The organism is Rhodococcus sp. PSBB066 (genome assembly GCF_017068255.1).
In the GTDB taxonomy this organism is placed as follows: Bacteria; Actinomycetota; Actinomycetes; order Mycobacteriales; family Mycobacteriaceae; genus Rhodococcus; species Rhodococcus aetherivorans.
Genome location: NZ_CP070859.1, coordinates 1198689 through 1254037, shown reverse-complemented (window position 1 = coordinate 1254037; position 55349 = coordinate 1198689). Strand labels below are relative to the sequence as shown.

Here is a 55349-nt window from a genome sequence, read left to right as displayed (position 1 = left end):
CGGCCAGTGGATGAGGAACAGGTCGAGCCGCTCGAGGCCGAGGCGCTCGAGGCTCCGCTCCACGGCACCGCGAACGTCACCGGAAACATGGTCGCTGCCGCGGAGTTTGGTGGTGACGAACAGGTCGTCGCGGGGCACGCCGCAGGTGGCGAGGGCGGCGCCGACGGCGTCCTCGTTCCCGTAGATCGCTGCCGTGTCGATCAACCGGTATCCGGCCTCGATGCCGGCGAGCACGGCGCGCGTGGCGTCGGGCCCGACGAGGGGCCAGGTGCCCAGGCCGAGACGCGGCAGCGCGGTGCGCACGGAATCCGGTGCCGGCGCGGTGGTCTCCGGGTTCACGCGTCGGCCCCCACGCGCGAATCGGCGGCCGCGGTGATGCGGACGGCGACGTCGGCGGCCGTGACGAGCGCGGCATGAAGGGAGCCGCCGTCGCCGCTCGCGTCCCCGACGGAATCGACGCCGAGCCGCGGCGCGAGCCGCCGCAGCTCGGTCAGCAGGTCGGCGCGTGGCTCGACGCCGTGCGAGACGAGCAGTTCCCCGGGAGCGGGCACGGTGCGCTGTTGCCCGTTCGTCGAGATGACCACCCGGTCGGCCTCGATGTGCGTGACGACGGACGACAGGTACGTGGTGAGGTTCTCGCTCGCCGCCAGCCGGGGCAGCAGGACGATCTTGCCGCGACGGCCGACATCGTGCGCGATTGTCTCCTGCGGACCGATCATCACCACCCTCGTGCCGTGCTGGAGCAGGTCGTCGGCCACCGCCGCGGCCTCCCGGTCGGCACCGAAGATCGTGATCGACTCGGGCGCGGGGTCCCCGGAGGCGAGGAACTCCCGCACGTCGCGGATCCGTCGCGTGCCGGCACCGGGAAGGTCGATCGCCGGTCCGCGTCCGCCGGTCGCGAGGACGATCGCGTCGAAGTCGAGCGGGGCCAGCGTGGCGGCATCGACTCTCGTACCGGTGTGGCAGGTGACATTCAGGTCCGCGAGTTCGTCGCGGTACCAGTCGACGATCCGGTGGTATTCCGGGTACTCGTGCAGCCGGGAGGCCAACGCGAAATCGCCACCCAGACTGCCGCGTTCGTCGTACAGGTCGACGCTGTGGCCCGCCAGCGCGAGCTCACGTGCGGCCGCCGTGCCGGCCGGTCCGCCGCCCACGACGGCGACGCGCACCGCGGTCCCGGCCGGCTTCGAGGGCTGCTCGAGTTCGCGACCGACCCACGGGTTGACCGAACACGGGATCGGCCCGGCCGCCAGGCTGTCGATGCAGTAGTTGCAGGCGATGCAGGGCCGGTACCGGCCCCCGTCGAGGGCACGGTTCGGGAAGTCCGGGTCGGCGTGCAGGGTCCGGGCCATGCTCACGAAGTCGGCCCGGCCGGAGGCGATGATCTGCTCCGCCGTCTCGGGTGAGCTGATCCGGCCGGCGACGCCCACCGGGATGTCGAAGTCGCGGGCATACGGTTCGGCGTACGGGGCGAGCAGACCGCGCTGCCACTCCCCCGGCTGGATGATCCACTGCCCCGACTCGTAGTTGCCCGCCGAAACGTCGAGGAAGTCCAGCCGGTGCGTGTCGATCGCGTCGATGCGCTCGCGCGTCGTCTCCGCGTCGAGCCCGCCGTCGACCGCCTCGAAGGCCGAGAAGCGCAGTCCCAGAGTGATACCCGGCGCCATGGTGCGGACCGCGTCGATGACCCGGTTGACGAACAGCGTCGGCTCGGCCCACTCGTCGTCGCGGTGGTTGTATGCGGGCGAGAGGAACTGGTGGATGAGATAACCGTGCCCGCCGTGCAGGGAGATCACGTCGACGCCGGCCTCCGCGCAGCGTGCCGCGGCCTCACCGAAGCACTCGACGAGGTGCTCGATGTCGTCGCTGTCGAGCTGCTCGGGCATCTCGCCGCCGACGACCGCGCACGGGATCGGGGTGGGGGCGACCGGGACGAATCCGCTCACCGCGCCCTGCGCGGTGCGGCCCCCGTGGTTGAGTTCGACACCGACGAGCGCGCCGTGGGCGTGCACCGCCTCCGCCATCCGGGCGATGCCGGGGATGCGTTCGTCGACGTCCACACCCATCTGGCGGATGCGGCCCTTGCCGTCGGCCCGCACGTAGCTCGCCTCGGTGAAGACGAGCGCGGCGCCTCCGGCGGCACGTCGCTCGAGGTAGGCGATGTAGCGGTCGGTCATCGTGCCGTCGAGTTCGCAGTAGTTGCGTTCCATGGGCGCGGACACGAAGCGGTTGCGCAAACGGACCGAACCCATGTCCAGCGGTTGCGCGAAGGACGCGGTGGTGTTCATTCCATCTCCTGGTGGGCATCGGGACGTCCGGCCGGCGCACGGTCCACCGGCGCGGCCACGAGAACCCGGTCCGAGATCAGCTCGTCGAGGTGCTTCCGCATGCGGTCGACGTCGGGACGGATCCCGGTCAGCAGCGCGAACGTGTCGGCGGCCTGGGCGACGAGCATCTGCCCGCCGTCGAGCACGTCGCAGCCGAGAACCGCTGCGGCCGCGATCAGCTCGGTTCGGATCGGCCGGTAGACGATGTCCGCGACCCACAGCCCGGGGTGCAGGGCGCCGGTGTCGAACGGCGTTCCGGGGTGGCCGACCATGCCGATCGGCGAGGCGTTGACCACCCCGGTGCACGTGCGCAGGGCGGCGGGGATCGCCTCCGCCGGCAGAGCCGTGGCCCGAGTCGCGGGGAAGGCGGTGGACAGTCGCGCGCAGACGTCCGCGGCGCGGGCGGTGTCCACGTCGGCGATCCGCAGGTCCGCCACACCCGCGGCGGCGAGCGCGTAGGCCACCGCCGAGCCCGCACCGCCCGCACCGACCAGCACGACCGCATCCAGGGCGGCATCGGGCAGCCCGCGGCGCAGCGCCGTGAGGAATCCGCTGTGGTCCGTGTTGTGGCCGATCAGGCGCCCGTCCCGGACGACGACGGTGTTGACCGCGCCGAGCAGGCGGGCGTTGTCGGACAGGCCGTCGAGGGCCGGGATGACGACCTGCTTGCACGGGTGGGTGATGTTCAGGCCGGTGCAGCCGCCGGCGACGACGGCGCGCACCAGGTCGCCGGTGCGTTCGACGGGAACGTTCTCCGCCTCGAGGTCGAGCAGTTCGTAGCGGTAGTCGCTCACACCGAGTGCGGCGGCCTCGCGCTCGTGGAGGGCCGGCGACAGGGACGAGGCGATGCCTGCCCCCACGAGCCGGATGCGGTGGCGGGCGGTGGACGGGGTCACGGTTACTCCTACGGGGGTGGGACGGGCCCGTGGCCCCGGCGCGTCGGGCGCCGGGGCTCGGTGGCCGGTCAGACGTCGCTGCGGACGAGTTCCTGCGCCGGTCGCGCCGCCGGCGCCGAGCGACGCTCGCCCAGGTCCTCGGTGGGGGTGCGGTAGGTCTCCGGACCGGTGAGGGCGGCGATCGACGACAGCACCGCGAAGCCCAGGCACATCCAGGCGACCGGGGCCCAGTTGCTGGTGTCCCCCGCCGAGAGAATCTGCGCGACGGCGGGCGTGAATCCGGCGACGAGCAGACCGAGCATGAGGCTCACGGCCATGCCCGTGTACCGGACCCGGGCCGGGAACTGCTCCGGGAAGTAGGCCGGGTAGACACCGTTCGGCATGGCGTAGAAGAAGCCGATCAGCACGATCCCCGAGGCGAACACCAGTGGCGTGCTGCCGGTTCCGATGGCGTGGAAGAAGGCGAACACCATCGCGCCCGAGCCGAGGGCACCGAACACGAACACCGGCTTGCGGCCGATCCGGTCCGCGAGGAGCCCGGCCACGGGCTGGCTGAGTACCGCCACGAAGTTGGCGGCGGCGATCGCCCACAGCATCGTGGAGCGCTCGAAGCCTTCGACCTGCACGGCGTAGGCGAGTGCGAAGACGTTGACGATCGTGTTGATCATGGCGAACGTGGCGCTGAGGCTGATCCGCAGGACGGTGCGCCAGTGCGAGCGGAACATCTCGACGACCGGCAGGGTGGCGGTCTCGCCGTTCTCCTGGAGTTCCTCGAACACCTCGGGCTCGTCGAGCTTGCGGCGCAGCCACACCGCGACCACCGTGACGACGATGCTGAGCCAGAACGGCACCCGCCAGCCCCACGAGTACAGCGCCTCGTCGGGCAGCGATGCCACCGGAATGAACACGAGGCTCGAGATGACGATGCCGAACATGATGCCGCTCATGGTGAACGACGTGAAGAACGAGCGCCGGTGCGCCGGGGCGTGCTCGAGCGTCAGGGACGACGAGCCCGGGGATTCACCACCGGCCGACAGGCCCTGCAGCAGGCGCAGCAGCACCAGGATCACCGGCGCGGCGATGCCGATCTGCTCGTAGGTGGGCAGGCAGCCGATGACGAACGTGGCGATGCCCATCAGCATCAGGCAGGCCAGGAGGGCGTTGCGCCGGCCGAACTTGTCGCCCCAGTGCCCCCACAGCACGGCGCCGAGCGGGCGGGCGATGTATGCGACGCCGAGGGTGCTGATCGACAGCAGCGTCGAGGTGGCTCCGTCGCCGGGAAAGAAGATCTTCCCGAAGACGAGGGCTGCGGCGGAGCCGTAGATGAAGAAGTCGTAGTACTCCAGGGTGCTGCCCAGGAAACCGGAGATGGCCGCCCGGCGGGCGTTCTCGTTCGGTCGTCCGTCGGGGCCGGCAGCGTGCGTGTTCGCCATGGCGTTCCTTTCGTCCCAGGATCCGACGGACGCCGAGTCGGCCATTCGGTGATGGCCCTCACAGTCGCCGGAACGAGACGAGCGTGACACGCCGCACTATGCAGCGTCCAACACTGAAAAAGTCTCAGATAAAGACCCTTATCGTCTCAATCGGGCGTCGGAAGAATCTCCTCGGCGACCTTCAAGGCCACCTCGAGCGCCGGTGACACGCGCCGGGGCGACCAGCCGATCCCGTGGTGCATGTAGACGGATTCTCCGGCGAGGGGGACGAAGACCGTGCCCGGCGGCGTGATCGTCGCGATGCTCGACGTCATCAACGCCACCCCCACGCCGGCCGAGACGAGCACCAGGATCATGTACGGGTCGGTGATCTCCTGGACCACGCGCGGGCGGAACCCCGCGTCGAGGCACGCACGCATGGCGCTCTCCTGCAGGGCCGACCCCGCCGACAACGGGGTGGTGATGAAGCCGTCGTCCGCGAGTTCGTGCAGGTCGATCTCCTGCTCTCCGGCGAGCGGGTGGTCGGAGGGCAGCACGGCACCGAACGACTCGCGGCGGATCAGCCGGGTGGCCACCGCCGTGGACTGGACCGGCAGCCCGACGAACGCGAGATCCAATGCGCCACTCTCCAATTGGGTGACCGCCTCGCGGGTCATGATGCGGCCGACGAGGTCGAGCTCGATGTCCGGGTAACGCTGTCGCAGCGCCCGGGTCAGCGGCGGGAGCGAAAGATGGTTCAGCACACCGGTGAACCCGATCTTGATGCGGCCGTACACGCCGCCGGCGGACGCGCGCGTGGCCTGCCGTGCCGTCTCGACGCTTTCGAGGATGTGGTAGGCGTGGGGCAGGAAGGCGTGACCGCCCGCCGTGAGGGCGACGCTGCGCGTATTGCGCTCGAACAACGGCACACCGAGGTCCTTCTCGAGCTTGCGCACCGTCTGACTCAGGGGTGACTGCGCCATCTGCAAGCGGGCGGCGGCCCGGCCGAAGTGCAGCTCCTCCGCGACGGCGACGAAGGCCTGAAGCCAGCGGATCTCCATGTCGATCCCTTCGGGGACTTGACGACTGCACCTACAGCCGTATATCCAGATTCATACATGGTGCGTCTCCGATTGTTTCGATTTCGCACATGGATTCAGACTACTATCCACACACCGGCGAGGAGCAGCCGTATGGTGACCTATCCCTCGGGCGCGACCGCGCTCGTCACCGGCGGGGCGAGCGGAATCGGCGCGGCCTGCGCGAGGCGGCTGTCCGCCGCGGGCGTCCGGGTCGTCACCGCCGACATCGCGGACGGCGCCGACGAACGCGTCGACGTCACCGACCCCGTCGCCGTCGAACGGCTGCGAGAACGCCTGGGCCGGGTGGACATCCTCGTCAACAGCGCCGGCGTCGTGGGACCGTCGGCGCCGCTGGTCGACACCGAGCTGTCCGACTGGCACCGCACGTTCCGCATCAACGTCGACGGCACGTTCCTCGCGTGCCGCGCCTTCGTTCCCGCGATGATCGGCGCCGGCTGGGGCCGGGTCGTGAACCTGGCGAGCATCGCGGCCAAGGACGGCAATCCGAAGCAGAGCGCCTACTCGGCGTCCAAGGCCGCGGTGATCGCGCTGACGAAGTCGCTCGGCAAGGAGATCGCGACGACCGGGGTGCTCGCCAACGTGGTTGCGCCCGCGGCGGTGGAGAGCCCGATGAACGCCGGAACGGACCCGGCGATCCTGGCGCGGTCGCAGAGCCTGACGCCGATGGCCCGGATGGGCCGGCCGGACGAGATCGCCGAACTCGTCGCCTGGCTCTCCTCGGACGCGCTGAGCTTCTCGACCGGCGCCGTATACGACGCGAGCGGCGGCCGCGCGTCGTACTGACGGTCCGCACTCGGCCGACGAGCGGGAGGTTTCGGCGTCCAGCGGGAACTTGTCGTCGAAGCTACTCGGCCGGCGCCGCCGTCCCGGCCCGCTCGGCGCGACAAGCTCCCGTTCGACCCGGAGCAGGCTGCGCGCGGAGGGCGTCGGCGCGTCAGACCAGGGGCCACCCGGTGTACTGCTCGGCGATCAGGGTGCGTCCGGCGACGGAACGGGTGATCGCGTCGAGCTCGGCGTCCTGGCGCTTGTTGTCGAACGGGCCGCTGCCGGGGTGGGCGTGCAGCATCGACGACATCCACCACGAGAAGTGCTGGGCCCGCCACACGCGCGGCAGCACTTCCGCGGTGTAACCGTCGAGCCGGCCGCGTTCACCGCGGGTGAGGTACTCGTCCATCGAACGGGCCAGCACGAACACGTCCGCGACCGCGAGGTTGAGCCCCTTGGCGCCGGTCGGCGGGACGGTGTGCGCGGCATCGCCGGCGAGGAACAGGTTGCCGTGCTGCATGGGCTCGCACACGAAGCTGCGGAACTGCAGGATCGACTTCTCGAAGATCCGGCCGTCCTTGATCTCGGCACCCTCCCCGTCGACCCGGGCGTGCAGTTCGCTCCAGATGCGGTCGTCGGACCAGTTGGCGACGTCGTCGTCCGGGTCCACCTGCAGGTAGTGCCGCTGCACGTCGGCGGTGCGGGTGGAGATCAGTGCGAAGCCCCGCTCGTGCCGGGCGTAGATCAGTTCCTCCGACGAGCGGGGCGCCTCGGCGAGGATGCCGAGCCAGGCGAACGGGTACTGCCGGAAGTGGTCGGTACGCACCTGCGGGGCCGGAATCAGACCGCGGGTGCCGGTGCGCGAGCCGTCGCAGCCGGCGACGAGCAGCGCGTCGAGGCGCTGCGGGTTGCCCTGCGCGTCGGTGTAGGTCAGGTACGGCCGATCGGTGAGGTGGTCGTGGACCTGCACGTCGGAGACACCGAAGCGGAGGTCGCCACCGTCGGCGAGACGGCGGGCGATGAGGTCCTTGTTGACCTCGTGCTGCGGGTAGACGGTGACCGCGCGCCCGACGAGTTCGTCGAACGCGATGCGGTGCCCCCTGCCGCCGAAACGGAACTCCACGCCGTGGTGCTCGTAACCCTCGGCCTTCAGCCGGTCGCCGACGCCGGTCTCGACCATGAGGTCGACGGTGTTCTGCTCGAGCACGCCGGCGCGGATGGTGGCCTCGATGTCCTCCCGCGAGCGCGCCTCGAGCACGACGGACTCGATGCCACGCAGGTGCAGCAGGTGCGACAGCATCAGCCCGGCGGGGCCGGCGCCGACGACGGCGACCTGGGTGCGGGATTCGCTCATGGGGGACTCCTCGGGATCGGGAAGCGGTGACGACCCTCACTGTCCCGAAGGAAGGTCCACGTCGTCACCCCCCACTTTCACTCAGCGAAAGACGGTTTTCAGGTCAGCCGCCGGGAGATGCCGCTCGCCGCCGCTCGCATGGCCGGGATCAACGGCGCGGGATCCGCATCGATCGACACCACCACCGATATCGCCGCGACGACCCGGCCGGAACGCTCCCGGATCGGTGCCGCCATCGCCATCGTGCCCACGTTCAGGTATTCGCGGCAGATCACGATGCCGGTGCGGCGGACGCCGTCGAGCACGCGCCGCAACCGGGCCTCGTCGGTGATCGTGGCGGGGGTGAACCGTTCGAGCCCGGCATCGAGCACCTCCTGCAGCAGCTCGGGCCCGCCGTGGGCGAGCAGCACCAGCCCACCGCTCGACGCGTGCAGCGGCAGCCGGCCGCCCGCCCGGCCGACCACGGCCACGGCACCGCGCGCCGACAACCGCTCGACGTAGAGCGCCTCGAGCCCCTCCCGGACGACCAGCTGCACGTTCTCCCGGGTCGCATCGAACAGGTCCTCGAGATAGGGCATCGCCACCTGGCGCAGGCCGTGCGCGCGGGGCGCGAGGGCGCCGAGCTCCCACACCCGCACCCCGACCTGATAGCTGCCGTCCGCACGGCGTTCGAGTGCCCCGGCGTCGACGAGCTGGCCGCACAGCCGGAACACCGTCGGCAGGGGAAGCCCGGTCCGGCGGCTCAGTTCCGACTGGGTCAGGCGCGGGCGCTCGGCGGTGAACGCGCCCAGCACGGCGAAGGCGCGGCCGAGCAGGGTCCGGTCGGGAACATCGGGCACGCACCCATTGTGGGGTGTCCGCATCGGGCGGGCGCGAGCCGGAAGGGCGCACCGGCGGCCGAGCGTCTATCGTGTTCGCGCATGCGACTGGTCGAGAGATCGAAACGGGTCATAGAGGCGCACCTGAACAACACCAGCATCCGGGCACTGTCGGGGTCGATGGTGGCGTACGAGGGCCAGGTGCAGTTCAAGTCGGCCGGATTCGGCGGCGGCGAGGGCGTGCTGGCCGGCCTGCGGCAGCGGGCCACGGGTGAGGGCCTGTCGCTGATGGAGTGCGCCGGCAACGGCGTGGTCTATCTCGCCCACCAGGGGCAGGACGTCACGGTGCTCGAGTTGAACAACGAGACGCTGCAGGTCGAGTCGGAGCAACTGCTCGCCCTGAACGGCAACCTCACCACGAACGTCACGTTCGCCGGGGTGCGCGGCAACATGAGCGGCCAGGGCCTGTTCACCACGACGGTCACCGGCAGCGGGCAGGTCGCGCTGCTGTCGGCCGGTGGCCCACTGATCCACCTCGAGGTCTCGCCGCAGTACCCGCTCGTCGTCGACCCGGACGCGTTCGTGTGCGCGAAGGGACAGTTGAGCCAGTCGTTCGTCACCGACGTCTCGTGGCGCACGTTCGTCGGTCAGGGCAGCGGCGAGGCGTTCTCGCTGCGGTGGGACGGCATGGGCGTCGTGTCCATCCAGCCGGCGGAGCGGTGAGGGAGGCAGCGATGACGGAGACAGCGGTGTTCTCGAAGATCAACGGCAAGGTCGTCAAGGTCGATCTGAACCAGTCCGGGCCGGTCGTCGCCCGTCGCGGCGCGATGCTGTTCTACACCGGCATGGTGCAGTTCGCTCCGCACCAGGTACCCGGGGCCGGTGGGATGCCGGGCATGGGCGGGATCGCCGGGATGGCGGGACGGATGATGCAGGGCGAGCACGAACGCACGATGCTCGCGCAGGGCAACGGCGTGGTGCACTACGGCTTCCGCGGCCTCGAGGTGCACGTGGTGGACCTGTCCGCGGGCGGCGAGCTGCGGGTGGAGGCGTCGCGGCTGCTGGGGTACACCGCGAGCCTGCAGAGCTCGGTGGTGTCGATGTCGGCGCCCCCGACCGGGGGCGGCGGTGGCGGTGGCGGCTTCCTGGGCGCGCTGCGCAGCGCGGCCACCGGCATGGTGACCGGCACCGGCATGTTCACCACCCAGCTGTCCGGGCGCGGGGCCGCGGTGCTGCTCGGGCACGGTGGATTCCTCGAGCTGCAGGTCGGCGGGCCGGCCCCGGTCGTCGTCGACCCGCAGTCCTTCATCGCCGCCCGCGGACCGGTGCGGACGGAACTGAAGTCCGCGATGAGCTGGCGCACCGCGGGGCGCAGCGGCGGCGAGGGCCTCCAGCTCGAATGCACCGGTCAGGGCATCGTCTACGTGCAAGCGTCGGAGGAGAAACTGTGAGCGTCGTCCTGAACCCGTCCCACCTCGTCGGCAGCGACAACCTGCCCGGCAACCACTACGCCTTCTGCATCGACCTGCAGAGCCCGTGGTTCCTGTCCAAGGGCGCGATGATCGCCTACTACGGGCAGGTGCAGTTCACCTCGCTCACCCACGGACTGCAGGGGCAGCTGCTGCAGATGGTGGCGCACCAGTTCTCGGCCCCGCTGTACATGGGCGACTACGTCGTCGCCGAGGGGTACGGGAAGCTGATCCTCGGTGACCGTGGGTACGACATCAACTCCTACGACCTCGACGACGGCAACCTCACCATCCGGGCCGCGAACCTGCTCGCGTTCGAGCCCGGGCTGTCGCTGAACCAGTCGATCGTGCCGGGCTTCCTCACGCTGATCGGGACGGGCAAGTTCCTCGCGTCGTCGAACGGGCCCGTGATGTTCGCCGAGCCGCCGCTGCGGGTCGATCCCGAGGCGCTCGTCGGGTGGGCGGACTGCCCGTCGCCGAGCCACCACTACGACGAGGCGTGGGTCAACGGCTTCGTGGCGGCGGGGGCGCGCATGTTCGGTGTGCAGTCCGGGGAGGAGCGGCAGTTCGACTTCACGGGCGCCGGGACCGTGCTCATCCAGTCCAGCGAGAAGGTGATCGACGACAGCGCGATCGTCCGGACCATCGAGGGACAGCTACCGGGTCTGACCCCCGGCGGTCTGCAGCGGATCAACCAGGTGGTGGCGTCGCAGTTGCAGTCACAGCAGCACTGAACTCGGCAGCCCTGAACTCGGCAGCCCTGAGCCCGGCAGCACCGGCCTCAGGGCACCCCGGGCCGGGACTGGGCACTTGCCCGGGGCGCCCGAGGCCGGATTGTGACTACGCTCACAGGTAAGCCACACCTCATTGAGGTAAGGTTTGGTGAACCTAAGTAGTACGTCCAGGAGGGTCTCGATGATCGTCTGCAGCTGCCACGCTCTCTCGCACCGGCACATCGAGGCCCACATCGCTGCCGGGGCGCGCTGCACCCGCGAGATCGGCGCGGCCTGCCGCGCCGGCACCGACTGCGGACGGTGCGTCCGAAATATCTCGGCGATCGTTCGCGCATCCCGCGAGCGGGATGAGAGGATCGAACTCGAGACCGCCGTCTAGACCCCTACCCCGGCGGTCGATCCGCGTTCGGTCCCCGGGAGGCGCCATGAAGGGCGACAAGAAGGTCATCGAGTACCTCAACGAGCAGCTCACCGCCGAGCTCACGGCGATCAACCAGTATTTCCTGCACTCGAAGATGCAGGACAACAACGGCTGGACCAAGCTCGCCGCGCACACCCGCGCCGAATCCTTCGAGGAGATGCGGCACGCCGAAACCCTCACCGACCGGATCCTGTTCCTCGAGGGCCTGCCCAACTACCAGCGGCTCGGCACGCTGCGGCTCGGCGAGACGGTCAAGGAGATGTTCGAGGCCGACCTGCAGGTCGAGATCGAGGCCCGCGACCGCCTCCGCAAGGGCTCCGAGTACATGCGCTCGGTCAGCGACATCACCTCGGCCCGCATCTTCGAGGAGATCCTCGCGAACGAGGAAGAGCACATCGACTACCTGGAGACCCAGCTGGGCCTGCTCGAGCAGCTCGGCGAAGCCCTCTACATCTCCGTGCACGTATCGCCGCCGGAGTGAGCGAGGCGCGCATCCCGATCGACAAGCAGACCCGCCCGGTGTACCGGGCGCAGATCGAGGTAGCCAAAGCGATCCGCCAGGCCACGGCCGACGCCGGACTCGAGCGTCGGCTCGTGGAGCTGGTGAACGTACGCGTCTCCCAGATGAACGGCTGCGCCTACTGCCTGGACGTGCACGTCCGGGACGCCCTGCGCGAGGGCGAGACCACCCAGCGACTCGCGGTGCTGCGGGCCTGGCGGGAGACGGACCTGTTCACCGAGCAGGAGCAGGCCGCTCTCGCCCTCGCCGAGTCGATCACCACGCTGCCCGACAGTCACCTGCAGGACCGGGACTACGACTTCGCGCGCGCCCGGCTCACCGAGGACGAACTCTCCGCGATCGCGTGGGTTGCCGTGGCGATGAACGCGTTCAACCGGATCTCCATCGTCAGCCGGCACCCGGTACGTCCCCCGCAACAGTGACGGCCGAATTGATTTCCTGAGCAACCACCCGGTTATTCTCGACGGATGACGAAGACCCGGTGGCTCAGCGACGACGAGCAGCGCACCTGGCGCGCCTACCTCGACAGCACCCGGCTGCTGATGAGTGCCCTGGACAAGCAGCTCACCCAGGACTCCGGGATGTCCCTCACCGACTACGAACTGCTGGTCGCCCTCTCGGAGGCCCCCGACCGGCGGCTGCGCATGCGCGCCCTCGCCGACGCCGTCGTCACGACCCGCAGCGGCGTCACCCGCGCGATCAGCCGCCTCGTCGACGCCGGCTGGGTGCAACGCGTCGAATGCGACGAGGACAAGCGCGGCATGCTGGCCGAACTCACCGAGGCCGGCGCCGCGAAGCTGGCCCAGGCCAGCCCCGGACACGTCGAGGCCGTACGCTCCTACGTGTTCGACCTGCTCAGCCCTCAGGACGTGACCCGCTTCGGTAACACGTACACCGCGATGCGCGCGCACCTGCTCGACAACACCTGAACAGCCGGAGGAATGCCATGAGCGACCCGTCCGTCGTCGCCGTCCACAATCCGCAGCAACAGCGCTACGAACTGCGCGACGGCGACACCGTCGTCGGCTACACCCAGTACCACCCCGACGGCGACGTTGAACTCGTGTTCGACCACACCGAGGTCGACCGCGCCTACTCGGGCCAGGGCCTGTCGAGCACGCTGGTGCGGTTCGCGCTCGACGACGTGCGTGCCCGCGGCAAGCGGGTGGTGGCGATCTGCCCGTTCGTCGACGGCTTCATCGACAAGCACCCCGAATACAAGGATCTCGCCGACTGAGACCGGGACACGGCCGCATGCCGACTCCGCCGGATCCCTCCGCCGTCGCGGCCACCCTGCGGCGCGCGGGTTGCGTGTTCGCGGAGGAGGAGGCGCGGCTGCTTGTCGAGGCCGCCGGCACGCCCGGCGAGCTCGCCGGCATGGTGGACCGGCGCGCCGCCGGCGAGCCGCTCGAGCACATCCTCGGCTGGACCGAGTTCCACGGCCTGCGCATCCTCCTGGACCCCCGGGTGTTCGTGCCGCGCCGGCGCAGCGAGTTCCTCGTCGATCGCGCCGTCGCTCTCGCCCTGCCCGGCGCCGTCGTCGTCGACCTGTGCTGCGGCTCGGGGGCCCTGGGTGCCGCGGTGGCGACGGCCGTTGCCGGGGTGGACCTGCATGCGACGGACCTCGATCCCGCCGCGGTGCGGTGCGCGGGCCGCAACGTCGCCGCGCTCGGCGGCCGGGTGTACGAGGGCGACCTCTACGACCCGCTCCCCGAGGTGCTGTGCGGGCGCGTCCATCTCCTGCTCGCGAACGTGCCGTACGTACCGACCGCGGACCTGACGCTGCTGCCCGCCGAGGCCCGGGACCACGAGGACCGCATCGCCCTCGACGGGGGCGCCGACGGCCTCGACGTGCTGCGGCGGGTGGCCGCGACGGCCGGGCGATGGCTGGCACCGGGCGGGCACCTGCTGGTCGAATCGAGCGAGCGGCAGGCCGCCGGGATCGCCGAGTGCTTCGCCCGCAGCGGGCTGATCCCGCAGGTGGTACACAGCGACGACGCGTTCGCGACCGTCGTCGTCGGCACCGCTCCGCGCTGATCGTCCGGGCTCACCCGACGTGCGCGGCCCGGTGCCGGCGCACGGCGTCGCGGTTCGCGCACCGCGGCGAGCAGTACCGCTGCCGCCCGTTGCGGGAGGTGTCCGCGTAGACGTGGTCGCACTCGTCGAGGGCGCAGCGGCCGAGGCGGTGCATGCCCCGGCCCACCAGGTGCAGGGCCGTTCCCACGGAGACGAGGGCCTCGACGACACCGGCGAGGGAATGCTGGTCGTCCCGGTAGTGCAGGTGCCAGCCGTCGCCGGCGTGGTTCGTCATGCGCGGGTACGCCGATGCGGCGGCAAGCATCTCGTTGACCAGCGCGGCGCGCTCGGCGTCCCCGGTCGCGTCGACGACGCGGCACCAGCGTCCGAGCATCGCGCCGACGCCGAGCAGGTCGTCGGCACCGACCGGGAAGTCGATCACCAGGCCCGCCTCGACGCAGCGCTGCACCAGCGCGTCGACGGTCACGGGCGGGTCGTTCACCAGATCCGCGGCGAGCCGCACGGCATACTCGCCGTAAGGGTTGAGATGCACAATGCCATTACATCACGCTGGGTGGCATGCAGACATCCCATCGCCACCACTGGACCGAGGTCTCCCGCCACCCGACGAGCGAAGGCGTGGTGCGCTACCAGCGCTGCGCGTGCGGCCGCTGGCACATGGTCGCGACGCCCCTCGTCGCCGATCCGATCGGCGTGTCGGCGACGGTCCCGGTCACCCCGCGACCGTGAAACCCGGCGCCCCGCGGAGGACAATCGCCTCCATGACCGAGCGCAAGCGGCCGGACATCACCTTCGAGTCGTGGATCGAACGTCAGATCCGCGTCGCGCAGGAGCGGGGCGACTTCGACAACCTCAGGGGAGCCGGCAAACCCATCCCGCATCGCAGCGACGACGAGCTGTGGTGGGTGAAGGACTATCTGCGCCGGGAAGGACTGTCCACCGAGGCGTTGCTGCCGCCCCCGCTGCAACTGCGCAAGGAGATCGAGCGGTTGCGCAGCACCGTGCTCGACGTACCCTCCGAGCCGGCGGTGCGGCAGATCGTCCGGGAGCTGAACCGGCGGATCGTGGACTGCCTGCGCGCACCGAGCGGCCCCCTGGTCCCCATCCATAGGGTCGACCCGGAGGAGGTGGTCCGGCAGTGGGCCGCGGACCGGGCGGAACTGCGGTCGAGACGCGCCGAGCGGGCCGCGGCAGCGGCCGCCGTGCTGCGCGAGTACGCCCCCGAGCCGCCGCGTCGGCGCTGGTGGCACCGAGTCCTGGGAATCCGGTCCGCCGGAACCTGAGGCGCAGAGCGGCGACGAGTTCGCTCCCCCGAATCCGCACGACCGCACAGCCGCGCGGTCCACAGCCGTCCGCGACCACCATTCGCTGATTGTCGGGGCGTTCGTCGGTTCGTGTCGCGGAGACGAAAGTGCCGTCCCGCTCGGCGTACCCGTTGCCAGCAGACTGCCAGGAACGTCCCAAGGTTCCTCGAGCGTCACCGGCTGTACTGGTGTCGTTCGCATCGCGTTCACCGCACAGCGGTTCGCCGACGAGAGGCCGGTTCCATGGGAGTGTTCGACCGATTCCGCACGTCCTCCGCGAAGGGTACGCACCGGGCGGAGGACGTCCCCACCGCACCGACCGGCTACCAGCAGACCGCCGGCAGGCTGCACGCCTTCAACCGCTACGAGATCAAATACTTCGTCGACGAGATGAAGGTCCCCGAACTGCGGCGGGAACTCGCGGCGCGGATGGACACCGATCCGTATTCGCCCCACGGCGGGTACCCGGTCACCTCGCTCTACTACGACACGCCGGACCTGCGGTTCTACTGGGAGAAGATCGAGGGCCTGCGGTTCCGGCGCAAGCTGCGGATGCGCCTGTACGGCAACCCTTCCGAATGCACCGACGACACGACGGTGCACATCGAGATCAAGCAGCGCGTCAACCGCGTCACCCAGAAACGGCGCATCGCAGTGCCGTACGGGAACGCGCGACGCTGGCTCGACGGACGGCAGGAGATCGACTGCGAACCCTCGCAACGCCCGTTCGCCCACGAGGTGACGACGCTGATCGGCAACCTCGACCTGCGGCCGATCGTGACCACCGGCTACCTGCGGGAGGCGTTCGTCGGCCGCGAGGCCGACCTCGGCCTGCGAGTGACGATCGACCACAAGGTGCACGGCCGCGACCGCGACTTCCACTTCGCCTCGGGAGCACAGAACCGGTTCGTCGTCCCGCCGAGGCTGGCGATCGTCGAACTGAAGGCCAACGAACGCGTTCCGTACTGGGCGACCGATCTGACCGCCCGGCTGGACATGTCGGTCGTCCGCGTCTCGAAGTACTGCCAGTCCGTCGAGGCGTTCGGCCTCGCTCCGCGCTCCCGGATGGGCGCCCCCGAACTCGTTCTGCCGCAAGGCTTCGACGACCGTGTGCCGACCGGTCTCTTCGAGACCTCGACGATGGCGCGCTGACCGCCGCACCGTCTGCCCGCGTCCCCCGCACGGGCGCCGTTCCCGTCCCTACACCGAACCAGGACCATCATGAATTTCGACCTGCAAGACCTCAGCGGGACGTTCACGACGTTCGACATCATCGTGTCGCTGTCGCTGTCGTTCGTGCTCGCCTCGATCATCGGCTGGGTCTACCGCCACACCCACAGGAACGTCTCCTACAGCCAGTCCTACGTGCAGACCCTCGTGCTGGTCGGCATGGTGATCTCGCTGATCATGCTGGTCGTCGGCTCCAACATCGCCCGCGCGTTCGCACTCGTCGGCGCCCTGTCGGTGGTTCGATTCCGCAACGCCATCAAGGAAACTCGCGATGTAGGCTTCATCTTCCTGGTGATGGCCGTCGGCATGACGACCGGCACCCGCTTCTACCTGCTGGCGATCGCCGCGACGATCGCGATCTGCCTGGTGCTGCTGATCATGAACAAGTTCAACTGGTTCAAGCTCGACGTCCAGCGTCAGGTCGTGAAGGTGCAGGTGCCGCCGGAGCAGGAGTACAACGCGCTGGTCGAGGACGTGCTCATCCGGTACTGCTCCGAGTTCGAACTGGTCTCGACCGAATCCGTTCGCTCCGGTGCGCTGACCGAGCTGTACTACACCGCGCAGCTGAAGAAGGGCACGAAGCCGAACGAGCTGATCTCGGCCCTGAGTGCGGTCAACACCGGCCAGCGGGTGACCGTCCTGACCGGATACGACCAGACGGACATCTGATGGACGACACACCCACCGCCGGGCAGTCGCCGCCGCGGCGCCGGCTCCGGCCCCGGGTCCCGACGTCGCTGCGCCGGCACTGGAAACTCCTGGCTGTGTTCGTCGCGTTCGTGACGATCCTGGCGACCGTGTTCGGGGCGACCCGCATCCGCCCGTACATCACCGGCGACCCGACGATCATCGCCTCGGAGATCACCGACAACATCACCGGCACGGTGGACCTGTTCGACGCCTCGGTCCCGCACGAACTGTCGGTCGAGATCACCGACACGGAATACGACGAGATGATCACCGCCTTCCAGAGCACCGGCGAGAAGAAGTGGGTCACCGCCGATGTCACCATCGACGGCACGCTGATCACCGACGTCTCGGTGCGGTTGAAGGGCAACTCCACCCTCATGGGCGTGCGCGGCGAGGACGCCGGGCCCGGCGGCGAGGGCTTCGAGCCCCCGGAGGGGATGGAGCTGCCCGACGGATTCGATCCGGCGGCCATGGGCGGCCCGGGCGGCATGTCGCAGGCGTCCGAGGACGATCCGACGTCGCTGCCGCTGCTCATCAGCTTCGACGAGAACGCCGGCGGCCGCGCCTACCAGGGCATGACCGAGATCTCGGTGCGCCCCGGCTCGCCCGTGCTCAACGAGGCGATGGCCCTGTCGCTGACCGCGGAGACCGGGCAGCCGACGCAGCGCTACGCGTACACGGTCTATTCGGTCAACGACAGCGCCACCACCACGCGCCTGCTGCTCGAACACCCCGACGACACGTATGCGAACTCCCTGTTCGACTCCGACGGCTACCTGTACAAGGCGGACGCGTCGTCGCGGTTCGAGTACATCGGCGACGACCAGTCGGACTACGCCGACCAGTTCGAGCAGATCAATGCGGTCGGGACGGGGAACCTGCAGCCGGTCGTCAGCTTCCTGAAGTGGCTGGACTCGGCGAGCGACGAGGAGTTCGGCGCACACCTGTCGGAGTGGGTGGACGTGGACTCGTTCGCGCGGTACGTCGCCACGCAGAACCTGCTCGTCAACGGTGACGACATGAGCGGGCCGGGCCAGAACTACTACCTCTGGTACGACCTGCAGACGGGCAAGCTCTCCGTCGTGTCCTGGGACCTGAACCTGGCCATGCAAGGCGATGCCACCACCGGCCCGCACGACACCGTCTCGATGGCACCCGGCGCGATGGGCGGCCCCGGGCAGGGCGAGGCCGGCACCGCCGCGGCCGACCCCGGCACCATGCCCCAGCCGCGTGGGATGCCGCCTCCGGGCGCAGCTGCACCGCAGGGCGGGCAGGGGGCAGGCCGGGTGCAGTCCGGCAACAGCCTGAAGACACGGTTCCTCGAATCCGAGGCCTTCACCCAGGTCTACGAGGACGCCTACCGGGACCTCCACGAACAGATGTACGGCAGCGGACGCGCCCTCGAGGTGCTCGACACCCTGGTCTCGACCGTCCCTGTCAGCGACGCGCTCCCGGCCGCTTCCCTCCAGTCGAGCGCGGACTCGATGCGGTCCTGGATCGAACAGCGCACCGCTGCGCTCCCGGAGCTGCGTGACAGCTGAGCTGCGTGACAGTCGACCGGACGAGGCGCGAGCGCCGGGCCGCGAGGTGCGGCCCGGTTTCACAGCCGGACCTCAGGAAGGACTCAGCGTCGGCCCAGTCCCTACCGGCATCCTGGAGACGGCAGAATCGATCACGAATCTGCCCGCAGGGAAAGGAATCGTCATAACCACCTCAGTTCCGACGGTCCCCCACCCGGGACACCCGTCCGGGCGCGACACCGGTGACGTCTTCCTGATGGCCGGTGGCGTTCCCGGAGCGGGTAAGAGCACCCTGCTTCGCCGGATCGAGCACGACATCCCGGGTCTGACCGTTCTCGATCCGGAGCGCCGAGCCGAACGCCTCGCCGCCGCGCTTCCGCCGGGCCTGCCGTATCGCTGGTATCGGCCACTGGTCCATCTCATGCACACCCTCGACGTGGTGCGCACCCTCCTGGCCGGACCGCACCGGAGCGAAGGGCCTGTGGCCGTTCACGACACCGCCACGCGCAGGCGCCGACGCGACTGGACGGCCCGCCTGGCACGGCGACGAGGCTGGACGCCGGTGCTGGTCTTCCTCGACGTGCCCCACGATGTCGCGCGGGCCGGACAGCACGCTCGCGGGCGCGTGGTGAACGAGTCGTCGTTCGCGCGGCACTGGCATCGGTGGACGGCTCTGCGACCGCACCTCACCCGCGAGGACGACGCCCCGGCCGGGGGTCCGTGGGACCACGTCGTCGTCACCACTCGCGACGATGCGAAGAGCCGGGTGTTCGGATTGCTGACGCAGGACGGGACGGACCGCTGCGCACTCGGCGGCGGATCCCCGTGCGCGCAGTGACGATCTCCGGTACGCAGTGACGATCTCCGGCACCACAGTGACGATCTCCGGCACCACAGTGACGATCTCCGGCACCACAGTGACGATCTCCGGCACCGCAGTGGCATCGGCACCTCGGTGACCGGTGTCCCCGACGCGTGTCGGGTTCACCGAAGGCGCACTTCCCAGCAGATCCAAGGCTCACTCCCATGGACGCCCGAGGGTCGTCCGGTTGTGTGGGTGCGTGAACGGACGCGATGCGTCATGCCCCAGCAAGGAAGGCACGACTCGATGACAACTCCCACCCAGGCCGTCGACACCGCCGCCGCACGCGGGAATCGGCCGGACTCCGTATGCGAGAGGGACGGTCCGGAGCTGCGCGTGCTGCGCTGCGAGCGGCAGCACGTCGACGCGCTGCTCTCGACGCTCACCCGCAGGCAACGCGAAATCCTGCGCCTGCGGGTGGTCGAGGGGTTGTCTGTGGAGGAGTCCGCCGCCGTCCTGCGGACGACGCCCGGCGCCGTTCGTGTGGGTCAGCATCGCGCGTTGTCCCGCCTTCGGGCGGCGCTGGCCGACCCCGCGCGCATGGGCGCCGTCACGGGGCCGGTCGACTCCCGGCCTCGGCCTCGGCGGGGTGCGGTCGCGCGCCTGCCGCGTGCGTCAGCTGTTCCTCCGTGACCGCCTCACCGCGGGCGACCATGCCCGCCTCGTGCGACAGCGGGATCTGCCGCAGGAAGCACGCGATGACGAAGGCCACCAACAGGAATGGGATCAGGTACCAGAACACCGGTGCGAGGGAGTCGGCGTAGGCGTCGACCACGCCGGTGCGCACGGAGTCCGGCAGCTGGTTCAGGGCCGCGGGATCGAGCGTCGCCGTCGCCTGGCCGGCCTGCTCCGGGGAGGCCCCGGCTCCGGTGAACACGGCGGTGAGCTGCTCGGCCAGCCGGTTGGTGAAGATCGTGCCGAAGACCGCCACGCCGAGGGACGCGCCCACCTCCCGGAAGTAGTTGTTGGTGCTGGTCGCGGTCCCGATCTCGGTGGGCGGCACGGCGTTCTGCACCACGAGAACGACCACCTGCATGATCAGACCCAGGCCGAGGCCGAGGGTGAACAGCATCGTGCAGATCAGCCACAGCGGCGTGCTGCCTTCGAGGGTGGTCAGCCACAACATCGCGGCGGCCGTGACGAGGGCACCGGCGATGGGATACGCCTTGTAGTGACCGGTTTTCGTGATCGCGATGCCGGAGGCGATCGAGGTGGCCATCAGGCCGGCCATCATCGGGATCATCAGCAGGCCGGAGACCGCGGCCGAGGTGCCGGACGACATCTGCAGGAACGTCGGCATGAAGGCCAGCGCCGCGAACATGCCGAGGCCCACGGTGAAGCCGATCGCGGTGGCGTTGACGAAGATCGGATTGCGGAACAGCGACAGCGGGATGATCGGATCCTCGGCGCGGGACTCGACGAGGACGAAAAGGCTTGCCGCGACGAGCACTCCGACGGCGAGCGCGAGGGTCAGCGGATCGGTCCAGCCCCGGTCGCCACCGAAGTCCGTGAACAGGATCAGGCACGTGGTGGCGGCCGAGAGGGTGAGCACGCCGAGGAAGTCGACCTTCTTCTCGGGCCGCTTCGTGGGCAGCGTGAGGGTGAACCAGGCGATCGCGAAGGCGAGCACGCCGACGGGCAGGTTGATGTAGAAGGCCCAGTGCCAGGTCAGGTGGTCGACGAAGAAGCCGCCGAGCAGGGGGCCGGCGACGGCGGCCACACCGAAGACCGCACCGAGCGGACCCAGGTACTTGCCACGCTGGTCGGCCGGGACGATGTCGGCGATGATGGCCTGGGAGAGGATCATCAGGCCGCCGCCGCCGAGGCCCTGCATCGCGCGGAAGATCACGAACCACCAGAAGTCGGTGGCGAAGGCACAGCCGGCGGAGGCGAGGGTGAACACCGCGATGGCGACGAGGAAGAGGGTGCGGCGGCCGAACACGTCGCCGAACTTTCCGTAGATCGGCATCACGATGGTGGTCGCCAGCAGGTAGGCGGTGGTGATCCAGGCCTGGTGTTCGACGCCGCCGAGCTGCCCGACGATGGTCGGCATCGCGGTGGAGACGATGGTCTGGTCGAGGCTCGACAGCAGCATGCCGGCGATCAGCGCGGAGAAGATGAGCCAGATCCGGCGCTGCGTGAGCACCAACGGTGGTGCCGCGGGCCGGGACGACGTTGCGGTCACGGGTTTCCTGCCGTTTCGATGGGGTCGAGCCGCTGTCCGAACAGTCGCCGGACGATGTCGAGGTTGCGGAGCAGCAGCTCCGCGAAGGGTCGATCGGTGTCGTCGCCGAAGAACTCGTCGGCGGTGTGCCGGGTGATGTCGGCGAGCGCGTAGACGACGGTCCGCGGCAGCGGATCGTCGGGAGGCAGGTTCTCTCTCCGGGCGACGACCTCGGCGAACCGCCGGAGCTGGGCCTCGCCGTTGTGCAGGATGCGGGGCAGTAGCTGCGGCTCGCGGTGGATGATGTCGTGGTACTGCTTCGCGTGCTCGCGGGTGAAGTCGGTGCGCCCGATCTGGGCGAGGATCACCGCGACGAGGTCCTGGAGCAGCGTGGGGGAGATGCCGTCCCCGTCGTGCCGCCCGGCGGCCACGAAGGCGTCCTCCTCCTCGGGGGTCAGGCTGAGCGGGGGCTCGCCGAGGACCGCGTCCTCCTTGGACGGGAAGTAGTTGAAGAAGGTGCGCCGGGAGATCTCCACCCGCTCGCAGAGTTCCTCCACGGTGAACCCGGCAAGACCATGTCGGGCGGTGAGCGCGCGCGCCTCGCCGACGAGTGCGGCTCTGGTGCGCTCCATCCGGCGGTTCCGCCGCCCGGACGGAGTTGTTGCACTTTCATCCATAGAGTGCATGATTGCACCATTGTCCCCAGAGTGCAAAGAAGCCTGGTGTCTGCGGGCGACTATGGGACGTTATGGTCAGTTATGGAGAACTTCAGATAGAACTCCATAAGTCTCTATACTCGCCCCATGGACCTCGAGCTCAATCCGTTCAAGCCCGGCTCCGGACTCCGGCCGCCGGCGCTCGAGGGGCGCGACGAGCAGATCGGGGCGTTCGAACTCCTGGTCGCCCGCAGCAAACGGCAGAACTACGACCGTGGCCCGATCCTGTCGGGATTGCGCGGGGTCGGGAAGACGACCCTGCTCAACACCCTCGTCGAGCACGCCGACCGGCAGGGATGGCTCACCATCGCCATCGAGGCCCGCCCCAGCGAGGCCGGCACCACCGCGGTCCGCGCCAAGCTCTCCCAGGAGCTGACGGTCGGACTGCGCCGCTACAGCCGCAAGCACCGGATCCAGCACGCGATCGACCCGCTCATCGACCTCGCCCGCGGCTTCTCCCTCGGCCTCGGCCTCGGCCCGGCGACCGCAAGCTTCTCCCTCGACCAGCGTCCGGCAGCCAGTGGCGACATCGATCTCGACCTCGAGGAACTCGTCGAAGCGATCACCGCCGAACTGCGGCCCAGATCCAGCGCATTCGGGTTGTTCATCGACGAGATGCAGGACCTCGACTCCGATCTGCTGTCGGCGCTGCTCGCCGTCCAGCACCGGGCGAGCCAGCGCGAATGGCCGTTCTTCCTCATCGGCGCCGGACTACCCAATCTTCCCGCGGTGCTGGCCGGCAACCGCTCGTACGCGGAGCGACAGTTCCTCTACAGCACCATCGGCCCCCTCACCCCGGCGGCCGCAGCCGACGCCCTGCGCATCCCGGTACGCCGTCAGGGCGGGGACTTCACCGACGACGCGCTCGCCGTGCTCGTCCAGGCCAGCGGCGGTTACCCGTACTTCCTCCAGGAGTACGGGAAGGCGATCTGGAACATCGCTCCGCACAGCCCCTTTCAGCTCGAGGATGCCGAAATCGCCGTCGAGGTGGGCCGGCGTCACCTCGACGAGGGATTCTTCCCGTCCCGCTGGAACCGGGCGACCGACCGCGAGCGCCGTTACCTCACCGCGCTCGCCGCCACCGGCGAGGAGACCCCGCGGTCCGGGAAGGTCGCCCAGCTGATGGGCTCGACCGCCACCGGCGTCAGCGACGTCCGCAACTCGGCCATCCGCAAGGGCCTGATCTGGGCACCGGAGCACGGTCGCATCGCCTTCACCGTCCCGGGTATGGCCGACTTCATCCGCCGTCAACCGGCGGAGTAGCCGGATCAGCGGCCCCGCTCGGCCACCATCCGGTCCACGGCGCGCACGCTGAGCACCTGGTCGAGAGCCATGGAGGCGCAGCCGATCATCCCGGAGCGATCGCCGTGCGACCAGGGCAGGATCTGCAGGGCGCGGGTGGCCACGGACACCGCGTCGCGATAGAGGGTTTCGCGCAGTCCGGCGACGAACACGTCGTAGGCCTCGGCCATGTCGCCACCCACGACGAGCACCGCCGGGTCGAGGAGGTTGACGGCACCGGCGATCACCTCACCGATCCGCCGGCCGCTGTCCCGGATCATGCGGCGCGCCTCCGCATCCCCGCCGACGGCGAGGGCTACGACGTCGCGGATGTGGGTCACGTCCCGGCCCTGCTCCTGCAGGTCGCGGACCAGGGCCCAGCCCCCGGCGATCGCCTCGACGCAGCCGACGTCGCCGCAGCGGCACAGGACGCCCTGCGCGGCGGCGGTCTTGGTGTGCCCGATCTCGCCGGCCGCGCCCACCGCGCCGCGCTGCAGCACACCGCCCGACACGATGCCCGCACCGAGGCCCGTGGACGCCTTGATGAGGAGCATGTCATCGAATTTCCGTCGTTCGCCGAGCCTTTCGGCGAGCACCATGACGTTCGCGTCGTTGTCGACGAACACCGGCGCCGCACCGAGGCCGGCGAGGAAGGGCTGCAGCTCGACACCGTCCCAGCCGGCCATCATCGGCGAGTCGAGGCTGCAGCCGCGGACCGTGTCCACCGTGCCCGGCAGGCTCACCCCGATGCCGACGGTGCGGGGCGCGCCGGGACCGAGCGCGTCGCGCAGGTCGGCGAGGTGCGCGGCGATCTTCGGCATCAGCTCGCCCGGGCTCGCCCCGATCTCCTGCTCGAGGTCCTCGGTCCGGAGCAGTTCCCCGGCGAGATCGCAGACGGCGAGCTGGGTGCGGCTGCGGCCGATCGCGCCGACGAGCACGATGCCCGCGCCGGCCCCGAAGGTGAGGGTGAGCGGTGGCCGCCCACCGGTGGAGGGCCCCTCCTCCGTTTCGACGACGAGGCCGAGGTCCTGGAGTGCCGCGACCCGGGCGGCGACGGCGGTGCGGGAGAGCCCGGTGTGGTGCCCGATCTCGCTTCGGGTGGTCGCGGCGCCGGCGCGGACGAGGGCGAAGACCTCGCCCGCTGTGGCGGGCGCGCTGGAGGATCGGCTCATACCGCCATTGAACCAAGGAACCGCACCCGAGAGCGCCTCGTGCAGCCGCGGCGTGCTGCGTCGAACCGTACTTTGTTCTTAGAAATGCGTAAGTTTGTTGTTTCAGTGCGGAAGATGTTCTACGGTTGCCAGTGACAGCCCTCACCCCCTCATTCGGGAGGACAAGCCATGTCACCCGCCGCTCCCTGTACCGTCGTCGTCTTCGGCGGCACCGGCGACCTCGCCGTCCGTAAGCTCCTGCCCGCCCTCTACCTGCGCGATCACGACGGCCAGTTGCCGCCCGGCAGCCGGATCGTCGGCGCCGCGCGCGCCGGCCTCGACACCGACGGCTACCGCGACAAGGTCCGCGGCGAGCTCGCACGCTTCGTACCCGCCCACCTGCTGGATGCCGGCACCCTCACGCGGTTCCTGGACCGCCTCGACTACGTGAGCGTCGACTTCGCAGGCGGAGACGACTGGTCCGCCCTGCGCGACGTCCTGGCCCCGGACTCCGTGCGCGTGTTCTACCTCGCTTGCGCCCCTTCGCTGTTCGGGCCGATCTCCCATCACCTCGCCCGGCACGGACTCGTCGAGCCGACGTCGCGGGTGGTGCTCGAGAAGCCCATCGGCCGCGACCTCGCGTCCGCCCGCGCGATCAACGACGCGGTCGGCGAGGTGTTCGACGAGTCGCAGATCTTCCGCATCGACCACTACCTCGGCAAGGAGAGTGTCCAGAACCTGCTGGTCACCCGGTTCGCCAACACCCTGCTCGAGCCGCTGTGGAACTCGACGTGGATCGACCACGTGCAGATCACCGTCTCCGAATCCCTCGGCGTGGGCACCCGCGGCGGCTACTACGACACCTCCGGGGCGCTGCGCGACATGCTGCAGAACCACCTGCTGCAGGTGCTGTGCCTGGTGGCGATGGAACCGCCGACGGTCGTCGACCGCGAGACCGTGCGCGACGAGAAACTCAAGGTGCTGCAGGCACTGCGGCCGATGACGCCCGACGACGTCGAAAGATTCACCGTCACCGGGCAATACGGACCCGGATTGGTCGACGGCGGTGCCGTGCCCGGGTATCGCGACGAGGTGGAGAACCCGGACAGCCACACCGAGACCTTCGTCGCGGTGCGCGCGGAGGTGCGCAACTGGCGCTGGGCCGGCGTGCCGTTCTACCTGCGCACCGGCAAGCGTCTCGAGAAGCGCAGTTCCGAGATCGTGGTGCAGTTCAAGGACGTTCCGCACCCGATGTTCCCCCGGGCCGAGGGCGCCACCGAACCCAATCGCCTGGTGATCCGGCTGCAGCCCGACGAGGGCATCTGCCTGCACATGACCGCCAAGGAACCCGGGCCCGGCGGGATCCGCCTGCGTCCGGTGTCGCTGGATCTGAACTACGTGGACGCGTTCGACCGTCCGTCCCCCGACGCGTACGAGCGGCTGCTGATGGACGTGGTGCGGGGTGACCCGACCCTGTTCATGCGCCGCGACGAGGTCGAGACCGCGTGGGCATGGGTCGAGCCGATCCTGCAGACCTGGGACCGCACCGGCCGGGTGCCGCGCCGCTACCCGGCGGGTACGTCCGGCCCCACCGACGCGATCACCCTCATCGAGCGCGACGGCCGCGCCTGGTACGAAGGACCTTCCTCATGAGCCACGTCCATCCCGTTCTCGCCCGGGTCACCGACCGCATCGTCCGGCGCAGCCGGGCCGAGCGTGCCGCCTACCTCGAGCGGCTGCGCGCCGCCGCCGACAAGGGGCCCGCCCGCGGGCGCCTCGCGTGCGCCAACCTGGCCCACGGATTCGCCGCGGCCGAGCCCGCCGACAAGTCCGCGCTGCGCGGGCTGGTGAAGCCGAACATCGCGATCGTCTCGTCCTACAACGACATGCTCTCGGCGCACCGGCCCTTCGAGGAGTACCCGGCGCGGCTGAAGGCCGCGGTCCTCGAGGCGGGCGGCATCGCACAGTTCGCCGGCGGCGTCCCGGCCATGTGCGACGGCATCACCCAGGGCCGCGACGGCATGCAGCTGTCGCTGTTCAGCCGCGACGTCATCGCGATGTCCACCGCTATCGCGTTGTCGCACGACATGTTCGACGGCGCGCTCATGCTCGGGGTCTGCGACAAGATCGTCCCCGGCATGCTGATCGGCGCCCTGGGCTTCGGGCACCTGCCGACGGTGTTCGTCCCGGCCGGGCCGATGACGTCGGGGCTGCCCAACGGCGAGAAGGCCCGGGTGCGGCAGCTCTACGCGGAGGGCCGCGCCCGACGCGAAGACCTGCTCGAGGCCGAGGCCGCGTCCTATCACGGCGCCGGCACGTGCACGTTCTTCGGCACCGCGAACTCCAATCAGCTGCTGATGGAGGTGATGGGCCTGCACCTGCCCGGCGCGAGCTTCGTCAACCCGGGCACCGAGCTGCGGGACGCGCTCACCGACGAGGCCGCGCGCCGCGTCACCGGCCTCACCGCGCTCGGCTCCGCCTTCACCCCGGTCGGGGAGGTCGTCGACGAGCGGGCCGTCGTCAACGGCTGCGTCGCACTGCTCGCCACCGGCGGCTCCACCAATCACACGATGCACCTGGTGGCGATCGCGCGGGCCGCGGGCATCACGCTCACGTGGCGCGACCTGGCGGACCTGTCGGCCGTCGTGCCGCTGCTCGCCCGGATCTACCCCAACGGCGCGGCCGACGTGAACCACTTCCACGCCGCCGGCGGGCTCGGTGTCGTCGTCTCGGAACTGCTCTCGGCGGGCCTGCTGCACGACGACGTCACCACCGTCGCCGGCCCCGGTCTGCACCGGTACACGCAGGAGCCGCGGCTGCGCGACGGGACGCTGCAGTGGGAGACCGGGCCGTCCGAGAGCCTCGACCGCACCGTGCTGCGCGGCGTCGTGGACCCGTTCGCCGTGGACGGCGGGCTCAAGGTGCTCGACGGCAACCTCGGCGAGGCCGTGCTCAAGGTGTCCGCGGTCGCCCCGGAGCACCACATCGTCACCGCGCCGGCCCGGGTGTTCGACGACCAGGCCGACTTCCTCACGGCCTTCGAGGCGGGCGAACTCGACCGCGACGTCGTGGCGGTGCTGCGTTACCAGGGCCCGCGCGCGAACGGAATGCCGGAGCTGCACAAGCTCACCCCCGCGCTGGGGGTGCTGCAGGACCGCGGGCGCCGGGTCGCGCTGGTGACCGACGGCCGGATGTCGGGCGCGTCCGGCAAGGTTCCCGCCGCCATCCACGTCACGCCCGAGGCCGCGGCCGGCGGCCCGCTCGCCCGCGTCCGCGACGGCGACCTGATCACCGTCGACGCCGTCGCCGGCTCGCTGTGCGTGCACCTGTCCGACGCCACACTCGCCGACCGCGTGGCGACCGGCCACGCCCCCACCGACGACGCCTGGACGGGCACGGGCCGGGAACTGTTCGCGGGCCTGCGGGCCGCCGTGGGCCCGGCCACCCTCGGCGCCAGCGTCTTCCAACCCAACCCCGCGTGAAGGAGACCCCGATGAGCCTGCTGGACGTGACCCCCGTCGTTCCCGTCGTCGTGATAGACGATGCCGCGGACGCGGTCCCGATCGCCCGGGCCCTCGTCGACGGCGGTGTGCCGATGATCGAGCTGACTCTGCGCACCCCGTGCGCCCTCGAGGCGATCGAGCGGATCGCCGCCGAGGTTCCCGAGATCACCGTCGGTGCCGGCACGATCGTCGAACCCGGCCAGGCCGCGCAGGCCGCGGCGGCCGGTGCGCGCTTCCTGGTGTCGCCGGGCGCGACGGAGTCGCTGCTGAAGGCCATGACCGACACGGGACTGCCGCACCTGCCGGGTGCCGCGACCGTCTCGGAGGTGCTGCTGCTCCTCGAACGCGGCTACCGCGAGATGAAGTTCTTTCCCGCGGAGGCCGCGGGGGGCACCCGGTTCCTCGCGGCCGTCCACTCCCCCGTGCCCGCTGCCCGGTTCTGCCCCACCGGCGGGATCTCGGTCGCAACCGCCCCCGACTACCTCGCGCTGCCCAACGTCGGCTGCGTGGGGGGCTCGTGGCTCACCCCCGCCGATGCGGTGCAGACCCGGGACTGGGCCCGGATCACCCGCCTCGCGCAGGTGACCACGAAACTACGCCTGGCCGAGGCGTAGGCGGACCGGGCTCGCCCCCGTCCTACTCGGACGCGACGGGGGCGAGCCCTCGTCCGTTGAGGCGCAGTTCCACCCCACTGCCGCGCCTGATCGTGTTGTAGATCGGGCAGGTGGCCACGAATTTCGCGGCCAGTTCCTCCGCGTCGCGGACCCCGGGGCCGTGGATTTCGAGCTCGAGCAGCGTCCGGTCGTAGACGGTCGGATCGTCCGTTCCCCGCACGTGGGACGCGCGGGCGGTGAGTGCATCGAGTTCGAGTCCGTCCGAGGCGGCATTGTGCTCGATGTTCGCGAGGGCGCAGGAGGCGAGCGCGGACAGCAGCAGTTCCCCGGCATGAACGGCCTCACCGTCGGCAAGCCTCGAATCGCTGACGAAGTGGTTGCCGCGAGCGCTGAGCACGAACCTGCCCGGGGCGCCGGCCGAGGCGCCGACGGCCACTGCATCGGCGATCGGCGCCGCGTCCACCGCGTCCGGATGGTGTGCGAATTGCCCGGCATTCACAGGCGCACTCCGGCGCGCTCGGCCCACTCGCCGTGCCCGGGACGGGACAGGCCGAGGTTCTCCCGCAGCGTGGCACCCGTGTACTCCGTACGGAGGATTCCACGCCGCTGCAACTGGGGCACCACCTCACGGGCGAACGTCTCGAATCCGCCGGGCTGGTGGGGTGCCTGCAGCGTGAATCCGTCTGCGGCACCGTCCTCGAACCACTCCTGCAGGCCGTCAGCGACCTCGGCCGCGGTCCCGATGAACCCGCCCTCGTAACGCCCGCCGTACTGCTTGCCGAGTTGACGCAGGGTGAGGCCCTCGCGCTCGGTGATCTCGCGAACCTCGTTGTAGTGCCCCTCCACTCCTGGCACCTCCACCTCCGGCAGCCGTTCGTCGAGCGGGAACGTCGACAGGTCGACATCGAGATGGTATGCAAGGGTGGACAATCCACCGATCGGTGGCACGAGTTCGAACATCTCCTCGGCCAGTTCCTTCGCACGGGCCGACGTGGGGCCGACGACCGGCGTGATCGAGGGCAGGATCTTGACGGACTCCGGATCCCGGCCGTACTTCGCTGCCCGCTCCTTGATTTCCGTGTAGAACGCCTGCGCCGACTCCTTCGATGCGTGACTGCAGAAGATCACGTCCGACCAGCGGGCGGCGAAATCCTTGCCCTTCGCGGAGGCTCCGGCCTGGATGAGTACGGGGTACCCCTGGGGCGGGCGCGGCACGTTGAGCGGTCCCTGCACCGAGAAGAACCGGCCCTGGTGATCGATGCGATGCACCTTGGCCGGCTCGGCGAAGAGCGGCCCGTCCGGGTCCAGGACCAGCGCATCGTCGTCCCAGCTGTCCCACAGCTTGCCGGTGACCTGCAGGAATTCGTCGGCACGCTCGTATCGGGTGGCTCGGTCGAACTGCTCGTCGAGGTCGAAGTTGCGGGCCTCCGATTCCTGGAACGACGTGACGATGTTCCACGCGACGCGGCCGGAGGTCAGGTGGTCGAGGGTCGCGAAGGTGCGGGCGAGGTTGAACGGCTGCGCGTACGTGGTGGACACGGTCGCGGCGAGTCCGAGATGCCGGGTCGCGGCGGCCATCGACGCGATGATCGGCAGCGGATCCATACGAAGGGAGCCGAGAGCACCGTAGCGGAGCTGGGAATCGGTGCTCCCTCCGAACCGGTCCGGGACGGACAGGATGTCCGGGAAGAAGGCGAGGTCGAAGCGGCCGTGCTCGAGGGTGCGCGCGATGTTCTGGTAGTAGTCGGCGTCGAGCCATCCCGGCACCGAGCCGGGGTGGCGCCACCCGCCCGGTCGTCCGGGTCCGGCGGTGACGAAGGCAGCGAGGTGCATCTGTGCGGTCACGAGAGTCTCCTGAGGTGAACGGTCAGGCCTGGGCGAGTTCAGCGGCGACGGCGGCACGAACGGAGTCGAACCTGCTGTCGGACAACCAGGTCTGCACATCGACGGGCTCGGGGTACACGCCGAGCCGGTGGAAGTTGTCGGCGAGATCCTGAGTGCCGGCGATCGCTCCTTCGTCGACGGCGGTGAACTGCCCCGCCCCGGAGTAGGACAATCGCCGGGCTTTCACCAGATCGAGGTAGACGTCCCGCTCGAGCGTCGAGTCACCGAACCCGCCGAGCGCCGTGAACTCGTCGACCGCCGTCTCCGGATTCGCCTCGACCCAGCGCTGGGCGTCGCGCACGTTGCGGGCAAGTGTCGCGGCGACCTCCGGATGATCGAAGGCGAAATCCTCGCTTGCGACGAAGAACGCGTAGTCGTACGTCTTCACTCCGGGCAGGGTTGCCGCGTTGTGCTTGCGCCGGGCCAGCTCGATGGTGGGCTGCCAGTTGATCCACGCGTCGACCTTCCCCTGGGCGAAGGCGGCTTCCGCATCGGCGGCAGTGAGATTGACGTAGTCCACGTCGTCGATTGTCAGCCCGGCGGAGTCGAGGTACTTGACCAGGCTGTAGGTGCCCGTCGTGCCCTGGTGGTCGGCGATGCGACGGCCGCGCAGGTCGGCGGCGCTCTTGATGTCGGATCCCTTGGGGACGAGGATGTCGACCTCGTTGGAGGGAAGCGGATAGGACACGAGCGGCACGACCGGGACGTTGCCGCCGATCGCGTAGATGACGGCGGTGGCCGTGGCGAACGAGAAGTCGACGCTACCGGCCTTGATGGCCTCCATCACCGGCAGCGATGCAGGGAAGCCGGACGGATAGGTCACCGGCACGCCGAGATCCGAGGCCAGGTCGAAGCCTCCGAGGTTGTGGGACAGGACGGTGCCGGGTTCGGCCTTGCCGTCGCCGATCAGTGCGTAGCGCACTTCGGTGAGTGCCTTCGCGGCACCCGACGAGTCCTTCGTGCCGCAGGCGGCCAGCGCTCCGATGCCGGTGACCGCGAGCGCTCCGAGGCCCGCGGCCTCGAGGAATCGCCGGCGGCCGAATCCGGGAAGTGGCGAGCGGGAATTCATAGGGGACAACCTCTCTCGGATCGAGCTGATATCAGTGGTCGGGATGGACGGCACGCTCGGCGTCGAGGAGTCCGGCGAGCAGCTCCTCCTTCCAGGCGGCGAGCTGCGCGTCGCCGCGATGCCGCGGCCGCTCCTGGGGAACGCGCAGGTCGCGCGTGATGCCGGAGGGAGTGAGCAGCAGGACGCGATCGGACAGCACGAGCGCCTCCTCCACGTCGTGCGTGACGAGCAGGACCGTGCGCGGGTGCTCCACGAGCAGACGTTCGAGCAGCTGGTGCATCGTGACGCGGGTGACGGCGTCGAGAGCCCCGAACGGCTCGTCGAGGAGCAGAACCTCCGGCCGGTGGAGCAGGGCCCGCGCGAGCGCGACGCGCTGGCGCTGGCCGCCGGACAGTTCGGCCGGCCAGTTCTTCTCCCGACCCGTGAGTCCGACCTGCCCGAGGAGTTCGGCCGCACGAGCACGCGCTCCACGGGTGCCCAGAGTGACGTTGCCCAGGACCGACTTCCAGGGCAGCAGCCGATCCTCCTGGAACATCATCCGCGAGGTGTGGCCGCCGGCGGGCACACCTCCGGTCGGTTCGACGGTGCCGGCTGCGGGCACTTCGAGACCGGCGAGGATGCGGAGCAGCGTGGACTTGCCGACCCCGCTCGGGCCCAGGATCGAGACGAACTCGCCCGGGGCGACGTCCAGGTCGATATTCCTCAGTACCCAGTGGTCGCGGTACCGCTGTCCGATGCCGCGCAGGCACAGGCCGACGAGGTCGTCTGCGACCGTCTTCACCGGTTCTCCCTTCGGTAGTTGGCATTCCAGCGCAGGACGCGTGCCTCGATCAGGCGGACGATCTGGTCGGCGAGCAGACCGGCAACCGCGTAGAGAACGATGGCAAGGACGATGCGATCGTTGCGGAGCATTTCCCGGCCGTTCTGGGCGAGATACCCGATTCCTTCGCGGGTCGCGATGGTTTCGGCGATGACGAGGGTGAGCCAGGCGACGCCCAACGCGTATCGGATGCCGTTGAGGACGACCGGCATGGCCCCGGGCACCACGATCTCGCGGATGATGCCCCAGTGGGTCAGGCCGTAGGAGCGGCCGAGCTGGATCAGCTTTGCGTCGACCGTGCGGATTCCGTTGACGGTGTTCAGGTACACCGGGAAGACGACGCCGAGGATCACGAGAACGATCTTGGGCAGTTCGCCGATCCCGAACGCGGCGATGAGCAGGGGCACCAACGCCAGATGCGGGAGTGCGCGCACCATCTGCAGGGTGCGGTCGAATATCCCTTCCGCGATGCGGGAGAGACCGACGGCGAAACCCAGGACGAGACCTATGGTCGCGCCGATGACGAAGCCGATGACGATGCGCCGGAGGCTGACTGCGATGTGCGACTGCAACTCGCCCGTGGACCACAGCGAACGCGCGGTGTCGAGGACGTCGGTCGGCGGCGGCAGGACGGAGGCTGGGACGACTCCTTCGGTGGAGGCCCACTGCCAGCTCAGCAGAACCAGCAGCGGAACTGCCCAGGGCAGCAGCAACGCCCACGGCAGCACCCGTCGAATCCCGGCGGTTCGCTCGCCGCCCTGCACGCTCGCAGACTCGGGTGCGATTGCCTCACTCATGAGTCGAAGTCGGGATGGAACGGATCATGCGGCACTCCTCGATCGGTCGGACGCCGGTCACGCTATCCAGACGTGCACGCACATGTCGTCAGTTGTATACACATGGATTCAAACTCTGTACACGCGCCCACGAGCGTGATACGGCTTGACGAATCCCTCGACACGAACCGCCCCGACAGGAAGGAAGCCGGTGACATCTGCAGGCCCGGGTCCCTACAGCGAACTGCGCACACGCATCATCTCCGGCCGCTACGCCCCGGGCGCGCTCCTGGTTCCGGCCACAGTGGGTGAGGAACTCGGGGTGTCCCGGACACCGATCAGGGAGGCGCTCATCCGGCTGGAACTCGAAGGCCTCGTGACGAAGGTGTCGCGCGGCTTCGTCATCCGCGAGCGGTCGCCGGAGGAGATTCTCGACATCTGCGAAGCACGCATCGCACTCGAATCCGTCGTGGCGCGTTCCGCGGCACTCCGACGCACCGAGTTCGACCTCGCGATGTTGCGGCGGGCACTCGAGTCGGCACGGACCGGGGTTCCCGACGAACGTCTGCGGGCGCATGCCGAGTGGCACATCGCGCTGCGGGTCGCGGCGCACAACCCCACCATCTCCGAGTTGATGGAACTGCTCGACGCCCGCCTCCATGTCTACGACGGGACCGCGTCCCGATCCACCGCCAATCTCGATCTGATCGAAGCCGAGCACGAGGAGATCTACCGCGCCGTGGTCGACGGAGACGGGGAGCGCGCGAGCGAGTTGATGGTTGTCCACCAGACGAGGACCCGCGACCTGCGAATCGCCGAGATGGTCGAATCGAAGCGGTAGCACCGGGCGGTACGCTGGGCAGATGCGTGAGGAGAACGACCACCCCGGCTCGCAGTCGTCGCTGCGTACAGCCAATCAGCAACGGGTGGTAAGGGTTCTGCAGTCCGGTGGCGAACTCACCCAGGCGGAGATCGCCCGGCGCACCGGTCTGGCCCCGGCCACGGTGTCGAATCTGGTGCGGGAACTGACCACCAGCGGCCTGGTGGAGGTGGCCGCGGCCGAGCGCCCGGGCCAGCGGGGGCGGGCCGTGAAGCTCACCCGGTCGGCGGGCCTGGCCGTCGGAATCGATTTCGGGCACCGGCATCTCACCGTCGCCGTCGCCGACCTGTCGCACGAGATCCTCGCCGAGAAGCGGGTCGAGCTGGCGAGCGGACATCGCGCCGAGGACGGGATAACAAGGGCCGGGGCGCTTCTCGACGACGCCCTCGTCGAACTCGGGTGCGGACGCGACGCCGTCGCGGCCGTCGGCATGGGCCTGCCCGCGCCGGTCGAGTCCGCCACGCACCGGATCGGCGGGCCGTCGATCCTGCCGGGCTGGGTGGGCGTCGACCCGGCCGCACTGGCCGCCGAGCGGCTCGCGCTTCCCGTCCACGTCGACAACGACGCCAATCTCGGTGCGCTGGCCGAGCACATCTGGGGTGCCGGGTGCGGCGTGGACGACCTGGCCTACATCAAGCTGTCCGACGGCGTCGGCGCCGGACTGGTGCTGGACGGGCGGCTGTACCGGGGCCGCGCCGGCACGGCCGGCGAGATCGGCCACACCTCCCTCGACGAGTTCGGCCAGGTGTGCCGGTGCGGCAACCGCGGCTGCCTCGAGACGATGGTGGCCTCGCACGTGGTGATCGGGCTGCTCGAGCCGAGCCGGGGGCCCGGCCTGACGATCGCGGACGTGGTGGCACTCGCCGAGGCCGGCGACGCCGGGTGTGCCCGGGTGCTCGCGGACACCGGCCGCCACGTCGGGGTCGCGGCGGCGAGCCTGTGCAACCTGCTCAATCCGCAGCTCCTCCTGATCGGCGGCGAACTCGCCCTGGCGGGAGAGCTGCTGCTCGAGCCCCTGCGTCGCGCGATCGAGCGGTACGCGGTGCCCAGCGCCGCGCGCACCGTGCAGGTACGGACGGCGGCGCTCGGCGCCCGGGCCCAGGTACTCGGGGCGGTCGCCCTGGGACTGCGCGCGGCCAGCCCCCGCTGAAGATCATCTTCGAGGCTTCGGCGCCGACTCACGTCCAGAACTAGGTTCAAATTCGAACATAAGTAGCGTCTCAAGACGCTTTTTTCATTCATTTCTTGACGACTGACGCCGCTTCGTCCTACTGTGGTCCAGCACACAGTTCGCGTGACCGCCGCCACTCGCCTCCCGGAACGGGACCGCCGCGGCCGGGTCCCGCCGCCCACGAGGAGTCCCATGAGCAACCACGTCGCGCTCCCGACCGTCCCCGACACCGGACCGGACACCGCCGGCGCCCCGGTGCCGGTCCGCATCGCCGCCATCGCCGCGCTCGGCGGCCTGTTGTTCGGCTTCGACAGCGCCGTCATCAACGGTGCCGTGTCGGCCATCGAATCCCGGTTCGCCGTCTCGTCCGCCGTCCTCGGCTTCGCGGTCGCCTCGGCCCTGCTCGGCGCGGCCGGCGGCGCCGTCCTCGCCGGCCGCATCGCGGACCGCTACGGCCGGCTCACCACCATGCAGGTCGCCGCCGCGATGTTCCTGGTCAGCGCGCTGGGCACCGGATTCGCCTTCAACGTCGAAACTCTCGTCCTGTTCCGCATCGTCGGCGGTGTCGGCGTCGGACTCGCCTCCGTCATCGCCCCCGCCTACATCGCCGAGATCTCCCCCGCCCGGGTACGCGGTCGCCTGGGATCGCTGCAGCAGCTCGCGATCGTCGTCGGCATCTTCGCCGCCCTGCTCGTCGACTACGCCCTCGCCGCCCTCGCGGGTGGCTCCCGCGAGGAACTGTGGTTCGGGCTCGAGGCGTGGCGCTGGATGTTCCTGTCCATGACCGTTCCCGCCCTCGTGTACGGATTCCTGACGCTCACCATCCCGGAGTCCCCGCGCTATCTCGTCGCGAAGGGCCGCATCGGGGAGGCCCGCGGCATCCTCGGCACGCTGCTCGGCGAGCAGGGCATCGACCTGCGCATCGAATCGATCCGCGCCACCCTCGGCCACGAGCGCACCCCGTCGCTGCGCGACCTGAGGGGACCCGCGCTGGGCCTGCTGCCCATCGTGTGGATCGGCATCGGGCTGTCGGTGTTCCAGCAGTTCGTCGGCATCAACGTGATCTTCTACTACTCCAGCATCCTCTGGCAGGCAGTGGGATTCGACGAGAACAGCTCCCTCGTCATCACCGTCGTCACGTCCGTGGTCAACATCGCCACCACCCTCGTGGCCATCGCGTTCGTCGACCGCATCGGACGCCGGCCCCTGCTGATCATCGGCTCGGCCGGCATGGCCGTCACCCTCACCACGATGGCCGTCGTCTTCGCCACCGCCTCCACCACCGTCGTCGACGGTGTGACCACCCCGCACCTGACCGGACTGCAGGGACCGATCGCGCTGATCGCCGCGAACCTGTTCGTCGTCGCGTTCGGCATGTCGTGGGGACCGGTCGTGTGGGTCCTGCTCGGCGAGGCCTTCCCCAACCGGATCCGCGCGGCGGCACTGTCGCTCGCCGCCGGCGCGCAGTGGGCGGCCAACTGGGTCATCACCGTGAGCTTCCCCGCCATGAAGGAACTGTCGCTGGGGCTGTCGTACGGCTTCTACGCCGTGTGCGCGGTGCTGTCGCTGCTGTTCGTCCTGCGCTGGGTCAAGGAGACCAAGGGCCGCGAGCTCGAGGACATGGACGCCGCCTGAATCCCGGGCACCCCGGTAACAGAACAGTCAGGGAGAGAACAGACATGGCACTGACCATCGGAATCGACGTGGGCGGCACCAAGGTCGCCGCCGGCGTGGTCGACGAACACGGCACCCTGCACGCCCGGCTCCGCCGCGCCACCCCGTCGGACGACCCCGCCCGCACCGAGGACGTCGTCGCCGACGTGGTCCGCGAACTCCGCGCCGCGCACGACGTGTGCGCGGTGGGCATCGGCGCCGCCGGATTCGTCGCGTCCGATCGCCGTACCGTGCTGTTCGCCCCCAACCTCGCGTGGCGCGGCGAACCGCTCGGCGAGGCCGTCGAGGCCGCGTGCGGGCTGCCGACCGTCGTCGAGAACGACGCCAACGCCGCCGCCTGGGGCGAGGCACGATTCGGCGCCGGCCGGGGTGCCCGCACCGCGATCGTGCTCACCGTCGGCACCGGCATCGGCGGTGGGCTGATCATCGACGGCGTCCTGCACCGCGGAGCCTCGGGGCTGGCCGCGGAACTCGGCCATCTCAACGTCGAGCCGCACGGCCGGCGCTGCGGGTGCGGGAACCACGGCTGCTGGGAGCGTTACGCCAGCGGGCGGGCCCTGGTGCGGGAGGCGCAGGAGATCGCGAGCGTCTCGCCCGCGCTCGCCGGCCGGCTGCTCGAGCTGGCCGGCGGGCGCGCCGAGCAGATCACCGGGCACCACGTCACCACCGCCGCCCGCGAGGGCGACGCCGCCGCGCTCGAGTGCTTCCGCACGATCGGCACGTGGCTCGGTCACGGCATGGCGGACCTCGCCGCGTTCCTCGACCCGGAGGTGTTCGTCCTCGGCGGCGGTGTGTGCGAGGCCGGGGAACTGCTGCGCGGGCCCGCCGTCGCCACGTTCGCCCAGCGGCTGACCGGACGCGGGCACCGCCCGGCCGCCCCGGTGCGGCTGGCCGAGCTCGGCCCCGACGCCGGGATCGTCGGCGCCGCTGACCTGGCCCGGCGCCGCACGGATCTGTCGGCCACGCGCCTCGATCTCTCGGCCGCCGGCTGAACACCCGCCCGGGTGGGGCGAGCGAATGTATCACCGACTCGGACTGAGGAGGTGAGCGATACATTCGCTCGCCGCACGCGGTCCACCGCGTAACACCGTCGTTACCGCGGTTAACCGTTCGCTTGACACGACGCCACTACCGTCGGCGGAGCCACGCGTATACAGCCGTGGATACAGACGACGGGAGTGTGCAGCGGTGGACGGACTCGAACGGCTCCACGCCTCGCTCGACGCGACGCTCGGGCCCGTCGACGCCGCGTACGCCACCGCCTATCCCGGGACGACACCGGCGCGGCAACCCGTGCACACCGTGTACGTGCCGGCCCACCGGTACGACGCGACGACCGTCGCCGACTGGGGTGCACACGCCCGCCGGGTACTCGACGAGAACTGCTCCGGCCCCGGCGACCTGGCCGGCGTGACGGGGATCGAACCGGAGCTCGCCGAACAGGTCCTACCGCTCGTGCGGGCCAAGCTCGGCACCGAGCCGATCGAAGATCTGCGCATCGACTTCGAGGACGGTTTTCCCCAGACGGACGTGCCCGGCCCGCACCGCGACACCGACGAGGACGCCCACGTCGCCCGGACCGCCACCGTTCTCGCCGGCAATCCCTCCGCCACCCCGTTCGTGGGGCTGCGCTTCAAGTGTCTCGAGCCCGCCACCCGCCGTCGCGGGATCCGCACGCTCGACGCCTTCGTCGGTGCTCTCGCCGAGAAGACCTCCGCTCCGGACGGTTTCGTCGTGACCCTGCCCAAGGTGACTGCACCCGAGCAGGTCTCCGCGATGGTCACCGTGTGCGAGCACCTCGAGCGTGCGCACGGGCTCGACGTTCCCCTGCGGTTCGAGATCCAGATCGAGACCCCGCAGGCGATCTGCGGTCCCGACGGCACCGCGCAGGTGGCGCGGATGCTGCACGCCGCCGCGGGCCGTTGCGCGGGACTGCACTACGGCACCTACGACTACTCCGCCGCGTGCGGCATCGCCGCCGAATACCAGGCCATGGACCACCCCGTCGCCGACCACGCCAAGGCCACCATGCAGGTGGCCGCCGCCGGCACCGGCGTACCCCTGTCCGACGGATCCACCAACCGCCTCCCCGTCGGCACCCGCGAACAGATCCGGGCCGCGTGGGGCCTGCACGCCCGGCTGGTGGAGCGGTCGCTGCGCCGCGGGTTCTACCAGGGCTGGGACCTGCACCCCGCGCAACTGCCCACCCGCTATGCCGCGACGTTCGCGTTCTACCGCCGTTCGTTCCCCACCGCGGCGGCCCGCGTCGCCGCCTACCTGTCGCCGGGGCGTGACTCCGGCTATCTCGACGAACCCGCGACGGCCCGCGCCCTGGCCACGTTCCTGCTCCGCGGCCTCGCCTGCGGAGCCCTCACCGAGACCGAGGTCCGCGACCGCGCGGAGACCACGCCGGACCGGCTGACGCGGCTCGCGGGCCGACAGGAAGGACCTACCGGATGTCCACCGTGATCCGCACGCGACGCGCCGTCGTCGGCGACCGCGAACACCCCTGCTCGGTCGTGCTCCGGGACGGGCGCATCGCCGCGATCGGGGCCTACGACGCCCCTGCCCCCGCGGGCGCCGAGGAGTTCGTCCTCGCCGACGACGAGGCTCTTCTGCCCGGTCTGGTCGACACGCACGTGCACATCAACGACCCCGGCCGCACCGAGTGGGAGGGATTCGCGACCGCGACCCGCGCGGCCGCCGCGGGCGGCGTCACCACCGTCGTGGACATGCCGCTCAACTCCGTGCCGGCCACTGTCGACGTCGCTGCGCTGGAGGTCAAGAAGAAGGTTGCCGCCGAACAGATCTCGGTCGACGTCGGATTCTGGGGCGGCGCCGTGCCGGGCAACCTCGCCGACCTCGAACCGCTCTGGGACGCGGGCGTGTACGGCTTCAAGTGCTTCCTCGCCCATTCCGGGCTGGACGAGTATCCGCCGCTCGACCGGGAACAGATGCTCGCCGCGATGCGCACGATCGCGGGCTTCGGGGGCCTGCTCATCGTCCACGCCGAGGACGGGCCCACCCTCGACGCCCAGCCGCCGGCCGCGGGCCGCCGGTACGCCGGCTTCCTGCGGTCGCGTCCGCCGGCCGCGGAGTCGCGGGCCGTCGCCCAGGTGCTCGAGGGCGCCCGGGAAACGGGTTGCCGCACCCACATTCTGCACCTGTCCGACGCCGGGAGCCTGCCGCTGATCGCGCAGGCCAAGGCCGACGGCGTGCCCGTCACCGTCGAGACGTGCCCCCACTACCTGTCGCTCTTCAGCGAGGAGATCCTGGACGGTGCAACTCATTTCAAGTGCTGCCCGCCGATCCGCGAGGCGAGCAACCGGGAAGGCCTGTGGCGCGGCCTCGCCGAGGGCACGATCGACGCGGTGGTCTCGGACCACTCGCCGTGCGTGCCGGAACTGAAGAAGTTCGCGACCGGAGACTTCGCCGAGGCGTGGGGCGGCATCTCGTCGCTGCAGCTCGGCCTGCCGATCGTGTGGTCCCAGGCCAGGCGCCGCGGCCACACCCTGACGGAGGTGACCCGATGGATGGCCCGAGGCCCCCGCGACCTGGTGGGCATGACCGACCGGGGCGAGATCGCGATCGGCAACGTCGCGGACTTCTGCGTCCTCGCCCCCGACGACGCGTTCGTCGTCTTCCCCGAACGCCTGCACCACCGCAACGCCGTCACCCCCTATGCCGAGACCGCGCTGGCCGGGGTGGTCCGCGGGACGTGGCTCGGCGGCCGCCCCGTGGGCCGGACGCCGAACGGGCGCCTGCTCGACCGTGAGAGGACGAACCCGTGACCGACCCCGCCTTCCTGCAGCTGCCCGACCTCGCGTCCCGGACCCTCGCCGGCTCCGTGGTGTACGCCAACGACGAACTGTTCGCCCAGCGGGAGAATCTCGTCACCCCGGAACCCCCGGCCTTCGACACCGGGGACTTCGGGCACAAGGGCAAGGTGTACGACGGTTGGGAGACCCGGCGGCGCCGCGAACCCGGCCACGACTTCGCGATCGTCCGGCTCGGGGTGCCCGGAGTCGTGCGCGGCGTGGTGATCGACACCGCATGGTTCACCGGCAACTACCCGCCGTTCGCCTCGGTGGACGCCGTCGAGACGGAGGGGTATCCGACACCGGACCAGCTGCTCGCGGCGCCGTGGCAGCCGATCCTCGACAAGGTGGCCCTCGCCGGGGACACCGCCAACACCTTCGCGGTCGACAGCGAATACCGATGGACACACCTGCGGCTCAACATCTTTCCCGACGGCGGGGTGGCCCGGCTGCGGGTGCACGGCGAGCCCCGGCCCGACCCGGCGTTCCTCACCGGGACGATCGACCTCGCCGCGCTCGAGCACGGGGCCGACGTGGTGGACTGCTCGAACCGCTTCTACTCGTCCCCGCGCAACATCATCGCCCCCGGCCGGGCGCGGCACATGGGCGAGGGCTGGGAGAACGCCCGCCGCCGCGACGGCGGCAACGACCATGTGGTGGTGCGCCTGGCCGGGGAGGGCCACGTCGACCACGTCGAAATCGACACCTCGTACTTCGTCGGCAACGCCCCCGGGTGGGCACGACTGATCGGAATCCCGGACGGCGCAGCGCTCTCCGACGAATCCGCGTGGGTCGAGCTCGTGCCGCGGACGGCACTGCTGCCCGACTGCCGGCACCGGTTCCGCGTCGACGCGGCCGTGCCGTTGCGGCACGTGCGGCTCGACGTCTATCCCGACGGGGGCCTCGCCCGGCTGCGCGTGCACGGGCGGCTGACGTCGCCTGCGGCGGAAATCTGACTTCCTGCGTGAACGACGGTGCAAGCAGCGGCACGCCGTCGAATGCGGTATCAACCAACTCGAGCAGAACCGGGCCGTGGCAACTCGATACGACAACTCGCCGTTCGCTACGCGTCTACCGTCCGCATCACCGCGACCAATTAGTGGCTCCGGACGGACAACTGATGAAAAACGCCTAGAGTCTGGGGGTGCTCCGTTCGGCGGCTCGGGGCTGCGCCCGGCTACATCTTGGCGTATCTGGCCATGGCGAAGCTGTAGAGGCCGTAGGTGATGATGCCCACGCCGGCCGCGATGAGGAGGGCAGCCCCATAGGGTTGCGCCCCCACGGTTTTGAAGGCGCCGTCGAGTCCGGTGGCCTTACCGGGCTCGGATTGGCTGACGGCGAGAATCACCAGCAACCCGATGGCGGCGATGGCCAGACCTTTCGCGATGTACCCGACCATGCCCAGTCGTCGCACGAGAGGACTGGTGGTTCCTTCGAGGTCGTCGAGGAAGCTGCGACTGACACCCTTGTAGACGTGGTATCCGCCGACCGCGATGATGACCAGCGCCCCCGCGAGGAGGACGATCGTACCGGCGGTGGTCTGCATCAGGCGGGCCGTGATGCCCGCACTCTGCCCGCTGCTGGACTTGCCGCTGCCGCGGGCGAAACCGAACGCGGAAAATGCGAAAGCGAAGTAGACCACCGCCAGGGAAAGGGCCTTGAGACGATCGAGCACCTCCGATTTCTTGCTGTCGGCGTCCGGTCGGGACGAACTGCCGAGCGCCGCTTCGGCGAGCCGCCACAGTCCCATGATTGCGAACGCGACGACGCCCACCCACAGCGCTGCGATGCCGCCCGGCTTTGCGGCCAGTTCCGTCATGGCGCCGGATTGGTCGGCGGTGCCGGCTGCGCCGCCGAGGGCGAGCCGGATGGCGATGTAGCCGATGATCAGGTGCACGATGCCGCTCACGACGAACCCCGCGCGGGCGAATCGTTCGAAGATGCTGTTCTGGGCCAGACGGCCCGCGGTGGAGGACGAGTTGCCGTACGACGGCGGCGAAGAGCTCGCGGCGGGTGCCGAGGAAGGGGTGGTGTCAGGCATGGCGATCGTCCCATGTTGGTGGTGGAATTCTCCGTCGGCGGGTGCGACGGTTCGTGGGCAGGGTGCGTAGGGCTGTCCGTAGCCCGATGCGGGAAGCCGGAGCACCTCCGCCCGTCTCACGCAAGGCACGGAATTTCAGTTCGGAGGCCGTCTCGGGGGCATCGTCGGCGGTCGCTCGCAGGAACCGGTCGGGCAGTGCGAGTTTGTGGATGGTGCGCAGCGTCAGCAGGTACTGCCGTGCAAGGGGACCGGTGGTGTAGGGCAGGTCGTACTTCTCGCACAGCGCTTGCACCCTGGTGGAGATTTCCGCATAGCGGTTGCTGGGGAGATCGGGAAACAGGTGATGCTCGATCTGGTAGCAGAGGTTGCCGCTCAGGAACGCCATCACCGGGCCGGCCCGGAAGTTGGCCGCGCCGAGCATCTGCCGCAGGTACCATTCGGCCCTCGTCTCGTTCTCGAGTTCGGCGAGGGTGAACTTCTCGGCGCCGTCGGGGAAGTGCCCGCAGAAGATCACCACGTACGCCCACACGTTCCGCACCAGATTCGCGGTCAGGTTCGCCGTCAGCGTTCGCCGCCAGCGACGTCCGCTGAGGGCGGGAAAGAGCAGGTAGTCCTTGCCCGTCTGACGGGCGATCTTCCCGATCAGCGCTCGGAAGTGGGCGGATTTCTCGGCAGCGGTGCCGACGCGGTCCTGTTCGGAGTACAGGTCGTGCAGAGCGATGCCCCATTCGAACGTGGCTGCCAGCAACAGATTCCGCAGCGGTTGCAACAGATGTTCGGGCTTCCAGGGCTGGTCACGAGTGATGCGGAGGACACCGTAGCCGAGGTCGTCGTCCATTCCGACGATGTTGCTGAACACGTGATGGCGGTAGTTGTGGGAGTAGCGCCACTGCGACGAGAGGCCGGCCATGTCCCATTCCCAGTTGCTGGAGTGGATTTCCGGGTCGTTCATCCAGTCCCATTGACCGTGGGAGACGTTGTGGCCGATCTCCATGTTCTCCACACTCTTGGCCACGCCGAGCGCCGCCGTTCCGAGGACCCAGCCCACCGGGCCCCTGGTGCCGTAGATCACCAGCCGCGCAGCGGTATCCAGTAGCCGCTGGAGGCCGATGGTGCGGCGGATGTAGGCGGCATCGGCCTCACCGAGCGACTCGGTGACGTCATGGCGAATGCTGGTGAGTTCGTCGCTGAGTGCCTCGACGTCCTCGTCGGTGAGGTGTGCGTATTCCTTGATATCGGAGATGGCCATGGTGCGCTCCAGGTTCCGGACGAGCCCCACCCGGAACGCCGGGTGGGGGCGGCGCCCGGTGCGGCCTCAGGGCCGGGTCAGTAGTAGTGGCGTCGGCCTGCCACCGCGTGGCCCATCGACCCCATGACCGCCAGGACCACTCCGATGAGGATGAGCGCGACCCCGACATACAACAGGATGGGCAGGCTGATGACCACGCCGACGATGGCGAGGATGATTCCGAGAACGATCATGAAGACCAACTGATTTCGGGTTGTCTTGCTTGTGCGGACGGCAGCCGGTGCGCCGGGCAGCACACGGCGCACCGACGCGAGAAGCGGAATCTAGTGTTTGAAGGCGTCCTTGATCTTGGCGCCGGACTGCTTGAGGTTGCCCTTGACCTGGTCGGCCCGTCCTTCGGCTTCGAGGCTGCGATTCCGGGTGGCCCTGCCGAACACCTTCTTCACCGAGCCCTTGGCGGCCTCGGCCGAATGCGCGAACTTTGTACGCATACTCATGACGGGTTCATCTTCCTCTGGTGTTTCGCCGGCGCGGACGCGCCGGTCGTGGATGAATCGGTACCGGGCCGACCGTCAGTGTGTGACGCCGTGGCGCACGGTGGCTTGACCTGTTCGGTGACCGAACGGGTGTCGCCAGTCACGTCGCCCGTCGTGCTGGTCGCGGTGGTTCGTCCCGTGGTGGTTCGTCCCGTGCGGTGTCCTGTCGACTGTATCCGGGTTCGCGGCGGCCATCTCGCGCTGTTCGGCGAGGCGGTCCCGGTCCTGGTACGCATCCGCTGTTTCGCGGCGGGATTCTGTCAGGTCGTGGCGGGCGACACGGCCACGCCGGGAGGTGCGCCGGGCGCCGGCAAGGAGCATGCTGAGCCCGATGAGCCCTACTGCGCCGACGACGATGCCGTAGAGGAACAGCGTGCCGGTGGAGCCGGTGACGTGATAGCCGAACACGGCAAACCCGTCGGTCACGGCGTGCCCGTCACCGCTGTTGCTCAGCACGCCGGTGAGTCCGACAATCACGGCGGCGAGAAGGACGATGAGTCCGAAGATGATGATCATGGCGGCCTCCCGGGCCTACGTCGTGAGACTCAGTCAACGCCGAAATCCACCGTATGTCAACACTGTAGGTCTACTGCCAAGACCTACGGTAAAGGCCTACGGTGGGAGGCAATGAGTGAAGGAAGTGTTTGTGATGGCCAAGGCCCCCGCTGATCGCACGCCCCGCTCCGGCAAGGGTCGGGTCCCGGACGGCGGCCCGATCACCCGACAGCGAATCCTGACGGCCGCACTCGAGATCATCGACCGCGACGGAATCGACGCACTGTCCATGCGTCGCCTCGGCAAAGCCCTCGACCGCGACCCGATGACCCTCTACCGTCACGCCCCGAACAAGGCCGCTCTCCTCGACGCCGTCGCCGAGAACGTCCTCGAACAGCTCGAGGTCGACACCGACGACGGCGACTGGGTAACTCAACTCCGGGAGGTCGCCCGCGGCTTCCGCCGGTTGGCGCTCGACCATCCCCACGTTGTCCCGCTCCTGGTCACCCGGCCCCTGGCGACGCCCCTCGGACTGCGGCCGCTGGGAACACTGCGCCCGCTGGAAGACATCCTCACCTTGCTCACCCGGGCCGGCTTCACCGCGACTGATGCCCTGCACGTCTACCGGGCCTTGTTCGGATTCCTCCACGGTCACGTCCTCAGCGAGCTCCAGGAACTCGTCGAACGACCCGACGAGCACGACGATCTGCTACGCCTGGGACTGCACCGCCTACCGATCGGCGACTTCCCCCTCCTGCGCGGCCTCGCACCGGTACTGGCGTCCTACGACGGCGCCGCGGAACTCGAACGCGGCCTCGACATCCTGTTCACCGGACTCACCGCGACACTGACCTCCCTCGACGGCCCAGTCGCGCGGTGATCCCACGACGGCGAGTCGTCGGTCGATCGTCGCCGCGGGCATCCCCTGAGCAGGACGGTGGTCCCGTCGCGGATGTCCGGTTCCGGGAACGACCGCAACACGGGCACCAGATCGCTCAGGATCGGGGCCGGACGCTTGCTGACGGCATCGCGAGCACCGCCCACCAAACACTAGCGCGGCCACAACCTTCGGTCCGAATTTCGGCGGCCGACGCACGGGGTCGCACCACCGTCGGTGTCAGTGTCGACCGCAAGGCCTTGCAGACATGGTCCCGATTCCGGCCGGTCGTGGCACACAACTCGACGAGGGAGCACATCAGGGCCGAGCCGGCCGGGTCGAGGCAGGGCCCCGGCTGCACGTCGAGGCAATGGTGCCTTTCCGGACTTCCGGAGCCCCGAAAGGACGCCACGGCAGCGGCGCTGCCATAGGCTCGCACCATGACGGCATCGGCGACGATCGGCTCACCGGAGGAGCTGGCGCGGGCGCTGGACACGACGGGCTACCTCGCCGACGACGGCCTCGCGACGGTCGCCTTCCTGGCTCTGCGCATGGGCCGCCCGCTGTTCTGCGAGGGGGAACCCGGCACCGGCAAGACTTCGCTGGCCATTGCGCTCGCCGACGCGCTGGGCCTGCCGCTGATCCGCCTGCAGTGTCACGAGGGCATCGATGCGTCCCAGGCCCTCTACGACTGGGACTTCCCCCGGCAGTTGCTGCACCTGCGCACCCTCGAGGCCGCGAGCGGCGGCCACCTGGAGGCCGAGGAGGCGGAACGCTCGCTGTACACCGAGCGTTTCCTGCTGGCGCGGCCCCTGCTGCAGGCGCTCACCGACGCGCCGTGCGTGCTGCTCGTCGACGAGATCGACCGGGCCGACGACGAGTTCGAGGCGTTCCTGCTGCAGGTGCTGGACGAGAACGCCGTCACCATCCCCGAGCTCGGGCAGGTGCGGGCGCAGACGCCGCCGCTGGTGGTCCTCACCTCCAACCGCACCCGCGAGGTGCACGACGCCCTCAAACGCCGCTGCCTGTACCACTGGCTCGAACATCCCGACCTCGCGCGGGAGGTGGAGATCCTGCGCCGCCGCATCCCGGGCATCGCCGAACATCTCGCGGAACAGGTCGCCCACGCCGTGCAGACCATGCGCGGGATGGATCTGCTCAAGCCGCCCGGCGTCGCCGAGTCGCTGGACTGGGCACGAGCGCTGCGCGAACTCGACCGCGACGTGCTCGACGCGACGACCGCGGCCGCGACGCTGGGCGCCGTCCTCAAGTACCGGGAGGACCTCGACCGGGTGGTCCGCACCGGGCTCGACCGGCTCCTGACGGGGTGAGGCCCGCGATGACGACGGCCGCGGACGTCGGAGGTCCCCTCGTCGGGATCGCCGGGTTCACCCGCGCCCTCGCCGCGGCCGGCCTGCCCGTCGCCTCGGACGCCGCCGAGGCCTACGTGCGCGCCCTGCGCGAGATCGACCTCGGCGACCGCCGGCAGGTGTACTGGACCGGGCGCGCCACCCTGTGCCACGACCCCGACGACATCCCGCGCTACGACCTCGCGTTCGAAAGCTGGTTCGGGGGAACGGCACCCGGCGTGACGTCGCCGCAGACCCGCACCCCGCGTCGGGCCCGCATCGCCGGACTCACATCCGCGGGGGGTGACGAGACCGCCGGGGAGGGTCCGGAACTGCGGGTCGCCGCGGACGACGCCGACGTGCTCCGCCGTCGCGACATCGCGGAACTGTCCGACGCCGAGCGGGCACACCTCGCCGAGCTGATCGCCACGCTGCATCCGCGACCGCCCACCCGCCCGGCGATGCGGCTGCGCCCGTCGCGCCGGGGCCGCATCGACCCGCGCCGCACGGTGCGCCGGATGCTCGCGGCCGGGGGCGAGCCCGTCCGGCCCAGCCGGCACGGCAAGGCGACCCGTGCGCGCCGGGTGGTACTGCTGCTCGACGTCTCCGGATCGATGAGCCCCTACGCGGACGCGCTGCTGCGGTTCGCGCACGTGGTGACCCGCGCCGATCCCGCCCACACCGAGGTGTTCTCCCTCGGCACACGCCTGACGCGGCTGTCGCGCGCGCTGCGGGCCCGCGACCCGGAACTCGCCCTCGCCGCGGCGGGCCGGGCGGTCCCCGACTGGGCGGGCGGCACCCGGCTCGGCGAGACCCTGCGGGCGTTCCTGGACCGGTGGGGCCGTCGTGGGCTCGCGCGCGGTGCCGTCGTGGTGATCTTCTCGGACGGCTGGGAACGCGGCGATCCCGGCCTGCTTGCCGAGCAGCTCGCCCAGCTGCGCCGCCTCGCCCGCGCCGTGCTGTGGGTCAACCCGCACGCCGGGGCGGCCGGGTACGAGCCGGTGCAGTCCGGCATCGCGGCCGCCCTGCCGCATCTCGACCGTCTGCTCGCCGGGCACAGCCTCGCGACGCTGCAGGAACTGCTGGAGGAGGTCCACCGTGCGTGAGGTTCTCGACGAACTCGACCGTCGCTACCGGGCCGGCGACACCGTCGCCTTGGGAACCGTGGTCTCGACGTTCCGTTCCGCGCCGCGCGCACCGGGCGCGGCGATGCTCGTCGCCGGCGACGGCACCGTGACCGGCAGCGTCTCCGGCGGTTGTGTGGAGGGCGCCGTGTACGAGCTCGCCCAGCAGGTGATCGAGGACGGTGTGCCCGTGTTGCAGCGGTACGGCGTGTCCGACGACGACGCCTTCGCCGTCGGGCTCACCTGCGGCGGCATCATCGACGTGTTCGTCGAACGGGTGGACGTCGCCGGATTCCCCGAGCTGGGCGAGGTCGTCGCGTCGGTGCGGGCCGGGGAACCCGTCGCGGTCGCCACCGTCACCGAGCATCCCGATCCGGCGTGGGTTGGTCGGCGCATGGCGGTGTGGCCGGATCGCGCGCACGGGGCGCTGGGGTCGGCGCGGGCGGACGACGCCGTCGCCGACGACACGCGGGGTCTGCTCGCCGCGGGCCGGACCGCGACGCTGCACTACGGGCCGGACGGGCAGCGCCGCGGCGAGGGCATGTCGGTGTTCGTCCACTCGTTCCAGCCGCCGCCGCGGTTGCTGGTGTTCGGCGCCATCGACTTCGCGGCCGCCATGGCACAGCTCGGCTCGTTCCTCGGCTACCGCGTGACGGTGTGCGACGCGCGGGGCGTGTTCACCACCGCCGCCCGGTTCCCGGCCGCCGACGAGGTGGTCGTGGACTGGCCGCACCGCTACCTCGCCGCCGAGGCGGCCGCGGGGCGCGTCGACTCGCGCACGGTCGTCACGGTGCTCACCCACGACCCGAAGTTCGACGTGCCGCTGCTCGAGGTGGCATTGCGGCTCGACCTGGCGTACGTCGGTGCCATGGGGTCGCGGCGGACGCACGAGGACCGGTTGGCGCGCCTGCGCGAAGCGGGGATGACGGAGGACGAGCTGGCGCGGCTGTGCTCCCCGATCGGCCTGGATCTGGGGGCGCGCACTCCGGAGGAGACCGCGGTGTCGATCGCGGCGGAGATCATCGCGCTGAAATGGGGTGGCCGGGGTGAGCACCTCGCCCGCACCGAGGGCCCGATCCACGCCCACGAGGACAGCGCGGTTCCCGGGCAGTAGGAGCTGCCCGGGGCGGCCGCGCTCAGCCCTCGGCGACGACCCGGAACTTCTCGAGCGAGGTGTCGGTCGCGTCGGGAATCACCATCCCGGCGTTCACGCCGCTGCGCAGGTAGTCGACGACGGCGTCGTCGAGCCGCTCACCCGGCACGACGGCGGGAATGCCCGGCGGATAGGGGGTGATCTGCTCGGCCGCGATGCGCCCGGCGGCCCGGCCCGCGTCGACCATCTCCGCCCTGCCGAAGAACGCGTCGCGCGGCGACATCACCGAGTCGAGCTGCAGCTCGCCGGGGCTCGGCAGATACATCTTCGGCGGCGGATCGAACGACTCCGCGGCCTGCGACAGCGACTCGAGCGCCGCGACGAGCCGGTCCGTGGTGCCCTCGTCGTCCGCCATGGAGAGGGTGGCCAGGATGCGCCGGTGATCGGTCATGCCGAGGTCGAGCCGGCAGTGCTCGCGCAGCCAGTCGCTGCACTGATAGCCGGAGACGCCGAGTTCGCTCACGTCCAGGAGGATCTGCAGCCGATCGAGATCGTGCGAGGCCTCCTCGCCGAGCAACCGGTCCTCGAGGACGGTCGGCCCGTCGATCGCGGCGATCCGGTCGCGGGTACGCCGAGCCAGCTGCAGTGCGTCACCGAGCAACTCGGCGCCGTGCTCGACCATCTGCCGGCGCCACCCGTCGATGGCCGAGTAGATCATCACGTTCGGGCTCGTGGTCATCAGCAGGTCGGCACAGGCCGACAGGTGCGCCCCGTCCACCAGGTCGCCTTGTAGGTGGTACACCGATCCTTGCTCGAATCCGGCACCCATCTTGTGGACGCTGACCACGCAGATGTCGGCGCCGGCGTCCATGGCCCAGGTGGGCAGGTCGTCGTGGAACGGCAGGTGCGCGCCCCACGCCTCGTCGACGATGAGGGGCTTGCCCCGCTCGTGGCAGACCTTCGCGATGCCCTCGAGGTCCGCGCACGTGCCGTAGGGGCTCGGGCTGACGATCAGCGCGCCGGCCGCATCCGGGTACTTCTCCCACGTCGCGCGCACCTGGTCCGGCGACGGCGGATGGGAGAAGTGCATCTCCTCGTCCCACCGGGGTGTGATCCAGCGGGGCGTGACGCCGCTGAAGATCAGCCCGGCGACGATCGACTTGTGCGAGTCCCGGCCGACGAGCAGTCCCCCCGGATCGTTGCCCGCCACCGCCATCATCGCGGCCTTCACCGACAGGGAGCTGCCGCAGGTGGAGAAGAACGCCTGCTCCGCTCCGACCGCCTCGGCCATGAGCTGCTCGGCCCGCGACAGGTAGCCGTTGCCCGACTTCCGGTCGTCGAGGCCGCCCGAGGCGAGCACGTCCGAGCGGAACGTGTCGAGCCCGAGGACCTTCTTCACCCGCGGGTCGGCACCGCGGCCTTGGCGGTGGCCGGGCGGGGAGAAGCCGTAACGGTCGAGCCGGTGGTACTGATCCAGTGCATCCAGCAGGGGAGTTTCGGACTGATCCATGCCCGGGGGGTACCCCGCACGCGGACCGAAAATGCCCTGCCGCAGGTCGGCTTCGCGAGTCGGATTCCCCCGTCCCGCCGCCACCCGCGCGGGAACGAGGTTGTTCCGCCACCGATTCGGCGAATCGGCGTATTCGGTGGTCATCGTTGGAGCACAGTGTCAGTGAACACTTCTCGACGATCTTGGATCCCGGATGTTCCCGGCATTGGAGGCCCGATGCGCATCACTGTCACCGTCGACGGGACGACCTACACGGACGAGGTGGAACCGAGGCTGCTGCTCGTGCACTATCTGCGCGACCGGCTCGGCAAGGTCGGCACCGTGGTGGGCTGCGACACCAGCAACTGCGGTGCCTGCACCGTGCACCTCGACGGCCGCAGCGTCAAATCCTGCTCGGTGCTCGCCGTGCAGGCCGACGGTGCGGAGGTCACGACCGTCGAAGGCCTGTCCCGCGACGGCGTGCTGCACCCCGTCCAGCAGGCATTCCACGACAACCACGCACTGCAGTGCGGCTACTGCACGCCCGGCATGATCATGTCGACGATCGACCTGCTCGAGGAGAACCCCGATCCCGACGAGCACGAGGTGCGGCTGGGTCTCGAGGGCAACCTGTGCCGCTGCACCGGCTACCAGAACATCGTGCGGGCGGCGCTGGACGCGGCGCAGAAGGCCCGGGCCGCCGAACTGCAGACGGACAACACGACGGCAGGAGGCGGGCGATGACCAGCACCGTCGAACCCGAGATCGGCCAGTCGCGGCGGCGCAAGGAGGACGAGCACCTCGTCACCGGGCGCACCCGCTGGACCGACAACCTCGTCCTCCCCGGGATGCTGCACATGGCGATCCTGCGCAGCCCGTTCGCCCACGCCCGCATCACCTCGATCGACACGTCGGAAGCACGGCAGAGACCCGGCGTGGTGGCGGTGCTCACCGGCGCGGACGCCTCGCCGGAGCAGGGCAGCCTGCCGTGCGCGTGGGTGATCACCCCCGATATGAAGATCCCGCCCGCGCCGTCCCTGGCCGTCGACACGGTCAACTTCGCCGGGGAGGCCGTCGCCCTCGTCGTCGCGCGCAGCGCCTACGAGGCCCACGACGCCCTCGAGGCGATCGACGTGGACTACGACGAGCTGCCCGTGGTCCTCGACCTGGCGACCGCCGCCCGCGACGGCGCCGACCTCGTGCACCCGGATCTCGGCACCAACGTCAGCGCCACCTGGACGTTCGACTCCGCCGAGGCCGGCACCGGCGGCGACGTCGAGCAGGCCATCCGCGACGCCGAGGTCGTCGTCGAGCGCACGTTCCGGCAGCAGCGGCTCATCCCGGCGTTCATGGAACCGCGCTCCGTCGTCGTCGACCCCACCGGGCCGCAGATCACCGTGTGGTCGGCCACGCAGATCCCGCACATTCTCAAGATCATGCTGGCGATGACGCTGGGCATCCCCGAGCACAAGCTGCGGGTGATCGCACCGGACGTCGGCGGTGGTTTCGGCGGCAAGCTGCAGGTGACCCCGGAAGAACTGCTCGCACTGCTCGTCGCGCGCCGGCTCGGGAAACCGGTCAAGTACACCGAGACCCGCAGCGAGTCGATGGTCGCGGCGCATCACGGCCGCGACCAGATCCAGAAGCTCACCCTCGCCGCGCGCCGCGACGGCACCGTCGTCGGCCTGAAGGTCGAGCTGCTCGCCGACATGGGCGCCTACCTGAGGCTCGTCACCCCGGGCGTACCGATCCTGGGCGCGTTCATGTTCAACGGCATCTACAAGTTCGGCGCCTACCACTTTTCGTGCACCAACGTGTTCACCAACAAGGTGCCCACCGACGCCTACCGCGGGGCGGGCCGGCCGGAGGCGACGTTCGGGATCGAACGGATCATGGACGAGCTCGCCGCCGAGCTGTCGATGGATCCGCTCGAGCTGCGCGCCAAGAACTGGATCCGGCACGAGGAGTTCCCGTTCGACACCGTCGCGGGCCTGACGTACGACTCGGGCAACTACGAGGCGGCCACCGCGAAGGCCCGCGATCTGTTCCGGTACGACGAGTTACGCCGCGAGCAGGAGGAACGCCGCCGCCGGCAGGACCCGGTCCAGCTCGGCATCGGGGTGTCGACCTTCACCGAGATGTGCGGCCTGGCGCCGTCGCGGGTACTCGGCTCGCTCAACTACGGGGCGGGCGGCTGGGAGCACGCCGCGATCCGCATGCTGCCCACCGGCCGGGTGGAGGTGGTCACCGGTTCGTCGTCGCACGGGCAGGGCCACGAGACGGCGTGGAGCCAGATCGTCGCCGACCGGCTCGGAGTGCCGTTCGAGGACATCGAGGTGCTGCACGGCGACACGCAGACCTCGCCGAAGGGGCTGGACACCTACGGATCCCGGTCCCTCGCCGTCGGCGGTATGGCCGTGGTCAAGGCCGCGGAGAAGGTGATCGCGAAGGCCCGCCCGATCGCGGCGCACATGATGGAGTGCTCGGAGGACGACCTCGAGTTCGCCGAGGGCCGGTTCCGGGTCCGGGGTACCGAGAAGGCCGTGGGCATGAGCGACATCGCGCTCGCGGTGTTCACCGCGGCCGACCTGCCCGAAGGCATCGAGCCGAACCTGGATTCCGAGGCCACCTACGACCCGGACAACTTTTCGTTCCCGCACGGCACGCACCTGTGCGCCGCCGAGGTGGACACCGAGACCGGGCAGGTGCGCATCCGCTCGTACGTGTGCGTCGACGACGTCGGGCACGTCGTGAACCCGCTCATCGTGGAGGGGCAGGTGCACGGCGGCCTCGCCCAGGGCATCGCGCAGGCCCTGTACGAGGAGGCCGTCCACGACGAGTCCGGCACCCTGCTCAGCGGTTCGTTCGCCGAGTACCTGCTGCCGTCGGCCGCGGACCTGCCGACGTTCACCACCGACCGCACCGAGACCCCCGCGACCGGAAACCCGCTGGGCGTCAAGGGGGTCGGCGAGTCCGGCACGATCGCCTCCACGCCGGCGGTGGTCAACGCCGTCCTCGACGCCGTGCGCCACCTCGGCGTGCGGGACATCGAGATGCCGTGCACCCCGATGCGGGTGTGGCACGCCGTCGAATCAGCTCGGCAATCGGCTCAGGGAGGTGCCCGATGATTCCGTCGACGTTCGACTACGTCGCGCCCACCACCATCGACGAGGCCGTCGCCGCGCTGGCCGCTGCCGGGGAGGACGCCAAGATCATCGCCGGCGGGCAGAGCCTGATGCCGGTGCTGCGGCTGCGGCTGGCCGCCCCCACCACGCTCGTCGACCTCGGGCGCGTCCCCGACCTGCGGGGGGTGCGCGAGGACGGCGGCGACCTCGTGATCGGCGCGATGACCACCCACCACGACGTGATCCACGATCCGCTCGTGCGTGAACACGCGCGGCTGCTCGCCGAAGCCACGAGCACGGTGGCCGACCCGCAGATCCGGCACCGCGGCACCCTCGGTGGGGCCCTGGCCCACGCCGATCCGGCCGGGGATCTCGGCGCGCCGGTGCTCGCCCTCGAGGCCACCCTCGTCGCGGCCGGACCGTCGGGGCGGCGCAGCATCCCCGTCGCGGAGTTCTTCGACGACTACTTCACCACCACCCTGCAGCCCGAGGAGATCCTCGTCGAGGTGCGGATCCCCAAGCTCACGGGATGGGCGGCGCGGTACGAGAAGTTCAACCGGGTGGCCCACGCCTGGTCGATCGTCGCGGTCGCCGCCACCGTGCAGACGGACGGCGGCACGATCCGTCAGGCCCGGGTGGCGCTGACGAACATGGCGGCCGTGCCCGTGCGGGCGCACGCCGTCGAGCGGGCCCTCGTCGGGCAGCCCGCGACGGCGGACACCGTCCGTGCCGCCGCCGAGCAGGCCACCGAGGGCACCTCACCCATGAGCGACGGCAACGCCGACGCCGACTACCGCCGCCAGCTCGCGCGGGTGCTCACGCGCCGTGCCGTGGCGACGGCAGCGGACGTCGCCTGAGCACACACTGGAGACGAACCATGCAACTCGAACACCACATGTCCGTGCCGGCACCCATCGACGAGGTGTGGACGGCACTCCTCGACCCCGAGAAGGTGGCACCCTGCATGCCCGGCGCCACCCTCACCGGC

58 protein-coding genes (2 of these 58 cut by a window edge) are annotated in these 55349 nt (G+C 70.1%); 36 read left to right on the top strand and 22 right to left on the bottom strand.

The features are described from left to right. The 5 genes from JYA75_RS05820 to JYA75_RS05800 all read right to left on the bottom strand — a co-directional run. Positions 1–339: the 5' portion of an aldo/keto reductase gene (locus tag JYA75_RS05820; protein WP_029546614.1), read on the bottom strand. 498 nt of this gene lie to the left of the window's left edge; 339 of the gene's 837 nt are visible here — the first part of the coding sequence; it begins with the start codon at positions 337–339; its stop codon lies beyond the left edge, outside the window. Further along, positions 336–2288: an FAD-dependent oxidoreductase gene (locus tag JYA75_RS05815; protein WP_203329788.1), complete on the bottom strand. Its 1953-nt coding sequence runs from the start codon at positions 2286–2288 to the stop codon at positions 336–338. Before JYA75_RS05815 ends, JYA75_RS05820 begins: the two co-directional genes overlap by 4 nt. After that, positions 2285–3223: a shikimate dehydrogenase gene (locus JYA75_RS05810; protein WP_065923328.1), complete on the bottom strand. Its 939-nt coding sequence runs from the start codon at positions 3221–3223 to the stop codon at positions 2285–2287. Before JYA75_RS05810 ends, JYA75_RS05815 begins: the two co-directional genes overlap by 4 nt. Positions 3224–3291: 68 nt before the next feature. Next, positions 3292–4656 (bottom strand): MFS transporter, encoded by a 1365-nt coding sequence (locus tag JYA75_RS05805; RefSeq protein ID WP_203329787.1) that lies wholly within the window; start codon positions 4654–4656, stop codon positions 3292–3294. 146 nt (positions 4657–4802) lie between these two features. Then, the gene (locus tag JYA75_RS05800) at positions 4803–5696 is read right to left on the bottom strand and encodes a LysR family transcriptional regulator (protein WP_102800199.1); all 894 of its coding nucleotides are present in this window, start codon (positions 5694–5696) and stop codon (positions 4803–4805) included. 132 nt (positions 5697–5828) lie between these two features. Here JYA75_RS05800 and JYA75_RS05795 point away from each other — a divergent pair, with 132 nt between their 5' ends. Then, the gene (locus JYA75_RS05795; protein ID WP_203329786.1) at positions 5829–6521 is read left to right on the top strand and encodes an SDR family NAD(P)-dependent oxidoreductase; all 693 of its coding nucleotides are present in this window, start codon (positions 5829–5831) and stop codon (positions 6519–6521) included. A gap of 151 nt (positions 6522–6672) precedes the next feature. Here JYA75_RS05795 and JYA75_RS05790 read toward each other — a convergent pair whose 3' ends face one another. Together JYA75_RS05790 and JYA75_RS05785 are read right to left on the bottom strand one after the other, a co-directional pair. After that, positions 6673–7857: a 4-hydroxybenzoate 3-monooxygenase gene (locus tag JYA75_RS05790; protein ID WP_203329785.1), complete on the bottom strand. Its 1185-nt coding sequence runs from the start codon at positions 7855–7857 to the stop codon at positions 6673–6675. Between the two features lie 98 nt (positions 7858–7955). Continuing rightward, positions 7956–8696: an IclR family transcriptional regulator gene (locus JYA75_RS05785; RefSeq protein ID WP_006944058.1), complete on the bottom strand. Its 741-nt coding sequence runs from the start codon at positions 8694–8696 to the stop codon at positions 7956–7958. An 81-nt stretch (positions 8697–8777) separates the two neighbouring features. On the opposite strand from JYA75_RS05785, the gene JYA75_RS05780 reads away from it, so the two are divergent. From JYA75_RS05780 to JYA75_RS05740, 9 genes are all read left to right on the top strand, one after another. Then, positions 8778–9398: an AIM24 family protein gene (locus JYA75_RS05780; protein ID WP_006944059.1), complete on the top strand. Its 621-nt coding sequence runs from the start codon at positions 8778–8780 to the stop codon at positions 9396–9398. A 26-nt stretch (positions 9399–9424) separates the two neighbouring features. Next, positions 9425–10126, top strand: a complete 702-nt coding sequence (locus JYA75_RS05775) for an AIM24 family protein (RefSeq protein ID WP_203330154.1) — start codon at positions 9425–9427, stop codon at positions 10124–10126. After that, positions 10123–10878 carry an AIM24 family protein gene (locus JYA75_RS05770; protein ID WP_006944062.1) on the top strand — a complete coding sequence of 252 codons (756 nt, stop codon included), beginning with the start codon at positions 10123–10125 and terminating at the stop codon, positions 10876–10878. Before JYA75_RS05775 ends, JYA75_RS05770 begins: the two co-directional genes overlap by 4 nt. A 181-nt stretch (positions 10879–11059) precedes the next feature. Further along, on the top strand, positions 11060–11257 hold the full coding sequence (locus JYA75_RS05765; protein ID WP_006944063.1) for a (2Fe-2S)-binding protein: 198 nt from the start codon (positions 11060–11062) through the stop codon (positions 11255–11257). Positions 11258–11303: 46 nt separating this feature from the next. Next, positions 11304–11780: a bacterioferritin gene (bfr, locus tag JYA75_RS05760; protein ID WP_006944064.1), complete on the top strand. Its 477-nt coding sequence runs from the start codon at positions 11304–11306 to the stop codon at positions 11778–11780. Further along, positions 11777–12241, top strand: a complete 465-nt coding sequence (locus JYA75_RS05755) for a carboxymuconolactone decarboxylase family protein (RefSeq protein ID WP_203329784.1) — start codon at positions 11777–11779, stop codon at positions 12239–12241. The genes bfr and JYA75_RS05755 overlap by 4 nt, the downstream gene beginning before the upstream one ends. Before the next feature lie 45 nt (positions 12242–12286). Further along, complete coding sequence (locus JYA75_RS05750; protein ID WP_203329783.1) at positions 12287–12748, top strand: MarR family transcriptional regulator; 462 nt, start codon at positions 12287–12289, stop codon at positions 12746–12748. Between the two features lie 17 nt (positions 12749–12765). Next, a complete protein-coding gene (locus JYA75_RS05745) occupies positions 12766–13056 on the top strand; it encodes a GNAT family N-acetyltransferase (protein WP_203329782.1) in 291 nt (96 codons plus the stop codon). Positions 13057–13073: 17 nt separating this feature from the next. Continuing rightward, positions 13074–13856 (top strand): putative protein N(5)-glutamine methyltransferase, encoded by a 783-nt coding sequence (locus JYA75_RS05740; protein WP_203329781.1) that lies wholly within the window; start codon positions 13074–13076, stop codon positions 13854–13856. A 10-nt stretch (positions 13857–13866) separates the two neighbouring features. Here the strand turns inward: JYA75_RS05740 and JYA75_RS05735 are convergent, their stop codons facing one another. Then, the gene (locus JYA75_RS05735) at positions 13867–14388 is read right to left on the bottom strand and encodes a CGNR zinc finger domain-containing protein (protein WP_006944073.1); all 522 of its coding nucleotides are present in this window, start codon (positions 14386–14388) and stop codon (positions 13867–13869) included. A gap of 26 nt (positions 14389–14414) precedes the next feature. On the opposite strand from JYA75_RS05735, the gene JYA75_RS05730 reads away from it, so the two are divergent. From JYA75_RS05730 to JYA75_RS29085, 7 genes are all read left to right on the top strand, one after another. Then, positions 14415–14585 (top strand): hypothetical protein, encoded by a 171-nt coding sequence (locus JYA75_RS05730; protein ID WP_155951819.1) that lies wholly within the window; start codon positions 14415–14417, stop codon positions 14583–14585. A 32-nt stretch (positions 14586–14617) separates the two neighbouring features. After that, positions 14618–15139, top strand: coding sequence for a DUF1992 domain-containing protein (locus JYA75_RS05725; protein ID WP_203329780.1), 522 nt, complete (start codon positions 14618–14620; stop codon positions 15137–15139). A gap of 264 nt (positions 15140–15403) precedes the next feature. Continuing rightward, positions 15404–16312: a polyphosphate polymerase domain-containing protein gene (locus JYA75_RS05720; protein WP_203329779.1), complete on the top strand. Its 909-nt coding sequence runs from the start codon at positions 15404–15406 to the stop codon at positions 16310–16312. A 69-nt stretch (positions 16313–16381) separates the two neighbouring features. Further along, positions 16382–17059 (top strand): DUF4956 domain-containing protein, encoded by a 678-nt coding sequence (locus JYA75_RS05715; protein ID WP_006944084.1) that lies wholly within the window; start codon positions 16382–16384, stop codon positions 17057–17059. Continuing rightward, positions 17059–18621: a CotH kinase family protein gene (locus tag JYA75_RS05710; RefSeq protein WP_239010537.1), complete on the top strand. Its 1563-nt coding sequence runs from the start codon at positions 17059–17061 to the stop codon at positions 18619–18621. Before JYA75_RS05715 ends, JYA75_RS05710 begins: the two co-directional genes overlap by 1 nt. A gap of 235 nt (positions 18622–18856) precedes the next feature. Beyond that, the gene (locus tag JYA75_RS05705) at positions 18857–19438 is read left to right on the top strand and encodes an AAA family ATPase (RefSeq protein WP_203329778.1); all 582 of its coding nucleotides are present in this window, start codon (positions 18857–18859) and stop codon (positions 19436–19438) included. Positions 19439–19681: 243 nt separating this feature from the next. After that, on the top strand, positions 19682–20095 hold the full coding sequence (locus JYA75_RS29085; protein ID WP_203329777.1) for a sigma factor-like helix-turn-helix DNA-binding protein: 414 nt from the start codon (positions 19682–19684) through the stop codon (positions 20093–20095). Here JYA75_RS29085 and JYA75_RS05695 read toward each other — a convergent pair. Together JYA75_RS05695 and JYA75_RS05690 are read right to left on the bottom strand one after the other, a co-directional pair. Continuing rightward, positions 20013–21647: an MDR family MFS transporter gene (locus JYA75_RS05695; protein ID WP_043799969.1), complete on the bottom strand. Its 1635-nt coding sequence runs from the start codon at positions 21645–21647 to the stop codon at positions 20013–20015. The genes JYA75_RS29085 and JYA75_RS05695 overlap by 83 nt on opposite strands. Beyond that, positions 21644–22258, bottom strand: a complete 615-nt coding sequence (locus tag JYA75_RS05690) for a TetR family transcriptional regulator (RefSeq protein ID WP_050036107.1) — start codon at positions 22256–22258, stop codon at positions 21644–21646. Before JYA75_RS05690 ends, JYA75_RS05695 begins: the two co-directional genes overlap by 4 nt. Positions 22259–22429: 171 nt before the next feature. Between JYA75_RS05690 and JYA75_RS05685 the strand changes: the two genes are divergently transcribed. After that, on the top strand, positions 22430–23605 hold the full coding sequence (locus tag JYA75_RS05685) for an ATP-binding protein (protein ID WP_203329776.1): 1176 nt from the start codon (positions 22430–22432) through the stop codon (positions 23603–23605). A gap of 5 nt (positions 23606–23610) precedes the next feature. On the opposite strand, the gene JYA75_RS05680 is transcribed toward JYA75_RS05685, so the two are convergent. After that, the gene (locus JYA75_RS05680; RefSeq protein ID WP_043799978.1) at positions 23611–24795 is read right to left on the bottom strand and encodes an ROK family protein; all 1185 of its coding nucleotides are present in this window, start codon (positions 24793–24795) and stop codon (positions 23611–23613) included. Between the two features lie 168 nt (positions 24796–24963). Here JYA75_RS05680 and zwf point away from each other — a divergent pair, with 168 nt between their 5' ends. The 3 genes from zwf to eda are packed head-to-tail and all read left to right on the top strand — an operon-like array spanning position 24964 to position 28891. Next, entirely contained in the window at positions 24964–26427 is a 1464-nt protein-coding gene (gene zwf / locus JYA75_RS05675) for a glucose-6-phosphate dehydrogenase (protein WP_072636582.1), read from the top strand. After that, entirely contained in the window at positions 26424–28256 is a 1833-nt protein-coding gene (edd, locus tag JYA75_RS05670; RefSeq protein WP_072636583.1) for a phosphogluconate dehydratase, read from the top strand. Before zwf ends, edd begins: the two co-directional genes overlap by 4 nt. 11 nt (positions 28257–28267) lie before the next feature. Then, a complete protein-coding gene (gene eda, locus JYA75_RS05665; RefSeq protein ID WP_006944104.1) occupies positions 28268–28891 on the top strand; it encodes a bifunctional 4-hydroxy-2-oxoglutarate aldolase/2-dehydro-3-deoxy-phosphogluconate aldolase in 624 nt (207 codons plus the stop codon). A gap of 22 nt (positions 28892–28913) precedes the next feature. On the opposite strand, the gene JYA75_RS05660 is transcribed toward eda, so the two are convergent. Genes JYA75_RS05660 through JYA75_RS05640 form a run of 5 tightly spaced genes read right to left on the bottom strand, consistent with a single transcriptional unit; the run spans position 28914 to position 33461 of the window. Then, entirely contained in the window at positions 28914–29390 is a 477-nt protein-coding gene (locus tag JYA75_RS05660) for an OsmC family protein (RefSeq protein WP_239010536.1), read from the bottom strand. Continuing rightward, a complete protein-coding gene (locus JYA75_RS05655) occupies positions 29387–30724 on the bottom strand; it encodes an LLM class flavin-dependent oxidoreductase (RefSeq protein WP_203330151.1) in 1338 nt (445 codons plus the stop codon). The genes JYA75_RS05660 and JYA75_RS05655 overlap by 4 nt, the downstream gene beginning before the upstream one ends. Before the next feature lie 34 nt (positions 30725–30758). Continuing rightward, positions 30759–31844, bottom strand: coding sequence for an NrtA/SsuA/CpmA family ABC transporter substrate-binding protein (locus tag JYA75_RS05650; RefSeq protein WP_161994657.1), 1086 nt, complete (start codon positions 31842–31844; stop codon positions 30759–30761). 31 nt (positions 31845–31875) lie between these two features. Then, entirely contained in the window at positions 31876–32625 is a 750-nt protein-coding gene (locus JYA75_RS05645) for an ABC transporter ATP-binding protein (protein WP_168580386.1), read from the bottom strand. Next, positions 32622–33461, bottom strand: a complete 840-nt coding sequence (locus JYA75_RS05640) for an ABC transporter permease subunit (RefSeq protein ID WP_203329775.1) — start codon at positions 33459–33461, stop codon at positions 32622–32624. The genes JYA75_RS05645 and JYA75_RS05640 overlap by 4 nt, the downstream gene beginning before the upstream one ends. Positions 33462–33651: 190 nt before the next feature. Here JYA75_RS05640 and JYA75_RS05635 point away from each other — a divergent pair, with 190 nt between their 5' ends. From JYA75_RS05635 to alc, 7 genes are all read left to right on the top strand, one after another. Beyond that, positions 33652–34281, top strand: a complete 630-nt coding sequence (locus tag JYA75_RS05635; RefSeq protein WP_050036112.1) for a GntR family transcriptional regulator — start codon at positions 33652–33654, stop codon at positions 34279–34281. 22 nt (positions 34282–34303) lie between these two features. After that, on the top strand, positions 34304–35470 hold the full coding sequence (locus tag JYA75_RS05630; protein ID WP_168580387.1) for an ROK family transcriptional regulator: 1167 nt from the start codon (positions 34304–34306) through the stop codon (positions 35468–35470). 213 nt (positions 35471–35683) lie between these two features. Then, positions 35684–37126, top strand: coding sequence for a sugar porter family MFS transporter (locus JYA75_RS05625; protein WP_006944106.1), 1443 nt, complete (start codon positions 35684–35686; stop codon positions 37124–37126). A gap of 44 nt (positions 37127–37170) precedes the next feature. Then, positions 37171–38157 carry an ROK family glucokinase gene (locus JYA75_RS05620; protein ID WP_203329774.1) on the top strand — a complete coding sequence of 329 codons (987 nt, stop codon included), beginning with the start codon at positions 37171–37173 and terminating at the stop codon, positions 38155–38157. Positions 38158–38353: 196 nt separating this feature from the next. Then, on the top strand, positions 38354–39634 hold the full coding sequence (locus tag JYA75_RS05615) for an aldolase (RefSeq protein ID WP_168580388.1): 1281 nt from the start codon (positions 38354–38356) through the stop codon (positions 39632–39634). Continuing rightward, positions 39622–40956: an allantoinase AllB gene (allB, locus tag JYA75_RS05610; protein ID WP_203329773.1), complete on the top strand. Its 1335-nt coding sequence runs from the start codon at positions 39622–39624 to the stop codon at positions 40954–40956. The genes JYA75_RS05615 and allB overlap by 13 nt, the downstream gene beginning before the upstream one ends. Continuing rightward, entirely contained in the window at positions 40953–41939 is a 987-nt protein-coding gene (gene alc / locus JYA75_RS05605) for an allantoicase (RefSeq protein ID WP_168580390.1), read from the top strand. The genes allB and alc overlap by 4 nt, the downstream gene beginning before the upstream one ends. A 221-nt stretch (positions 41940–42160) precedes the next feature. On the opposite strand, the gene JYA75_RS05600 is transcribed toward alc, so the two are convergent. From JYA75_RS05600 to JYA75_RS05580, 5 genes are all read right to left on the bottom strand, one after another. Further along, complete coding sequence (locus JYA75_RS05600) at positions 42161–43024, bottom strand: DUF1206 domain-containing protein (RefSeq protein ID WP_239010535.1); 864 nt, start codon at positions 43022–43024, stop codon at positions 42161–42163. Beyond that, a complete protein-coding gene (locus tag JYA75_RS05595) occupies positions 43017–44273 on the bottom strand; it encodes an acyl-CoA desaturase (RefSeq protein WP_203329772.1) in 1257 nt (418 codons plus the stop codon). The genes JYA75_RS05600 and JYA75_RS05595 overlap by 8 nt, the downstream gene beginning before the upstream one ends. Before the next feature lie 77 nt (positions 44274–44350). Next, the gene (locus JYA75_RS05590; protein ID WP_203329771.1) at positions 44351–44506 is read right to left on the bottom strand and encodes a DUF6131 family protein; all 156 of its coding nucleotides are present in this window, start codon (positions 44504–44506) and stop codon (positions 44351–44353) included. 90 nt (positions 44507–44596) lie between these two features. Next, the gene (locus tag JYA75_RS05585) at positions 44597–44764 is read right to left on the bottom strand and encodes a CsbD family protein (RefSeq protein ID WP_170914042.1); all 168 of its coding nucleotides are present in this window, start codon (positions 44762–44764) and stop codon (positions 44597–44599) included. Between the two features lie 81 nt (positions 44765–44845). Further along, positions 44846–45325: an APC family permease gene (locus tag JYA75_RS05580; protein WP_203329770.1), complete on the bottom strand. Its 480-nt coding sequence runs from the start codon at positions 45323–45325 to the stop codon at positions 44846–44848. Positions 45326–45458: 133 nt separating this feature from the next. On the opposite strand from JYA75_RS05580, the gene JYA75_RS05575 reads away from it, so the two are divergent. The 4 genes from JYA75_RS05575 (at position 45459) to JYA75_RS05560 (ending at position 49768) form a co-directional block, all read left to right on the top strand. Beyond that, positions 45459–46184, top strand: a complete 726-nt coding sequence (locus JYA75_RS05575; protein WP_043796804.1) for a TetR/AcrR family transcriptional regulator C-terminal domain-containing protein — start codon at positions 45459–45461, stop codon at positions 46182–46184. 437 nt (positions 46185–46621) lie between these two features. Then, positions 46622–47512 carry a MoxR family ATPase gene (locus tag JYA75_RS05570; RefSeq protein ID WP_100057199.1) on the top strand — a complete coding sequence of 297 codons (891 nt, stop codon included), beginning with the start codon at positions 46622–46624 and terminating at the stop codon, positions 47510–47512. Positions 47513–47520: 8 nt separating this feature from the next. Beyond that, entirely contained in the window at positions 47521–48636 is a 1116-nt protein-coding gene (locus JYA75_RS05565) for a VWA domain-containing protein (protein ID WP_161996251.1), read from the top strand. Next, positions 48629–49768, top strand: a complete 1140-nt coding sequence (locus JYA75_RS05560; protein WP_006944119.1) for an XdhC/CoxI family protein — start codon at positions 48629–48631, stop codon at positions 49766–49768. The genes JYA75_RS05565 and JYA75_RS05560 overlap by 8 nt, the downstream gene beginning before the upstream one ends. 22 nt (positions 49769–49790) lie before the next feature. Here the strand turns inward: JYA75_RS05560 and JYA75_RS05555 are convergent, their stop codons facing one another. After that, entirely contained in the window at positions 49791–51257 is a 1467-nt protein-coding gene (locus tag JYA75_RS05555) for a hypothetical protein (RefSeq protein ID WP_006944120.1), read from the bottom strand. Between the two features lie 216 nt (positions 51258–51473). Between JYA75_RS05555 and JYA75_RS05550 the strand changes: the two genes are divergently transcribed. The 4 genes in view from JYA75_RS05550 to JYA75_RS05535 are tightly spaced (at most 20 nt apart) and all read left to right on the top strand, a layout consistent with a single transcriptional unit that may run on beyond the window. Then, positions 51474–51980, top strand: a complete 507-nt coding sequence (locus JYA75_RS05550) for a (2Fe-2S)-binding protein (protein WP_006944121.1) — start codon at positions 51474–51476, stop codon at positions 51978–51980. Then, the gene (locus tag JYA75_RS05545) at positions 51977–54364 is read left to right on the top strand and encodes a xanthine dehydrogenase family protein molybdopterin-binding subunit (RefSeq protein ID WP_029546634.1); all 2388 of its coding nucleotides are present in this window, start codon (positions 51977–51979) and stop codon (positions 54362–54364) included. Before JYA75_RS05550 ends, JYA75_RS05545 begins: the two co-directional genes overlap by 4 nt. Next, positions 54361–55218: a xanthine dehydrogenase family protein subunit M gene (locus tag JYA75_RS05540; protein WP_029546635.1), complete on the top strand. Its 858-nt coding sequence runs from the start codon at positions 54361–54363 to the stop codon at positions 55216–55218. The genes JYA75_RS05545 and JYA75_RS05540 overlap by 4 nt, the downstream gene beginning before the upstream one ends. A 20-nt stretch (positions 55219–55238) precedes the next feature. After that, on the top strand, positions 55239–55349 hold the 5' portion of the coding sequence (locus tag JYA75_RS05535) for an SRPBCC family protein (protein WP_065923318.1). The gene runs 567 nt beyond the window's last position; the window shows 111 of its 678 coding nt (coding positions 1–111); the start codon lies at positions 55239–55241; its stop codon lies beyond the right edge, outside the window.

Excerpts from the sequence above, each read along its gene's own strand:
- JYA75_RS05710 (WP_239010537.1), top strand. The coding sequence starts at position 17,059 with ATGGACGACACACCCACCGCCGGGCAGTCGCCGCCGCGGCGCCGGCTC.
- JYA75_RS05730 (WP_155951819.1), top strand. The coding sequence starts at position 14,415 with ATGCAGACATCCCATCGCCACCACTGGACCGAGGTCTCCCGCCACCCG.
- JYA75_RS05650 (WP_161994657.1), bottom strand. The coding sequence starts at position 31,844 with ATGAATTCCCGCTCGCCACTTCCCGGATTCGGCCGCCGGCGATTCCTC.
- JYA75_RS05765 (WP_006944063.1), top strand. The coding sequence starts at position 11,060 with ATGATCGTCTGCAGCTGCCACGCTCTCTCGCACCGGCACATCGAGGCC.
- JYA75_RS05630 (WP_168580387.1), top strand. The coding sequence starts at position 34,304 with ATGCGTGAGGAGAACGACCACCCCGGCTCGCAGTCGTCGCTGCGTACA.
- JYA75_RS05790 (WP_203329785.1), bottom strand. The coding sequence starts at position 7,857 with ATGAGCGAATCCCGCACCCAGGTCGCCGTCGTCGGCGCCGGCCCCGCC.
- JYA75_RS05805 (WP_203329787.1), bottom strand. The coding sequence starts at position 4,656 with ATGGCGAACACGCACGCTGCCGGCCCCGACGGACGACCGAACGAGAAC.
- bfr (WP_006944064.1), top strand. The coding sequence starts at position 11,304 with ATGAAGGGCGACAAGAAGGTCATCGAGTACCTCAACGAGCAGCTCACC.
- edd (WP_072636583.1), top strand. The coding sequence starts at position 26,424 with ATGAGCCACGTCCATCCCGTTCTCGCCCGGGTCACCGACCGCATCGTC.
- JYA75_RS05540 (WP_029546635.1), top strand. The coding sequence starts at position 54,361 with ATGATTCCGTCGACGTTCGACTACGTCGCGCCCACCACCATCGACGAG.
- JYA75_RS05600 (WP_239010535.1), bottom strand. The coding sequence starts at position 43,024 with ATGCCTGACACCACCCCTTCCTCGGCACCCGCCGCGAGCTCTTCGCCG.
- JYA75_RS29085 (WP_203329777.1), top strand. The coding sequence starts at position 19,682 with ATGCCCCAGCAAGGAAGGCACGACTCGATGACAACTCCCACCCAGGCC.
- JYA75_RS05780 (WP_006944059.1), top strand. The coding sequence starts at position 8,778 with ATGCGACTGGTCGAGAGATCGAAACGGGTCATAGAGGCGCACCTGAAC.
- JYA75_RS05555 (WP_006944120.1), bottom strand. The coding sequence starts at position 51,257 with ATGGATCAGTCCGAAACTCCCCTGCTGGATGCACTGGATCAGTACCAC.
- JYA75_RS05685 (WP_203329776.1), top strand. The coding sequence starts at position 22,430 with ATGGACCTCGAGCTCAATCCGTTCAAGCCCGGCTCCGGACTCCGGCCG.
- JYA75_RS05740 (WP_203329781.1), top strand. The coding sequence starts at position 13,074 with ATGCCGACTCCGCCGGATCCCTCCGCCGTCGCGGCCACCCTGCGGCGC.
- JYA75_RS05580 (WP_203329770.1), bottom strand. The coding sequence starts at position 45,325 with ATGATCATCATCTTCGGACTCATCGTCCTTCTCGCCGCCGTGATTGTC.
- JYA75_RS05800 (WP_102800199.1), bottom strand. The coding sequence starts at position 5,696 with ATGGAGATCCGCTGGCTTCAGGCCTTCGTCGCCGTCGCGGAGGAGCTG.
- JYA75_RS05720 (WP_203329779.1), top strand. The coding sequence starts at position 15,404 with ATGGGAGTGTTCGACCGATTCCGCACGTCCTCCGCGAAGGGTACGCAC.
- JYA75_RS05655 (WP_203330151.1), bottom strand. The coding sequence starts at position 30,724 with ATGCACCTCGCTGCCTTCGTCACCGCCGGACCCGGACGACCGGGCGGG.
- JYA75_RS05565 (WP_161996251.1), top strand. The coding sequence starts at position 47,521 with ATGACGACGGCCGCGGACGTCGGAGGTCCCCTCGTCGGGATCGCCGGG.
- JYA75_RS05625 (WP_006944106.1), top strand. The coding sequence starts at position 35,684 with ATGAGCAACCACGTCGCGCTCCCGACCGTCCCCGACACCGGACCGGAC.
- allB (WP_203329773.1), top strand. The coding sequence starts at position 39,622 with ATGTCCACCGTGATCCGCACGCGACGCGCCGTCGTCGGCGACCGCGAA.
- JYA75_RS05750 (WP_203329783.1), top strand. The coding sequence starts at position 12,287 with ATGACGAAGACCCGGTGGCTCAGCGACGACGAGCAGCGCACCTGGCGC.
- JYA75_RS05705 (WP_203329778.1), top strand. The coding sequence starts at position 18,857 with ATGGCCGGTGGCGTTCCCGGAGCGGGTAAGAGCACCCTGCTTCGCCGG.
- eda (WP_006944104.1), top strand. The coding sequence starts at position 28,268 with ATGAGCCTGCTGGACGTGACCCCCGTCGTTCCCGTCGTCGTGATAGAC.
- JYA75_RS05550 (WP_006944121.1), top strand. The coding sequence starts at position 51,474 with ATGCGCATCACTGTCACCGTCGACGGGACGACCTACACGGACGAGGTG.
- JYA75_RS05690 (WP_050036107.1), bottom strand. The coding sequence starts at position 22,258 with ATGGAGCGCACCAGAGCCGCACTCGTCGGCGAGGCGCGCGCGCTCACC.
- JYA75_RS05575 (WP_043796804.1), top strand. The coding sequence starts at position 45,459 with ATGGCCAAGGCCCCCGCTGATCGCACGCCCCGCTCCGGCAAGGGTCGG.
- JYA75_RS05745 (WP_203329782.1), top strand. The coding sequence starts at position 12,766 with ATGAGCGACCCGTCCGTCGTCGCCGTCCACAATCCGCAGCAACAGCGC.
- JYA75_RS05585 (WP_170914042.1), bottom strand. The coding sequence starts at position 44,764 with ATGCGTACAAAGTTCGCGCATTCGGCCGAGGCCGCCAAGGGCTCGGTG.
- JYA75_RS05620 (WP_203329774.1), top strand. The coding sequence starts at position 37,171 with ATGGCACTGACCATCGGAATCGACGTGGGCGGCACCAAGGTCGCCGCC.
- JYA75_RS05715 (WP_006944084.1), top strand. The coding sequence starts at position 16,382 with ATGAATTTCGACCTGCAAGACCTCAGCGGGACGTTCACGACGTTCGAC.
- zwf (WP_072636582.1), top strand. The coding sequence starts at position 24,964 with ATGTCACCCGCCGCTCCCTGTACCGTCGTCGTCTTCGGCGGCACCGGC.
- JYA75_RS05590 (WP_203329771.1), bottom strand. The coding sequence starts at position 44,506 with ATGATCGTTCTCGGAATCATCCTCGCCATCGTCGGCGTGGTCATCAGC.
- JYA75_RS05815 (WP_203329788.1), bottom strand. The coding sequence starts at position 2,288 with ATGAACACCACCGCGTCCTTCGCGCAACCGCTGGACATGGGTTCGGTC.
- JYA75_RS05595 (WP_203329772.1), bottom strand. The coding sequence starts at position 44,273 with ATGGCCATCTCCGATATCAAGGAATACGCACACCTCACCGACGAGGAC.
- JYA75_RS05640 (WP_203329775.1), bottom strand. The coding sequence starts at position 33,461 with ATGAGTGAGGCAATCGCACCCGAGTCTGCGAGCGTGCAGGGCGGCGAG.
- JYA75_RS05545 (WP_029546634.1), top strand. The coding sequence starts at position 51,977 with ATGACCAGCACCGTCGAACCCGAGATCGGCCAGTCGCGGCGGCGCAAG.
- JYA75_RS05680 (WP_043799978.1), bottom strand. The coding sequence starts at position 24,795 with ATGAGCCGATCCTCCAGCGCGCCCGCCACAGCGGGCGAGGTCTTCGCC.
- JYA75_RS05795 (WP_203329786.1), top strand. The coding sequence starts at position 5,829 with ATGGTGACCTATCCCTCGGGCGCGACCGCGCTCGTCACCGGCGGGGCG.
- JYA75_RS05725 (WP_203329780.1), top strand. The coding sequence starts at position 14,618 with ATGACCGAGCGCAAGCGGCCGGACATCACCTTCGAGTCGTGGATCGAA.
- JYA75_RS05570 (WP_100057199.1), top strand. The coding sequence starts at position 46,622 with ATGACGGCATCGGCGACGATCGGCTCACCGGAGGAGCTGGCGCGGGCG.